This is a genomic window from Nonomuraea longicatena (assembly GCF_039525605.1).
Classification (GTDB): Bacteria; Actinomycetota; Actinomycetes; order Streptosporangiales; family Streptosporangiaceae; genus Nonomuraea; species Nonomuraea longicatena.
The window spans coordinates 345,850-393,003 of sequence record NZ_BAAAHQ010000008.1; the positions used below are offsets into that span (position 1 = coordinate 345,850).

The 47,154-nt window shown below is 71.4% G+C and carries 42 protein-coding genes and 1 tRNA gene; 16 read left to right on the forward strand and 27 right to left on the reverse strand.

Going from position 1 to position 47,154, the window contains the following annotated elements; all coding sequences use genetic code 11:
• From ABD120_RS10815 to ABD120_RS10825, 3 genes are all read right to left on the reverse strand, one after another.
• Positions 1 to 684, reverse strand: a 684-nt coding sequence (locus ABD120_RS10815) for a hypothetical protein (RefSeq protein WP_343949622.1), incomplete at its 3' end; no start/stop codon positions are given.
• Positions 685 to 710: 26 nt separating this feature from the next.
• Positions 711 to 1,178, reverse strand: coding sequence for a DUF1801 domain-containing protein (locus ABD120_RS10820; RefSeq protein WP_343949623.1), 468 nt, complete (start codon positions 1,176 to 1,178; stop codon positions 711 to 713).
• A gap of 131 nt (positions 1,179 to 1,309) precedes the next feature.
• Positions 1,310 to 2,620 carry a GH1 family beta-glucosidase gene (locus ABD120_RS10825; protein WP_343949624.1) on the reverse strand — a complete coding sequence of 437 codons (1,311 nt, stop codon included), beginning with the start codon at positions 2,618 to 2,620 and terminating at the stop codon, positions 1,310 to 1,312.
• Positions 2,621 to 2,699: 79 nt separating this feature from the next.
• On the opposite strand from ABD120_RS10825, the gene ABD120_RS10830 reads away from it, so the two are divergent.
• Complete coding sequence (locus tag ABD120_RS10830; protein WP_343949625.1) at positions 2,700 to 3,326, forward strand: TetR/AcrR family transcriptional regulator; 627 nt, start codon at positions 2,700 to 2,702, stop codon at positions 3,324 to 3,326.
• Between the two features lie 72 nt (positions 3,327 to 3,398).
• Here the strand turns inward: ABD120_RS10830 and ABD120_RS10835 are convergent, their stop codons facing one another.
• Positions 3,399 to 4,316: an aldo/keto reductase gene (locus ABD120_RS10835; RefSeq protein WP_343949626.1), complete on the reverse strand. Its 918-nt coding sequence runs from the start codon at positions 4,314 to 4,316 to the stop codon at positions 3,399 to 3,401.
• Between the two features lie 71 nt (positions 4,317 to 4,387).
• Here ABD120_RS10835 and ABD120_RS10840 point away from each other — a divergent pair, with 71 nt between their 5' ends.
• Together ABD120_RS10840 and ABD120_RS10845 are read left to right on the forward strand one after the other, a co-directional pair.
• Positions 4,388 to 4,756 (forward strand): MerR family transcriptional regulator, encoded by a 369-nt coding sequence (locus ABD120_RS10840; protein ID WP_343949627.1) that lies wholly within the window; start codon positions 4,388 to 4,390, stop codon positions 4,754 to 4,756.
• A 36-nt stretch (positions 4,757 to 4,792) separates the two neighbouring features.
• Positions 4,793 to 6,250, forward strand: coding sequence for a penicillin-binding transpeptidase domain-containing protein (locus ABD120_RS10845; RefSeq protein WP_343949628.1), 1,458 nt, complete (start codon positions 4,793 to 4,795; stop codon positions 6,248 to 6,250).
• A gap of 5 nt (positions 6,251 to 6,255) precedes the next feature.
• On the opposite strand, the gene ABD120_RS10850 is transcribed toward ABD120_RS10845, so the two are convergent.
• From ABD120_RS10850 to ABD120_RS10870, 5 genes are all read right to left on the reverse strand, one after another.
• The gene (locus tag ABD120_RS10850; RefSeq protein WP_425563952.1) at positions 6,256 to 7,113 is read right to left on the reverse strand and encodes a carbohydrate ABC transporter permease; all 858 of its coding nucleotides are present in this window, start codon (positions 7,111 to 7,113) and stop codon (positions 6,256 to 6,258) included.
• Positions 7,110 to 7,997: a carbohydrate ABC transporter permease gene (locus ABD120_RS10855; RefSeq protein WP_425563953.1), complete on the reverse strand. Its 888-nt coding sequence runs from the start codon at positions 7,995 to 7,997 to the stop codon at positions 7,110 to 7,112. Before ABD120_RS10855 ends, ABD120_RS10850 begins: the two co-directional genes overlap by 4 nt.
• Before the next feature lie 51 nt (positions 7,998 to 8,048).
• Complete coding sequence (locus ABD120_RS10860) at positions 8,049 to 9,311, reverse strand: ABC transporter substrate-binding protein (RefSeq protein ID WP_343949631.1); 1,263 nt, start codon at positions 9,309 to 9,311, stop codon at positions 8,049 to 8,051.
• A gap of 111 nt (positions 9,312 to 9,422) precedes the next feature.
• Positions 9,423 to 10,190 (reverse strand): AMP-binding protein, encoded by a 768-nt coding sequence (locus ABD120_RS10865; protein ID WP_343949632.1) that lies wholly within the window; start codon positions 10,188 to 10,190, stop codon positions 9,423 to 9,425.
• Positions 10,191 to 10,588: 398 nt separating this feature from the next.
• Entirely contained in the window at positions 10,589 to 11,170 is a 582-nt protein-coding gene (locus ABD120_RS10870) for a TetR/AcrR family transcriptional regulator (RefSeq protein ID WP_343949633.1), read from the reverse strand.
• Positions 11,171 to 11,290: 120 nt separating this feature from the next.
• Here ABD120_RS10870 and ABD120_RS10875 point away from each other — a divergent pair, with 120 nt between their 5' ends.
• Positions 11,291 to 12,460 (forward strand): MFS transporter, encoded by a 1,170-nt coding sequence (locus ABD120_RS10875; RefSeq protein WP_343949679.1) that lies wholly within the window; start codon positions 11,291 to 11,293, stop codon positions 12,458 to 12,460.
• A gap of 54 nt (positions 12,461 to 12,514) precedes the next feature.
• Here the strand turns inward: ABD120_RS10875 and ABD120_RS10880 are convergent, their stop codons facing one another.
• Complete coding sequence (locus ABD120_RS10880) at positions 12,515 to 14,911, reverse strand: LuxR C-terminal-related transcriptional regulator (RefSeq protein ID WP_343949634.1); 2,397 nt, start codon at positions 14,909 to 14,911, stop codon at positions 12,515 to 12,517.
• Between the two features lie 407 nt (positions 14,912 to 15,318).
• Between ABD120_RS10880 and ABD120_RS10885 the strand changes: the two genes are divergently transcribed.
• Positions 15,319 to 17,181 carry an ABC transporter ATP-binding protein gene (locus tag ABD120_RS10885; RefSeq protein ID WP_343949635.1) on the forward strand — a complete coding sequence of 621 codons (1,863 nt, stop codon included), beginning with the start codon at positions 15,319 to 15,321 and terminating at the stop codon, positions 17,179 to 17,181.
• Positions 17,182 to 17,971: 790 nt separating this feature from the next.
• Here the strand turns inward: ABD120_RS10885 and ABD120_RS10890 are convergent.
• From ABD120_RS10890 to ABD120_RS10930, 9 genes are all read right to left on the reverse strand, one after another.
• Entirely contained in the window at positions 17,972 to 18,985 is a 1,014-nt protein-coding gene (locus ABD120_RS10890) for a 2-hydroxyacid dehydrogenase (RefSeq protein ID WP_343949636.1), read from the reverse strand.
• Positions 18,982 to 19,578, reverse strand: coding sequence for a histidine phosphatase family protein (locus ABD120_RS10895; RefSeq protein ID WP_343949637.1), 597 nt, complete (start codon positions 19,576 to 19,578; stop codon positions 18,982 to 18,984). The genes ABD120_RS10890 and ABD120_RS10895 overlap by 4 nt, the downstream gene beginning before the upstream one ends.
• On the reverse strand, positions 19,575 to 21,008 hold the full coding sequence (locus ABD120_RS10900) for an FGGY-family carbohydrate kinase (protein ID WP_343949638.1): 1,434 nt from the start codon (positions 21,006 to 21,008) through the stop codon (positions 19,575 to 19,577). Before ABD120_RS10900 ends, ABD120_RS10895 begins: the two co-directional genes overlap by 4 nt.
• Positions 21,005 to 22,450, reverse strand: a complete 1,446-nt coding sequence (locus ABD120_RS10905; protein ID WP_343949639.1) for an FGGY family carbohydrate kinase — start codon at positions 22,448 to 22,450, stop codon at positions 21,005 to 21,007. The genes ABD120_RS10900 and ABD120_RS10905 overlap by 4 nt, the downstream gene beginning before the upstream one ends.
• Entirely contained in the window at positions 22,450 to 23,664 is a 1,215-nt protein-coding gene (locus tag ABD120_RS10910; RefSeq protein WP_343949641.1) for a sugar ABC transporter permease, read from the reverse strand. Before ABD120_RS10910 ends, ABD120_RS10905 begins: the two co-directional genes overlap by 1 nt.
• Entirely contained in the window at positions 23,661 to 24,416 is a 756-nt protein-coding gene (locus ABD120_RS10915; protein WP_343949643.1) for an ATP-binding cassette domain-containing protein, read from the reverse strand. Before ABD120_RS10915 ends, ABD120_RS10910 begins: the two co-directional genes overlap by 4 nt.
• Before the next feature lie 2 nt (positions 24,417 to 24,418).
• Entirely contained in the window at positions 24,419 to 25,483 is a 1,065-nt protein-coding gene (locus ABD120_RS10920; RefSeq protein WP_343949645.1) for a substrate-binding domain-containing protein, read from the reverse strand.
• A 67-nt stretch (positions 25,484 to 25,550) separates the two neighbouring features.
• Positions 25,551 to 26,492 (reverse strand): sugar-binding transcriptional regulator, encoded by a 942-nt coding sequence (locus tag ABD120_RS10925; protein WP_343949646.1) that lies wholly within the window; start codon positions 26,490 to 26,492, stop codon positions 25,551 to 25,553.
• A 140-nt stretch (positions 26,493 to 26,632) separates the two neighbouring features.
• The gene (locus ABD120_RS10930; RefSeq protein ID WP_425563954.1) at positions 26,633 to 27,616 is read right to left on the reverse strand and encodes a LacI family DNA-binding transcriptional regulator; all 984 of its coding nucleotides are present in this window, start codon (positions 27,614 to 27,616) and stop codon (positions 26,633 to 26,635) included.
• A 129-nt stretch (positions 27,617 to 27,745) separates the two neighbouring features.
• Between ABD120_RS10930 and ABD120_RS10935 the strand changes: the two genes are divergently transcribed.
• Both ABD120_RS10935 and ABD120_RS10940 read left to right on the forward strand, forming a co-directional pair.
• Positions 27,746 to 28,372, forward strand: a complete 627-nt coding sequence (locus ABD120_RS10935; RefSeq protein WP_343949647.1) for a (2Fe-2S)-binding protein — start codon at positions 27,746 to 27,748, stop codon at positions 28,370 to 28,372.
• Between the two features lie 19 nt (positions 28,373 to 28,391).
• On the forward strand, positions 28,392 to 29,438 hold the full coding sequence (locus ABD120_RS10940) for a glycerophosphodiester phosphodiesterase (RefSeq protein WP_343949648.1): 1,047 nt from the start codon (positions 28,392 to 28,394) through the stop codon (positions 29,436 to 29,438).
• A gap of 56 nt (positions 29,439 to 29,494) precedes the next feature.
• On the opposite strand, the gene ABD120_RS10945 is transcribed toward ABD120_RS10940, so the two are convergent.
• Positions 29,495 to 30,118 carry a cysteine dioxygenase gene (locus tag ABD120_RS10945; protein WP_343949649.1) on the reverse strand — a complete coding sequence of 208 codons (624 nt, stop codon included), beginning with the start codon at positions 30,116 to 30,118 and terminating at the stop codon, positions 29,495 to 29,497.
• Positions 30,115 to 30,975 (reverse strand): amidohydrolase family protein, encoded by an 861-nt coding sequence (locus ABD120_RS10950; protein ID WP_343949650.1) that lies wholly within the window; start codon positions 30,973 to 30,975, stop codon positions 30,115 to 30,117. The genes ABD120_RS10945 and ABD120_RS10950 overlap by 4 nt, the downstream gene beginning before the upstream one ends.
• 386 nt (positions 30,976 to 31,361) lie before the next feature.
• Here ABD120_RS10950 and ABD120_RS10955 point away from each other — a divergent pair, with 386 nt between their 5' ends.
• Positions 31,362 to 32,360, forward strand: a complete 999-nt coding sequence (locus tag ABD120_RS10955) for a LacI family DNA-binding transcriptional regulator (protein ID WP_343949651.1) — start codon at positions 31,362 to 31,364, stop codon at positions 32,358 to 32,360.
• 287 nt (positions 32,361 to 32,647) lie between these two features.
• Here the strand turns inward: ABD120_RS10955 and ABD120_RS10960 are convergent, their stop codons facing one another.
• Genes ABD120_RS10960 through ABD120_RS10970 form a run of 3 tightly spaced genes read right to left on the reverse strand, consistent with a single transcriptional unit; the run spans position 32,648 to position 35,508 of the window.
• The gene (locus tag ABD120_RS10960) at positions 32,648 to 33,946 is read right to left on the reverse strand and encodes an aromatic amino acid ammonia-lyase (RefSeq protein WP_343949652.1); all 1,299 of its coding nucleotides are present in this window, start codon (positions 33,944 to 33,946) and stop codon (positions 32,648 to 32,650) included.
• 3 nt (positions 33,947 to 33,949) lie between these two features.
• Complete coding sequence (locus ABD120_RS10965; RefSeq protein ID WP_343949653.1) at positions 33,950 to 34,324, reverse strand: phage holin family protein; 375 nt, start codon at positions 34,322 to 34,324, stop codon at positions 33,950 to 33,952.
• On the reverse strand, positions 34,321 to 35,508 hold the full coding sequence (locus tag ABD120_RS10970; RefSeq protein ID WP_343949654.1) for a cation:proton antiporter: 1,188 nt from the start codon (positions 35,506 to 35,508) through the stop codon (positions 34,321 to 34,323). Before ABD120_RS10970 ends, ABD120_RS10965 begins: the two co-directional genes overlap by 4 nt.
• A 95-nt stretch (positions 35,509 to 35,603) precedes the next feature.
• On the opposite strand from ABD120_RS10970, the gene ABD120_RS10975 reads away from it, so the two are divergent.
• Positions 35,604 to 35,879 (forward strand): hypothetical protein, encoded by a 276-nt coding sequence (locus tag ABD120_RS10975; protein WP_343949655.1) that lies wholly within the window; start codon positions 35,604 to 35,606, stop codon positions 35,877 to 35,879.
• Here ABD120_RS10975 and ABD120_RS10980 read toward each other — a convergent pair.
• Positions 35,876 to 36,646, reverse strand: a complete 771-nt coding sequence (locus ABD120_RS10980; protein WP_343949656.1) for an FAD:protein FMN transferase — start codon at positions 36,644 to 36,646, stop codon at positions 35,876 to 35,878. The genes ABD120_RS10975 and ABD120_RS10980 overlap by 4 nt on opposite strands.
• A gap of 122 nt (positions 36,647 to 36,768) precedes the next feature.
• On the opposite strand from ABD120_RS10980, the gene ABD120_RS10985 reads away from it, so the two are divergent.
• The 3 genes from ABD120_RS10985 to ABD120_RS10995 all read left to right on the forward strand — a co-directional run bounded on the left by ABD120_RS10985 (position 36,769) and on the right by ABD120_RS10995 (position 38,407).
• On the forward strand, positions 36,769 to 37,161 hold the full coding sequence (locus ABD120_RS10985) for an OsmC family protein (protein ID WP_343949657.1): 393 nt from the start codon (positions 36,769 to 36,771) through the stop codon (positions 37,159 to 37,161).
• Between the two features lie 250 nt (positions 37,162 to 37,411).
• On the forward strand, positions 37,412 to 38,287 hold the full coding sequence (locus tag ABD120_RS10990; protein WP_343949658.1) for a nucleoside hydrolase: 876 nt from the start codon (positions 37,412 to 37,414) through the stop codon (positions 38,285 to 38,287).
• Between the two features lie 46 nt (positions 38,288 to 38,333).
• Positions 38,334 to 38,407, forward strand: a tRNA-Lys gene (locus ABD120_RS10995).
• A gap of 19 nt (positions 38,408 to 38,426) precedes the next feature.
• On the opposite strand, the gene ABD120_RS11000 is transcribed toward ABD120_RS10995, so the two are convergent.
• Together ABD120_RS11000 and ABD120_RS11005 are read right to left on the reverse strand one after the other, a co-directional pair.
• Positions 38,427 to 38,900: a hypothetical protein gene (locus ABD120_RS11000; protein WP_343949659.1), complete on the reverse strand. Its 474-nt coding sequence runs from the start codon at positions 38,898 to 38,900 to the stop codon at positions 38,427 to 38,429.
• Entirely contained in the window at positions 38,897 to 40,624 is a 1,728-nt protein-coding gene (locus tag ABD120_RS11005; RefSeq protein ID WP_343949660.1) for an alpha/beta hydrolase, read from the reverse strand. The genes ABD120_RS11000 and ABD120_RS11005 overlap by 4 nt, the downstream gene beginning before the upstream one ends.
• 214 nt (positions 40,625 to 40,838) lie before the next feature.
• Between ABD120_RS11005 and ABD120_RS11010 the strand changes: the two genes are divergently transcribed.
• The 4 genes from ABD120_RS11010 to ABD120_RS11025 form a co-directional block, all read left to right on the forward strand.
• Positions 40,839 to 41,651, forward strand: a complete 813-nt coding sequence (locus tag ABD120_RS11010) for a hypothetical protein (RefSeq protein ID WP_343949661.1) — start codon at positions 40,839 to 40,841, stop codon at positions 41,649 to 41,651.
• 29 nt (positions 41,652 to 41,680) lie between these two features.
• Positions 41,681 to 43,393, forward strand: a complete 1,713-nt coding sequence (locus ABD120_RS11015) for a TIGR02677 family protein (RefSeq protein WP_343949662.1) — start codon at positions 41,681 to 41,683, stop codon at positions 43,391 to 43,393.
• Complete coding sequence (locus tag ABD120_RS11020) at positions 43,390 to 44,523, forward strand: TIGR02678 family protein (RefSeq protein ID WP_343949663.1); 1,134 nt, start codon at positions 43,390 to 43,392, stop codon at positions 44,521 to 44,523. Before ABD120_RS11015 ends, ABD120_RS11020 begins: the two co-directional genes overlap by 4 nt.
• The coding region (locus tag ABD120_RS11025; RefSeq protein ID WP_343949664.1) for a TIGR02680 family protein at positions 44,520 to 47,154 on the forward strand (2,635 nt) is incomplete at its 3' end. The genes ABD120_RS11020 and ABD120_RS11025, both read left to right, overlap by 4 nt.

Below are 47,154 nucleotides of genomic sequence, written 5' to 3' on the forward strand. Positions count from 1 at the left end.
GCCCGCCAGCAGCGCGTCCACCTCGGCGGCGGACTCGGCGCGGTGGCCGAGCACCATCGCGGGGAACCCGGAGCCCTCGTGGACGACGCCGGCGTCCTTGGCGAGGACCTCGCGCTGCATCAGGCACAGCCGGGAGGCCCCTTCGGCGGGGTGGAAGTCGATGTACTTGTCGCCGTAGTCGCGGTCCGTCTTCATCCCCAGCGCCTCGTAGAAGGTCCTGGAGGTCTTCGGGTCCTTGACGCCGAGGATGACCGTGGTCTCGGTCGGGCGAGGGTACTCAGCCGCGGGGGCGGTGTCCTTGCCGGTGCCCGCCGCCAGCTTCCAGACCGAGCCGTCGGGCGCGTGGAACGCTCCCGAGAAGGAGCCGAACAGCGCCTTCTTGGCGGGCTTGAGGAGTTCGGCGCCGTGCCGGACGGCGGCCTCCATCACGGCCTTGACCTCGGCGGGCTGGTCGAGGTTGTAGGTGAGGACGAAGCCCCGGAAACCGGAGGTCGCGGGCGCGGCCCCGGCGTCGGCGGCCAGCGCCTCGGTCCCGGCCAGGGCGAAGCGCCCGGTGCCCTGCATGTCCAGGTCGATCGACTCGCCGTGGTCGGCGCTACCGGCGGAGAGGGCGCTCCGGTAGAACACGCCCGTCTCCTGCACATCGGTCGCCGCCAGGGTGACGGTGTCCAGCCACAAGATCATGTTCTGCTCCTTCCGTGAATCCGTGCTCAGCTCGCGGCCCGCGTGACCAGCTCGGACAGCGTCTCCCACGCCGCGTCGCTCAGGTCGGTCAGCGCGTACGCGGTCGGCCACAGGCCGGTGGGGTCGTCGAGCTTCGCCTCCACGCCGAAGCCGAACGTCGAGTAGCGCTCCTTGTCCCCCTGCCCGCTGCGGAAGAAGCACACGATCTTCCCGTTCCTGGCGTAGGCCGGCTGCCCGTAGTACAGCTTCGGCGCCAGCTCGGGGGCGGCGAGGGTCACGAGCGCGTGCACCTTCTCGGCCAGCCGCCGGTCCTCCTCCGGCATCTGGGAGATCTTCTCCAGCACGTCGGCCTCGTCGGCCGCCGCCTTGTCCGCGCTGCGGGAGCGCCGGGCCTCCGTCTTCAGCTCGGCGGCGCGGTCCTTCAGCGCGGCCCGCTCCCGCTCGGAGAACGCCTCCGCCGACGTCGGGTCCTTGCCGCTGGATTCCTTGCTCATCACCGATGCTCCTTCGCTCGTGTCCGCGTGATGTGGTTTCACGCTATCCGTCGCGAGGCTTCGGCTCTTCTCGATTCCTGACCGATCGGCGACACCCCCGATCAGGCCGGTGACCTGCGGGTGTGTCGCGTTCAGGAGAGCCGGGCGAGGTGGTCGCGCAGCCAGTGGTAGGACGCCTTGGGGGTGCGCTCGCCGGTCGCGAAGTCGACGTGCACCAGGCCGAAGCGCTGGTGGTAGCCCTCGGCCCACTCGAAGTTGTCCAGCAGCGACCAGACGAAGTAGCCGCGCACGTCGGCGCCCTCGGCGCGGGCCCGCTCGACGGCCGCGAGGTGGCCCTCCAGGTAGGCGATGCGCGCCGGGTCGTCCACCGTGCCGCCGGGGGAGCGGGTGTCGTCCTGGGAGCAGCCGTTCTCCGTGACGTACAGGGGCGGCAGGGCGGTGCCGTACCGGGTGGTGAGGCCGACCAGCAGCTCGCGCAGGCCGTCGGGGACGACCGGCCAGCCGAACGCGGTGGTGGGGTAGCCGGTGAGGGGCGCCTCGGCGAACGGCAGCCCGTCCTCGGTGGGAGCGGCGATCCGGGTGGGGTTGTAGTAGTTGATCCCCAGGCCGTCGATCGGGGTGGAGATCACGCCGAGGTCGCCGTCGCGCACGCCGTCCATCCCGTTCCCGTACGCCGAGAGGTCGGGATAGGCGCCCAGCAGCAGCGGGTCGAGGAACAGCCGGTTGTGCAGCGTGTCGTAGGCCCGCGCCGCCACCTGGTCGCCGGGGTGGCCGGAGGCGGGCCACACGGGGGTGTGGTTGTTGGCGATCAGCACCTTCCCGGCACCGGCCGCGCGCAGGGCCCGCACGGCCAGGCCGTGTCCGAGCAACTGGTGGTGGGCGGTGGGCAGCGCCTCCACGAGCAGGGTGCGGCCGGGGGCGTGGACGCCGAGGCCGTAGCCGAAGGCCATGTGGACGAACGGCTCGTTCAGCGTGATCCACATCGGCACCCGGTCGGCCAGCCGGTCGGCGACGACGGCCGCGTAGTCGGCGAACAGGGCGGACACGTCGCGGTTCAGCCAGCCGCCCCGGTCTTCGAGCTCCTGCGGCAGGTCCCAGTGGAACAGCGTCGGCACCGGGGCGATGCCCGCCGCGAGCAGGGTGTCGACCAGGCGTTCGTAGAAGTCGAGGCCCTTCGCGTTGACCGCGCCGGAGCCGGCGGGCAGCACGCGCGGCCAGGAGATCGAGAAGCGGTAGGCGTTGACGCCGAGGCCCGCCATGAGCGCGACGTCCTCGGCGAAGCGGTGGTAGTGGTCGCAGGCCACGTCGCCGGTGTGCCCGTCGCGCACCCGGCCCGGGGTGTGGGAGAAGGTGTCCCAGATGGACGGTCCCCGGCCGTCCTCGGCCGCCGCGCCCTCGATCTGGTAGGCGGCGGTGGCCGTTCCCCACAGGAAGGTGCTCATGTGAGGTGAGTATGGCTCAGGTCAGCGGGGTGGGAAAGGGCGCGACCGTACCAGCTGGTAATGGTCCAGGATGGACGGCATGACGAGTACCTTGCGCCGTCGCCCGGCCCAGCGCCGCAGCCTCGAACGCGTCGAGCGGATGCTCGACGAGTGCGCGCTCCTGCTGGACGAGGTCGGATACGACGCGTTGACCACCAAGGCGGTCGCCCGTCGCGCCGGGGTGCCGATCGGCACGTTCTACCAGTTCTTCCGTGACAAGCAGGCCCTCGTGCGCGCGCTGGCCCTGCGCAACCTCGACGCCTTCCTGACCCGGGTGAGCGAACTGCTCACCGAGGCGCGGCCCGGCCACTGGACCGCCCTCGTCGATCTCGCGATCGACGAGTTCGTCGCCATGAAGCGCACCACGCCCGGGTTCGGGGTGGTCGACTTCGGCGAGGTGCTGTCCGCGCCCGGCGGTCCCGCCATGAAGGGCACCAACCGCATGCTCGACTCGGCGCTTGAGAACAACGCGATCGTCGCCGACCGGCTGCACACCCTGCTCGACGCCCCGGCCGCCCCCGGCCTCGACCGCGCCCTGCTGGTCGCCGTCGAAGCCGGGGACGCGGTGCTCAAGCTCGCGTTCCGGGTTCATCCCGACGGCGACGAGCAACTGATCGCCGAGTGTAAGCGGCTGGTACGCCGCTACCTCGCCGATCATCTGCCCTGACGCGGCCGGTGGTCGGCATGAACCACATGCCCGACCCCGAGAGATAGATCGTTCCCGAGTGCAGATTCATCCTTACCATGCCTCCGCCATCCTTTTCTTCTGGTCGCCGTCGAGGGAGAGAGACGCCCCCGTGACGGCCTCCTCCAACTGGGCGAGCGAACTGACACCGACGATCGGGAGATGACCGTCGGCGATGAGCCAGGCCAGCACGACCTGGTTGGGCGTGGCGCCCACCTCGATCGCCACCTCCCGCAGCACCTTGAGCCGCCGCGCCGTCCCCGGGTGGTCGTAGGACTCGGGCAGCGGCCGGTCCTCACGCGTGTAGGCACCGGCCAGCAGCGTGTTGTACGGCCACAACGTCAGGTCCGGCGTGTCCGCGACGTAGTCGAGCAGGTCGTCGGTGACCAGCACGTGCGCGCTCTCCGCCAGCCTCGCGTTCGGACGCGGCCGCAGGTAGGTGTGCCGCGACTGCACGTGGGTGTACGGTGTCCAGCCGTTCGCCCGCGCCACCGCCCTGGCCCGCTCCAGCCGCCACGCGGGCACGTTGCTCGCACCGATCTCGCGCACCCGGCCGTCCGCGGTCAGCTCGTGGAAGGCGCCGAGCGTCTCCTCCAGCGTCACGCTCCGGTCCTCCACGTGCGACCAGTACACGTCGATGTAGTCCGTCCGCAACCTGCGCAGGCTGCCCTCGACCGCCTTGGCGATCACCGGGGCCGACAGCCCCTCGTACCGCGACAGGTCGGCCGGGTCCACCGGGCGCGCCCCCACCTTCGTGCTCAGCACCATCCGGTCACGATTGCCCCGCGCGGCCAGCCACGCGCCGATCGCCTGCTCGCTCTCGTCGCCGGTGCACCCCTCGATCCAGAAGGGGTAGTTGTTGGCGGTGTCGAGGACGGTGCCGCCCGCTTCGGCGAAGCGGTCGAGGATGGCGAAGGTGTCCCGCTCGTTCACGGCGGTGCCGAAGGGGATCGTGCCCAGTGCGAATCTCATGCCCCAGACTGTGAGACCTGGAGCGCACTCCATGTCAAGCGCTTGACCTGGAGTGCACTCCAGGTGGGAGCATGGCGGACGTGAGCGTCTACACGCCTGCTGAGGTGGTCGAGGAGACCGGGTTCAGCATCGACACGATCCGGTACTACGAGAAGATCGGCCTGCTCGTCGACATCGACCGCAACGCCGCCGGTCAGCGCCGTTTCACGCCGGAGGACGTGGGCTGGCTCGGCCTGCTCAAGTGCCTGCGCGACACCGGCATGCCCATCGCCGAGATGCTGCGCTTCGCCGAACTGGTCCGCGCCGGCGAGCACACCGTCGCCGACCGCGTCGCCCTCCTCGAAGAACACGACCGCCGCGTCAAGGCGCAGATCGCGGGCCTCGTCGAACGGCAGCGCTACATCAAGAGCAAGATTTCCTACTACCGGAGCGTCCGGTAGCCAGGGCTTGGGGGTGCGGCTGCTAGACCGAGGTGCATGGCCGGACCCAGGGCAAAACGGATCAACATCCCGCTTCGCCGTGTCGCGCTCGTGTGCGCCGCGATGCTCTTCGCGTCACTGGCCAACATCACCTACATCCAGGCGTTCCAGTCGGGCACCCTCAACCTCGACCCGCGCAACCAGCGGGCGCTCATCGACCGGTTCGAGCACCCGCGCGGCGACATCCTCACCACCGAGGGCGAGCCCGTGGCGACCAGCGTGAAGCAGAGCGGGGGACCGTACGCCTACCAGCGCCTCTATCCGGGAGGCGGGGTGTACGCGCCCGTCACCGGCTACCAGTCGCTCTACGACGAGACCGGCATCGAGCACACCGAGGACGAGGTGCTGTCCGGCGACGACCCCAAGGTCAAGGTGCGCGCCCTGGTGAAGGACGGCGTCGCGGACGGCGCCGACGTGCAGCTCACGATCAGCGCGCGGGTGCAACTCGCCGCCTACGAGGCGCTGCGGGCCAGCGGGCGCAGAGGCGCGGCCGTGGCGCTCAACCCGGAGACCGGGGCGGTCCTCGCGCTGGTGTCCCACCCCTCCTACGACCCGAACGCGTACACCGGCTTCGACCCGGACGCGCTCGCGGAGGCGGACCGGCTGCTGCGCGCCGACCCGCAGCGGCCGCTGCTGAACCGGGCCCTCGCCCGTCACTACCCGCCCGGCGCCGTGTTCGGGATCGTCACCTCGGCGGCGGCCCTGGCGTCGGGCGCGTACACGATGTCGGTCAAGGTGGACGCGCCCACCCGGCTCGCGTTGCCGGGCGTGGCCACCCAGGTGACCAACGCGGGCGGCGCGGCCTGCGGTGACGGGTATCCGCCGCTCGTGTACGCCTTTCAGATGTCGTGCGACACGGCGTTCGCGGGCATCGGGCTCGACCTCGGGCAGGAGGCGCTGCGGCGGCAGGCCGAGCGGTTCGGCTTCAACGCCGACGACCTGGAGGTCCCGCTGGGGGTGGCCGAGAGCGTGTATCCGAAGGGGATGGACCGGGCGCAGACCGCGCTGTCGGCGATCGGGCGCTTCGAGGTGCGGGTGACGCCGCTGATGCTGGCCATGATGGCGGCGGCGGTGGCCAACCAGGGGGCGCTGATGCGGCCGTACCTGGTGGAGGAGGCGCGGCTGCCGGACGGGTCGGTGATCAACCGGGCGACGCCGGGGGAGTACCGGTCGGCGCTGTCGGCGTCGGCAGCGAACGAGATCGCGGCGATGATGGTGGCGGTGGCCCGGCCCAGCGGGACGGGGGCGGGGGTGGCGATCCCGGGGATCACGGTGGCGGCCAAGACGGGGGCGTCGGCGGGGGTGGCGGGGGCGCCCGACCATGCGACGGTGGCGGCGTTCGCGCCGGCGGAGGACCCGGAGGTGGCGGTGGCGGTCCTGCTGGAGCAGTCCGACGTGACGACGGTGGCGGCCATCACCCGCACGGTCATCCAGGCGGCGCTGGACCGGCCGTGACACCTTCAGCCCTTCAATGCGCCCGCCATCAGGCCGCGCATGAAGAAGCGGCCGAGGAGGATGTAGATCAGCATCGTCGGGATCGACGACAGCAGCGCGGCCGCCATCTGCTGGCTGTACGGCGTCGTCTGGGCGCCGGCGATGTTGTTCAGCATCACCGTCGTCGGCCAGCTGCTCGGGCCCGTGATGAACACCGCGAACAGGAAGTCGTTCCACAGCGACGTGAACTGCCAGATGATCACCACCGCGAAGGCGGGCCCCGACACCGGCAGCACCACCGACCAGTACGTGCGCAGCATGCCCGCGCCGTCCACCCGCGACGCCTCGATCAGCTCGTCCGGCACCGTCACGTAGTAGTTGCGGAAGATCAGCGTGCAGATCGGGATCCCGTACACCACGTGCGCCAGCACCAGGCCCGGGATCCCCCCGTAGAACACGCCCTGCGTCCCGGCCAGCTCGTTCAGCCCCACCAGTAGCTGCACCAGCGGGATCATCACCCCCTGGTACGGGATGAACATCCCGAACAGGAACAGGGTGAACAGCAGGTCCGCGCCCGGGAAGCGCCATTTGGACAGCACGTACCCGTTCATCGACCCGAGCGCGCACGACAGCAGCGACCCCGGCACCGCCACCAGCACGCTGTTCCAGATGCCCGGCGCGAGCTTGTCCCACGCCACCTGCCACGCCTCGGACGTCCACGTCTGCGGCAGGTTCCACGCCTGACCGGGATCGGCCTCGGTGAGCGGCTTGAAGCTGGTCACCAGCAGCACGTAGACCGGGACGAGGAAGACCACCACGAAGGCGATCAGCGCCGCCGCCCGCATACCGGTGAAGGCCCGCCCGCGGGCCGCGACGGCCGTCATGCGCGCCTGTCCTTCCGTACGGACCAGATGAGGTACGGGATCACGAACACGGCCACGGCCAGCACGATGTACGTCGCGATCGTGGCCCCCTTGGCCGGGTCGTGCGCGTCGAACACCGACACCCACATGAACACGGCCGGTACGTCGGTGACGATCTGCTTGCCCGACACCGCGACGATGAGGTCGAAGACCTTGAGCGAGATGTGCCCGAGGATGATCAGCGCGGACAGGGTGACCGGGCGCAGCAGCGGCAGCACGATGTGCCGGTAGACGCCCCATTCGGTGCATCCGTCCACCCGCGCGGCCTCACGCAACTCCTCCGGCACGCCCCGGAACCCCGCCAGAAACAGTGCCATGACATATCCGGACATTTGCCAGATTGCTGGGATGGCCATCGCGGCCATCCCCCAATCCGGATCCTTGAACCACGCCCACTGCGGCAGCCCGAACACATCGAGCAGCCGGTTCAGCCCCACCGCCCGTTCCCCGGTGCCCGAGTTCATCAGCCACCGCCACACGATCCCGGTCGCCACGAACGAGATCGCCATCGGGAACAGATAGATCGCCCGGAACGTCCCCTCGCCCCTGATCCCCCTCTCCATGAGGAAGGCGAGCAGCCAGCCCAGCAGCAGCGCCCCCAGCACGAACACGACCGTGAACACGATCGCGTGCCGCACCGACAGGTGCCACCGCTCCAGCTCCCAGATGTCGACGAAGTTCTTCAGCCCGACGAAGTTCCCCTCGGCCACCTCACTGTGCTTGTCCGTCATGGCCAGCCGGATGTTCCAGCCGAGCATGCCGTACACGAACACGCCGATCGCGAGGATCGACGGCGCCACGAGGAGGAGCCCAGGCAGCCAGGTGCGTGCCCGCCTCACAACCATCCCTTTCGACGGAGCAGTGCGGCGGACGCCACGGGCGCCCGCCGCACCCGATCACTGCGTGTTCGCGGCGGCCGCCTCGGCCAGGCCCTTCTGCAACGCCGCCACGTCCTTCTTGCCGAGGAACAGGCCGACCTGCTCGTTGATCGCCGACAGCCACGGCTGGCTGACGCTCACGCCGTGCTGCACCGACCCGGCCAGCTTGTCGCTCGACCAGTCCTTCAGCGCCTCGCCCAGATAGTCGGTGTACAACGCGGCGTCGGCGTCCTTGCGCGCCGGGATCGAGCCCTTCTTCGGGTTGAACGCGTCCTGGCCCTCCTTGCCCGCCGCGACCTTCAGCCACGCCAGCGCGCCGTCCCTGTTCTTGGCCCCCTTGGGCAGGGTGAAACTGTCGGACAGCCACAGGTACGTGCCGTCGGTGCCGGGCGCGGGCGCCCAGTCGAAGTCCTTCTTGGCGGTCTTGCTCAGGCCGTTGGGCGCCGGGTTGCGGAAGAACCCGTACGCCCAGTCGCCCATCACGTTGAAGGCCGCCTGCCCGTCGGCCACCTGCTTGGCGGCCGGCTGCCAGTCGTCCTGGGAGTCGCCCGCGTACGACAGGATCGTGGCGAAGCTCTCCAGCGCCTTGGTCACGGCCGGGCCGCCCCAGTCGGCGCCCGGCTTGAACAGGGCGTTGTAGGCGTCGGTTCCGAGCGAGCCGAGCAGCACGTTCTCCAGCAGGTGGGTGACCGTCCACTCGGAGCCGATCGACAGCGGGATCTTGCCCGTCGCCTTGACCTTCTCCAGCGCGGCGGTGAACTCCTCGATCGTCTTCGGCGGGCCCGCGACGCCCGCCTCCGTCAAGACGGCCGGGTTGAACCACAGCACGTTCGAGCGGTGGATGTTCACCGGCACCGAGTAGATCTTGCCCTCGACGCTGATCTGCTCGACGAGCTGCGCGGGGAAGGCGTCCTTGAGCTTGAGCTCGTCGTACAGGGAGGTGAGGTCTTCGAGTTGTCCGGCCTTGATGTATCCCTGGAGTTCGGCGCCCGCGTGGCCCTGGAAGGAGTCCGGCGGCTCGCCGCCCTGCAACTTGGTCTGGAGCAGCGCCTTGGCCTGGTCGCCCGACCCTCCGGCCACCGCGCCGTCGATGAACTTCAGATTCGGGTTCTGCTTTTCGAAGATCTCCCGCATGGCCTTCAGACCGTCGGCTTCACCCGGGCCCGTCCACCAGGAGAACACCGTCACTTCGCTCTGGGCCGCTTTGGTTTCGCCACCGCCACCGCAGGCGGTCACGCCCAGCAGCGTGATCGCGACGGCCGCCAACCACCGTCGACGCATCGCACACCGTCCCTTCGAGACCCCCCGAACGAACTCAGCTTGACAACGTTGTCAGTACGGCCATCAACCCATTCCGGCCGCCGGGCCGTCAAGGTGTGCGCTGATAACAGCTCAGCGACGTTCGAGGTGCCCGCCGGGGCGGGTGATCACGGTGACACCGAAGTCGTGCATGGTGCCCGGCACGTCCACCGAGGCCGCCACCAGCAGCGACCCGCTCAGTACGGCCGCGCCCACGAGCGCGATCAGGTCGTGGCCCCCGTCGGGCCGCCACGTGGACAGCACCACGTCGTCGGTGCCCAGCCGGATTCGGCCGCCGAGTTCGGCCATCCGGTCGAGCAGCGCCGCGTGCGTGACCACCCGGCCGTCGGCCAGCAGCAGCGCGCCCGGCGCCGCCGCGTCCGGACCGGGCAGCCGGGTCGGCGCCGTCGTGCGCAACTCGGCGAAGTCGACCGCCGCCGCCATCCGGCCGAACGCGATCACCTGGCGGACCCGGGACGACTCGACGGCGGGCAGCGCGTACCTGGCCAGATCGGGGGTGGTGATCAGGGTCCTGACGTCCAGCCGCGTCAGCACCCCCGCGAGCTCGTGCGCGGGCAGATCCGGATCGAGCGGCACCACCAGCCCACCGGCCGCCAGCACCGTGTGCACGGCCAGCGTCTGCGCGCCCGTCGTGCGCACGTGCACACCCACCACGTGGTCGCGCCGCATCCCCCGGCACACCAGGCCGGAGGCCGCCCCCGTCACCTCGGTGACCAGCTTGCGGTAGCCGAACACCAGCCCGCCGTGCAGATCGACCAGCGCCGGACGGTCGCCCCGTTCACGGGCCCGGCCGAGGACTTCACCGGTCACGACACGGGTGGACGAGAGGATCGGCTTCATATGCAGGACGGTACGACCGGGTTATGTAGGACGCATCCACCGATGTGTGTAGCCGCATATGCATTCGCTCACCGTGACCGCGCCCGCCGGAGGGCAGGGGGCGGGCCCGAGCCCTGCGCGGCTCGGGCCCGCTGTCACGTGCCCACGGGGCAAAACCCCCACCCCTCCGAGGTGGCCCTGCCCCGCCGCCGGGCCCGTGACGCTCCCGAAACGACCGGCCTGGCACGGGGTCGCGGGTGCGGGAACCCGGACGACACCTCTGGGTCCGCGATCTCGTGCCGGTGGCCGATCTCTGAGTGAACCGTATGCCGCACGCGGATCTCGCACATGCTCCGAGATCGCCATTCCTCGATGTAGGCGCGCGTGCCACAGGATGTGTAGACAGCTCAGGCCCTGGGTCAGGTCGCGGATGTCGCGAGCATGGCGATCGTGAAGTCGATCGCCGTGACGAGCCATTGGGGGTCGTGTCCGGCGCGTTCGCGGACGCGCAGTCCGAGCACCGTCGTGAACAGCAGCTCCACTGCGGCCTCGACGTCCAAAGCGGCGGGCAGGTCGCCGTCGCGGATGCCGCGGCCCAGCAGTGACGCCAGGGTTCTCCTGGTGACCTCGAAAGCGGCCTCGGTCCGCTGCCGGATCTCGGGGTCGGTCGTGCCGAGTTCGGTAGCCGTGTTGACCACGAAGCAGCCGCGGCCCGCATCGTGGCCGATCATCCAGATCAGCCAGTCCCGCAGGACTTCGAGGCTGGGGCCGGAGGCGTTGAGCAGCTCTTCGGCTTGCGCGGACTCGGTCGCCCGATAGTGGTCCAGCGCCCGCAAGAACAGTGTGTGCTTGTCGTTGAAGGTGCGATACAGGCTGCTTTGTTTGAGGTTGAGCTCGGCACCCAGATCGCGCACTGACGTGGCGTTGTAGCCGCGACGCCAGAACAGGTCGCTCGCCTTGGCGATCACGTCCTGCTCGTCGAACTCCCTGGGGCGTGCCATGTGCGCCACTCTACCAAAGTTGTGGAGCGATCGCTCCCGTATTAGGGTGTGCCGTCATATGGGAGCGATCGCTCCCAAATGAGAGAGGGAGAACTCGACGTGACGGTAACGGACCCTGCGATGACCGGGCGAGAGGTGTCAGCGAGGAATTGGATCGCGGTCTCCGCCGTGGCCTTCGGCACATTTCTCCTGGTGACGGCCGAGCAGCTGCCCATCGGGCTGCTCACCCCCGTCGGATCGGCACTGTCGGTCTCCGAGGGCGCGGCGGGCTTGATGGTCACGGTCCCCAGCATCGTCGCCGCCATCTCGGCTCCGCTGGTGCCGATACTCGTCGGCAGGATGGATCGCCGGATCCTGCTCGTCGCCCTGATGGGACTGATGACGCTCGCCAACCTGGCCTCCGCCCTGGCCCCGAACTATCCGCTCCTGATCACCGCCCGCGTGGTGGCCGGGGTGGCGATCGGCGGGTTCTGGGCCATCGCCGGCGGCCTGGCCGTCCGGCTCGTCCCCGCCCCGCTGGTGCCGCGCGCCACCGCGATCATCTTCGGCGGCGTCGGGGCCGCGAACGTCTTCGGCGTCCCCATCGGCACGATGATCGGCGGGCTGGCGAACTGGCGGATCGCGTTCGGCGCACTGAGCGTCCTCGCCCTGATCGTGCTCGTGGTCCTGCTGGTCGTGCTGCCGCCGTTGACCGCCGCGCGGCCCGTCGGCCTGCGGCGGCTGGCCGACCAGTTTCGCAACCCGGGCGTGCGGATCGGCATCCTCGCGACTTTCCTGATCGTGACCGGCCACTTCGCCGCCTACACGTTCATCAGCCCCGTGCTGCGGGATCTTTCCGGCATCGACGCGCGATTCGTCGGGCCGCTGCTGTTCGGGTTCGGCCTGGCGGGCATCGCGGGAAACTTCATCGCGGGTGCCGCCGTGGCGAAGCGCCTCCACCGGACGGTCCTCACCATCACCGCCGCCTTGGGGGTGATCGTGCTGCTCTACCCCGTCGCGGGGCTCACCGCTGTGGGCGGGGTGGTGCTGCTGGTCGTCTGGGGCCTGGTGTACGGCGGGGTCTCCACGAGCCTCCAGACGTGGATGATGAGGTCCGCGCCACAGGCGATCGAGGAAGCCTCCGCCCTGTGGGTGGCGGTGTTCAACCTCTCGATCGGCCTCGGCGCCCTGGCCGGCGGCACCATCGTCGATGCCCTGCCACTGCAGGGCATCCTCTGGCTCGCCGGAGTTCTCGTCCTGGCGGCTGGGCTGGCGGTGTGGAGCGCCCGCCGAAACCCCGGCCTCAGCTGACCCCCTCCCCGTTCCGGAGCGAACCCGTGGTCTCGACGGGCGAACGAAGGCCGATCAGCCCGGCTGCCGCTGGTCGAGCGCCCAGGTGGCGATCTGGGTCCGCGAGGAGAAGCCCAGCTTGGCCAGGATGTTGCTCACGTGCCGAGCCACCGTGGCGGGGCTGATGACCAGTTCGTCGGCCAGCGCCCGGTTGGACAGGCCGCGTGCGATCAGCAGGGCGATCTCCCGCTCCCGCTCGGTGAGCGTGCTGTGTGGCACGGCCACCGGCGCCGACGGCAGCGGATCGGGGGACGGCTCGCCGACGGCGTACTCGATCGCCTGGTGCCACGGCATCGAGCGGCCCTCCGCCCACAGCCGCGCCGCCACCGGCTCGCTGAGCTCGCGCCGCGCGGGCGCCAGGACCTCCTGCGCCCGCGCGCCCGCGCCCAGGAGGAAGCCGCCGCCCATCCGCTCGCGCAGCGCCGAGGCCGCAGCGGCCAGGCGTACCGCCCTGGCGTGATCGCCCTCGCGCTGCGCCAGCTCCGCGAAGGCGTCGACCAGTTCGACCGCCGCCGCCCGCTGCCCGAGGCCGGAACTGAGCGCCAGGCTCTCGGCCAGCCGGGCACGGGCGCCGTCGAAGTCGCCCAGCTCGATCGAGATCCGGCCGAGGCCGACCAGGCAGCTGATGCGCTCGCCCCGGTGGTCGAGCGGGTGGAGCAGCTCCTGCGCGTACTGGTAGTGGCGGGCGGCCGCCTCCAGGTCGCGGCGGGCGTAGGCGAGCTGCGCCAGGCCGATCACGCCGAGCGCCATGCCCCAGTCGTTGCAGTCGCGGTGGACGTCCACCAGTTCCTCGTACAGTCGCGCCGCCTCGCGCAGCCGGCCCGCCGCCTGGGTGAGCACCGCCTTGATGTACACGGTCAGCGCCCGGAGGTACACATCGCCCGCCCGCTCGGCCAGCTCGGCCGCGAGGTCGAGGGTGAGGCCGTCCTCCTCCACGCCGACCGCGCAGGCCAGCGCCGTGCCCATGCTCTGGCCTGCCAGGTGGCCGCCGGCCCGGCCGAGCCGGATCGCCTCGCGGGCGTGGTGCTCGACCCCGGCGAGGTCGCCGCCGAAGAAGCAGGCCAAGGCCCGGATCCCCATCGCGTGGGCCACCAGGCCGACCGGCGCGGCCGGGCCGGACGCCCGCAGCAGCGCGTCCAGGTGCCCGGCGGCCGGGTCGAACCGGCCGCTCGCGACGATCACCCACTGCAGGTCGACGCAGATGCGCAGGCCCTGCTCGATCTCGCCGACCCGCACGGCGTACCGCAGCGCCGCGTACAGGTTGGGCTGCATCACGTCGAGCACCAGCGCCATGCGGGTGATCTCGGGCCATTGGGAGCGGTCGAAGGTGGCGATCAGTTCGCCCATGCGCCGCGCCATCAGGCTCATGCTCTCCAGATGGCGCCGCTTCAGCACCTCGTGGTCGCCGTCGTCGAGCGACTGCCGCGCGTACTCGCGCACCGTGTCGAGCATCCGGTAGCGGATCTCGCCGCCCGCCTCGCCGTCGGCCAGCACCAGCGACTTGTCGACCAGCTCCGACAGCGTCGTCAGCACCGCCTCCGGCGGCAGCCCGTCACCCGAGCAGCACAGCTCGGCCAGGTCGAGGGTCCAGCCGCCGAGGAAGACCGTCAGCCGCCGCAGCAGGAGCTGGGCGGGGGTGCTCAGCATGCGGTAGCTCCACTCGACCGTCGCCAGCAACGTGCGCTGCCGGGGCGGCGCCGAGCGCGAACCGCTGGTCAGCAGCCGGAAGCGGTCGGACAGCCGGGCCCTGATCTGCTCGACGGACAGCACCCTGGTCATCGCCGCCGCCAGCTCGATCGCCAGCGGGATGCCCTCCAGCTCGGCGCACAGGGAGTGGACGGCCGCGTCGTGGCGGCCGGTCAGGGTACGGTCACCGCTCGCGGCCGCGCGGTCCACGAACAGCCGGACGGCGTCGCTGCCTCCCTCCGCGGGCGCCAGCGACAGCGGCGGCACCCGCCAGACGGTCTCGCCGGCCACCCGCAGCGGCTCCCGGCTCGTGGTCAGGATCCGCAGCTCGGGGCAGGCCGCCAGCAGGGCGCCGCACAGGCGGGCGCAGTCGTCCACCAGGTGCTCGCAGTTGTCGAGCACCAGGAGCTGCCCGCCGCCGCCGACCGCGTCGGCCACCGCCTCGGTCGGCTCGCCGCCGGGCGGAACCTGGACGCCCAGGACGGCGGCCACGCGCTCGGCCAGCAGGTCGCCGCTGTCGAGCTCGGCCAGTTCGACCAGCCACACGCCGTCGGTGAACACCTCGACCGCGTCGCGGGCGACGCTGAGGCACAATCGGGTCTTGCCGATGCCGCCGGTGCCGCACAACGTCACTATCCGCACGGCGGACAACAACTGGAGCAACTCCTCCACATCGGACTCGCGGCCGATGAAGGCGTTGGGAACCACAGGCAGGTTCGTGGGCACCGTCGAACTCCTCGTAAGGGGCCGGCAACAGCACTACGCACGGTCGATAGGTCTGCGTGCCCTGGCAGGGCGCGTTCGTCCAGGCGAAGTCACTTCTCTTGCCGCTCGCCGTCGACCCGGGTCGCCCCGGCGGCCGTGGCTCGCTTCGCCGCGACCCGTCGTGTGCCGATCAGGGTGCCGAGATCGCCGCCGTCGCCGATGTGACCGGACCACAACGTCCGCTGCCAGTCGTCGTGTAGCTCACCGTATTGGCCTCCGAGACAGTACGTGACCGAAACCCGCAGACTGGCCTGCCTCCATTTGTGATGACCTCCGACGGGAGATCGTGCTGTCGCCGAGGTGACAGCTCAGTCCACTCCGAGTCAGCTCGGCCGTCGTTTGTCGGTGGCCGAGTTCACACTGCGTGCATGGCCGAAGACTCATTGGAACTCGGGGAGATCGCGCTCTCCGGCTGGCACGCCCACACCGACAAGTTGTCCGAAGTCAGCTTCCTCACCATCGCCAGGCGCCTGCCCTCCCTCATCGGGCAGGCGCTGGGCATGGCCTGGCGGGCGAGCCCGCGCGACACGGTCGCGACGATCTCGCTCAACCTGCTCGGCGGCGCCTTCACGGCCTTCGGCCTGCTGGCGACCACGGGGGTGCTCACCGCCCTGTTCAGCGAAGGGCCCACGCCGGAGCGGGTGCGGGCCGCGCTGCCCAGCCTCGCCCTCGTGGCGGTGGCGGCGGCGCTGCGGGCCGCCGTACAGGCGGGGGCGGGCTGGGCCCAGTCACGGCTCGACCCGCAGGTGAGCAGGCTCACGGAGGCGCGGCTGTACGGCCTGACCAGCCGTGTCGAGCTGGTCACCTACGACGACCCCGACTTCCACGACGCGCTGCAGCGCGCCCGCAGGCGCGGCGTCGAGACGGCCGACCGGGTGGTGGCCACCGCGATTGACACGATGACCTCGGCAGTGGGCCTGGCGGCGGCGGCCGGGGTGCTCGGGGTGCTGCACCCGGTGCTGCTGCCGCTGCTCCTGCTGGCGGTGGTGCCCGACGCGTGGGCCGCCGTGCGCAGCGCCCGCATGCGTTACAGCACGCTCTACTCGCTCGTCCCGGCCAGTCGCCGCAAGTGGATCATCGCGGAGCTGCTGGCCCACCGGCAGCCGGCGGCCGAGGTGCGCTCGTTCACGATGCGGGGCTTCCTGCTGCGCATGTACGACGCGGTGGCGCAGGCCGAGCAGCTGGTGCTGCTGCGCCTGGCCAGGAGGCAGACCACGACGCGGATCGTCGGCGAGGCGCTCGGCGGCGTCGGCAGCGGGCTCGTGTACGTGGCGCTCGGGGTGCTGCTGGCGGTGGGGTCGATCCCGCTGGCGGTGGCGGGCACCGCCGTACTCGCGATCAGGCAGGGGCAGAACTCGCTGGCCAACCTCATGTACGCGACCAACCGCCTGTATGAGGAGGGACTGTACTTCACGGACTTCATCGACTTCTGCGAGGACGCCGAGCGCCGCCTGGACGAGCCGCGCCCCGCCGCCGCGCCGACCGCGTTCAAGAAGATCACCGCCGACGACCTCACGTTCACCTATCCGGGCGCGGACAGCCCGGCGTTGCGCGGGGTGTCGGTCGAGATCGGGCACGGGGAGGTGGTGGCGTTCGTGGGGGAGAACGGGTCGGGCAAGACCACGCTGGCCAAGATCCTTTCCGGGCTGTACGAACCGGACGCGGGCGTGGTCGCCTGGGACGGGCTGGACCTGCGCGAGGTCGATCCGGAGGAGGTCAGGGCACGCACCGCGGTGATCGCCCAGGACCACACCAGGTGGCCGCTGACGGCCCGGTACAACATCACCATGGGCGACGACAAGGGGGAGGAGGCGCTGGAGGCGGCGGCCCGGGTGGCGGGGGCCGACCAGGTCGTCGCCGACCTGCCACATGGGTGGCGGACGCTGCTGGATCGCAGGTTCAAGGACGGGCAGGAGCTGTCGGGCGGGCAGTGGCAGCGGATCGCGGTGGCGCGCGGGTTCCATCGCGACGCGCCGCTGTTGATCTGCGACGAGCCGACGGCGGCGCTGGACGCGCGGGCCGAGCATGCGCTGTTCGAGCAGATCCGGGCGCATGCGGCGGGGCGCACGGTGCTGCTGATCACCCACCGGCTGGCGAGCGTGCGCTACGCGGACCGGATCTATGTCCTGGAACGCGGCAAAATCCTCGAACAGGGGACGCACCTGTCGCTGATGTCGCTCAACGGCCTGTACGCCGAGCTGTACCAGCTCCAGGCAAGCGCCTACAGATGACTGTCCGTTACAGCCTACAGACGACCATCCGTTACGGCTGAAGCCCAGTGAGCGCCACCCGCCGCACCGGGCTGACGGCCTCCAGGAACACGCTCCTCCTCTGACACCGCACCACCGCTACGACTCCGCCCTTACCCCTCCGCCCGGCCCATCTCGACCACCGTAAGTCGGCGCCATGCCCACCGACCACCACCCCGCCGCCCGGCGCCGAGGGAGACCCCGGCGGGGGCCTGGCCTGGCCTGGTCTGGTCTGGTCTGGCCTGGCTCGGCCTGGCTTGGCTTGGCCACTGTGAGGTGGTGCTATGTCCGCCGATGGCCTTCCGTTGTCCGGCGTCGGGGGAGACCCCGGCGGGGGTGCTGGCCGTGGGTGGCTCGGCCTGGCTGTCTGGTCTGGCCTTGCCTTGGTCCGAAACCCTGTGTGGGTCGGGGCCGATATCTGCAACGCAGGCCCGGTCCTGAAAGCCGTGCCCCGCTCGGGTGGTTGGGGGGTGGTGTTGCGGTGGGGCCCTGTGTCCCGCTCGGGTGGTTGGGGGGTGGTGTTGCGGTGGGGCCCTGTGTCCCGCTCGGGTGGTCAAGGGGGCGGCGTCGCGGTGGGGTGGGTGTCAGAGGAGGGGCGCTCGGGGAGGCCGTCGGCCCACGGCGGCGGAAGGGGGTGGGGGCGGCTGGGCCGTAACGGGGAGGGCTTTGGGGGGTGCGCTCGTACGGAGGGGAGGGCTTTCGGGGGGTGACGGAGGAGGTGGGCGGTGGCGGAGGAGATGGGGGTGGCGGAGGGGGTTTCAGGGGGAGAGGTTCACAGTAGCTCCGGGTTGGCCAGGTGGAGCAGGGGCTCGCCGCGTGTGTAGCGGGCCACCTCGGCGGCGGCGATGCGGGCTGCGTTCGCCGCCGTCTGCTTGCTGCCGCCCGCCAGATGCGGTGTCATCACCAGGTTGCGCGTCGTCAGCAGCCGCGACCCGGCCGGGATCGGCTCCTCGGGGAAGACGTCCACGGCCGCCCCGAACAGGTGTCCGGACTCCAGCGCGTCGCACAGCGCGTCGTAGTCCAGCAGCGCCCCCCGCGCCGAGTTCACCACCACCGACCCGCGCGGCAGCGCCGCCAGCTCGGCCGCGCCGATCATGCCGGCCGTCTCCGGCGTCGCCCGCGCGTGCAGCGACAGGAACCGGCTGCGCTCCAGCAGTTCCGCCAGCTCCACCTGCTCGTCCAGTTCCACGTACGGGTCGTGGACCAGCACCTCGGCGCCGAATCCGCGCGCCATCCGGGCCACCCGGCTGCCGATGGCGCCGTACCCGACCAGCCCGACCGTGCTGCCCTCCAGTTCGGGGCCGACGTTGTCGTAGACGTAGTAGTCGCCGCGCCACACCCCCTCGGCCAGGTCGGCGTGCGTCTGCGGGATCCGGCGCGTGGCGGCCAGCAGCAGCGCCAGCGTGTGCTCGGCGGTGGCGACGGCGTTGCGGCCGGGCGCGAACGTGACGGCCACCCCCGCCTCGGTGGCGGCCGCCAGGTTGGCGTTGACCGGCCCGCCCCTGGTCACGCAGAACAGCCGCAGGTCCTTGGCCGCGTCGAGCACCCTGCGGGTCAGCGGTGCCATCTGGGTCACGCACACCTCGACGCCACGCAGCGCCTCGATCAGCTCGTCCTCGACGTCCGAGGCCTCCTCGACCTCGCCCACCCGGCCGAACGGCACCACCGGCCAGGGCAGGGTCAGCTCCGTGACGTCCAAACCGTCGGGGATCTCCCCGCGCAGGGCATCGACGAGCAGGCGGTTGAGGACGAAGTGGTCGCCGGCGGCGAGCACGCGGACTGTCACGGACGGCTCCATTGGATAGGGGAGTTGTAACGGATGATCGCGCCCTCCGGGTCGATCTCCGTGAGCGCGCAGTTGTCGAGTTCGGGGAAGACCCGCCGGTATTCGCCCAGCGGGATCCCGGCGAGCGCGCACAGGGCGAGTCTGATCACGGTGGTGTGGGCGACGACGAGCACGCGCCCGCCGTCGATCTCGCGCAGGCAGGCGAGGAATCGGGCCGCCGCCTTCACGGGGTCCTCCCCGCCGGGCAGCGGGTTGGCGGCCGGGTCGTCCTCGAAGGCGGCGCGCGCCTCGGGGAAGCGTTCGCGCTGCTCGGCGGCGGTCAGGCCGTCGGCCTGCCCGAAGTCCAGCTCCACCAGCCGCTCGTCCACGCTCAGCCCGACCCCGGCCGCCTCCGCGCTGGCCTGCGCAGTACGGCGGGCGCGGCTGAGCGGCGAGCACCACACGGCCTCCAGCCCGGCCTGCGCCGACCAGGCGGCCAGCTCGCGCGCCTGCTGTTCGCCACGCGGCGTGAGCGCGATGTCGCTGCGCCCCGCGTAGCGGTTGCCGTCGTGCCAGACGCTCTCTCCGTGCCTGGCGAGCAGCAGCCGGGTCATCGGCCGGTCCTTTCACGCGCGTGCGCGGCGACGTGCTCGCTGAGCCAGCCGCGCCTGCGCAGTTCGTCGACGAAGGTCAGGTACGGTCCGAGGTCGAACGGGCGGGGTTCGACGACGGCGCGGGTCGTGGCGAGGTTCGCGGAGGCGGCCAGCGCCGCCATGCCGAGCGCGGGCTCGGCGTTCTCGCGCAGCGTCACGGGCCGGCCGAGCACGTCGGCGCGCAACTGGTTGCCGTAGTCGCTCCTGCTGGCCCCGCCGGTGAGGACGAGCGGGCCCCCGGTGGGGGCGCCGAGCAGGTCGAGGTAGTCGAAGCACAGCCGTTCGACGAAGGCGGCGCCGCGCAGGACGGCCGCGTAGATCTCCACGTCGTCCGCAGGCGAGCCGAGCGTGAACGCCCGTGCCTCCGGCGCGCTGAACGGGAAGCGCTCACCCGGCGAGACCAGCGGGTAGATGACCGCGTCGGAGGGTCCGCGCCGCTCCGCCTGCTCGCCCAGCGCGCCGAGGTCGGCGCCGGGGAAGGCCGTGGACAGCACTCCGGTGCCGGTGCTGGAGGCCCCGCCGGGCAGCCAGCCGCCGTCGGGCGCGCGGTGGGAGTAGACGACGCCGAGCGGGTCGTGCAGAAGCTCGCGGGTGACCCCCTTGAGCACCAGCGTGGTGCCGAGGACGCTGTTCCAGCTCCCCACCTCGACGACCCCCGCGCCGAGTTGGGCCGCGCACCCGTCGGTGGTGCCCGCGATCACAGGGGTGCCCGCCGGGATGCCGGTCAGCTCCGCCGCCCGCGCGCACACCGTGCCGATGCGGGCCCCCGGCCGCACCACCTCCGGCAGCACGGACGACGGCACGCCGAGCGCGTCGAAGACCTCCACCGGCCACTTCTCGCCGACCAGGTCCACGCCGGTCTTCAGCGCGTTGCTCAGGTCGGTGGCGGTACGGTGCCCGGTCAGCATCCCGTTGACGTAGTCGCTCTGGTGGGCCAGCCGCACGGCGGTGCCCCCGGTTTCGCCCCCGCTTTCGCGCAGGAGCCACAGCAGCTTGGGCAGCCCCCAGCTCGCCTGCATCCGCCGGTACCCGAGCCGTTCCCACACCTCGGCCCCGGCCTCGTTGACCCGATCCAGGTCGGCGGCGGCCCTGCGGTCGTCGTACATGAGCGCGGGCGTGAGCGGTTCCCCGTACGGGGAGGTGAGCAGGATCGTGCCCGACGTGGCGTCCACGGCCACGCCCGCGATCTCCGCCGGGGGCACCCCGTCGAGCGCCTGCGAGCAGGCCGCCGCGAGCTGCCGCCACCAGTCGCGCGGGTCCTGCTCGTGCCGGTCGCCGTCGCGGTAGCTGGCCAGCGGGCGGGAGGCGGCGCCGAGCACCCGCCCGTCGCCGGTGACCGCCAGCGCGCGCACGCTCTGGGTGCCGAGGTCGATGCCGATCCAGACGCTCATGTTCGATCCCGCAGGTGGGCCAGGGTCGGCCAGGTGCGCGAGGCGGTGTTGCGCAGCGCGATGAGGTCGCGGGCCGACAACGGGTGGGAGACCGGGGCGATGGGGTCGCCGAGCCGTACGTGGCGCTCCGCCGCGACCGCAAGGGACGGCGCCGCGCCCGTGGCGACCAGGCCGGTCAGGAACGCGCCTCTGGCGCCGACCTCGGCGTCGGCGGAGCGCAGCACGGGCAGGCCGCAGATGTCGGCGATGAGTTGCGACCACAGCGCGTTGCCCGCGCCGCCGCCGCACAGCCGCAGCTCGCGCGGCCGTCCCTCGGAGGCGGCCAGGCAGTCGGCGACCACCAGCGACAGCCCTTCGACGACGGCGCGGGCCAGGTGTTCGCGGCCGTGTTCGAAGGACAGGCCGAGGAAGGCGCCCTTGGCGCGCGGGTCGGAGAACGGCGAGCGCTCGCCCGCCGGGGACAGGTACGGCAGGAAGACCAGCCCGTCCGCGCCCGGTTCGCTGCGCGCGGCCAGTTCGCCCAGTTCCTCGGGCCCGGCCACATCGAGCAGGCGGGCGGCCCAGTGCAGCACCTCCGTCCCGGCGAACGTGGGGAAGGCACGCAGGTAGGAGCGGCCGAGCGCGACCGTGATGCCGGTCGGCGCCCGGTCGAGTTCCGGCCGGTCCACGACGAGTTCGGTGCAGAGCGTGGTGCCGAGGATCGCGCACGCCTGCCCGTCGCTCACGGCCCCCGCCCCGAGGGCGGTGGCGACGATGTCGTACGGCGCCAGCACCACCGGCGTCCCGGGCCGGACCCCGGGCAGGTCGGCGGTCAGCGGGCTGACCCGGTCGCCGTCCGTGCGCAGTTCCGGCAGCAGCCTGGCGGCCCACTCCAGGCCGAACAGCGTCAGCAGTTCGGCGCAGTAGCGGCCGGAGCGCAGGTCGGTGAAGGCGGAGTAGTCGGTGACCCGCTCACCGGTGAGCCGGGAGAAGATCCAGCCGCCGCAGTTGAGCACGGTGGCCGAGCGTGTGATGCGGCCCGGGTCGTGCTCGCACAGCCAGGCGAGGATCGCGCTCGGCAGCCCGGAGGCCGTGGTGGAGCCGTTGATGCGGAACGCCTCCGCGACCACTCCGGAGGAGTTCCACGCGGCGACGGTGCCCGCCGCCCTGGCGTCGTTCCACAGGATGGCCGGGCCGGTGGGCTCGCCGTCCGCGTCGACCAGCCAGGCGCCGTCGCCCTGCGCGGTGACGGCGACGAAGTCGACTTCGTCCAGCCGCGCCGCGACCTCGGCGACGACCTCGCGCACCGCCGTCCAGACCGCCTCCATGTCCTGCTCGGCGTGGCCGGGCGCGGGTCTGGACACGGTGGCCGCTCGCCTGGCCACGGCGAGTTCGGTGCCGTCGGAGCCGTACCCGACCGCCTTGATCAGGGTGGTTCCGGCGTCCACGCAGATGGCCGCCATCAGGCCCTGCCGTGCGAGGTGCGGGACTTGCGGGCGACGGAGTCCACGATCACCGCGAGCAGCAGGACCGCGCCGGTGACCATGAAACGGATCGAGGAGTCCAGGTTCAGCAGCGTGAGGCCGCTGGAGATGGACTGGATGACCACGATGCCGAGCAGCGCGCCGAACGCGGTGCCGCGCCCGCCGAACAGGCTGGTGCCGCCGATGACCGCGGCCGCGATGGCGTTGAGGTTGACGTCGCCGCCGCCGCTGCTCTGGTTGGCCGCGGCCAGCCGGGCCGCCGCGAGGATGCCGCCGACGGCCGCGAACGTGCTGCACAGGATGAAGACGGAGGTGAACGTGGCCTTCACGTTGATCGCGGCGCGGCGGGCCGCCTCGACGTTGCCGCCGACGGCGTACACGGACTTGCCCCACTTGGTGCGGGACAGCAGATAGTGCATGACCAGCACCATCGCCACGAACAGCACGAACATCCAGCCGACACCACGGGTCTGGTTCAGATACCAGACGACGCCGCCGAGTACGACGAGCAGCGCGAGGCTCCGCAGCGCCAGTCCGGACACGCCCCTGGCGGGCAGCCCGGCGTCGCGGCGGGCGCGGGCGTGCAGGAATCCGGTGGCGAACAGCCCGCCCGCCGTGACGAGCACGAGCGCGTACGACAGCCAGGGCGGCAGGAAGTCGAGCTGGGCGAAGTTCACCAGGCCGGAGTCGAAGGGCAGGTTGATCGCGCCCTTGTCGCCCAGGACGTACAACTGCAGGCCCTGGAAGGCGAGCAGGCCCGCCAGCGTGATGACGAAGCTCGGCACCCCGAAGCGGTTGTACAACTGCGCGTACGCGTACCCGATCGCCATGCCGAGCAGCACGGAGGCGCCGATGGCCAGCCATACCGGCATCTCCTGGCCGACGAACAGGACGGCGAGGACGGCGGCCGACAGCCCGCTGACCGAGCCGACGGACAGGTCGATCTGGCCGACCAGCAGCACGCACACGACGCCGAGGGCGATGATGCCGACCGGCGCGGAGTCCATGGTCAGGTCGACCAGGTTGCGGCTGGACAGGAAGACCGGGTTGAGCACCTGGAAGACGGTCCAGATGACGATCAGCCCGATCACCACGGGCATCACGCCGAGGTCGCCGCCCTTGGCCCGGTCGAGGGTGCCGGTCAGTGCGCCCCGCAGGCCGCTGTCGCGGACCGGCGCTGCCTGGAGGGTCATGAGCGGGCCGCCCTTCTGCTCACCACGTTGTCCGTCGCGCCGGTGATGGCCGCGACGATGTCCTCGGCCGAGACCTCGTCCACGGCGAAGAGCCCGTTGTTGCGGCCCAGCCGCAGCACCGCGACGGTGTCGGCCACCGCCTTCACGTCGGCCATGTTGTGGCTGATCATGATGACGCCCAGGCCGTTCTCCCGAAGGCGTTCGACCAGGTTGAGCACCTCGGCGGTCTGGGCGACGCCCAGCGCGGCCGTGGGCTCGTCCAGGATGATGATCTTCGGGTCGCCCAGCAGTGACCGGGCGATGGCGACGGTCTGCCGCTGGCCGCCGGACAGCCCGGCGATCGGCGCGCGGACGTTCGGGATCTTCGCGGAGAGCTGCTTGAGCAGCTCGTGCGAGCGGGTCTCCATGGCCACGTCGTCGAGCCGGAACGGACGCAGTTCCTGACCGAGGAAGAGGTTCTCGATCACGTTGAGGTTCTCGCAGAGCGCGAGATCCTGGAAGACGGTGGCGATCCCGAGTCGCTGCGCGACGGCGGGGGAGGGGACGTCCACCTCCTGCCCGCCGAAGGTGATCGTGCCCGAGGTCTGGGGATGGACCCCGGACAGCACCTTGACCAGGGTGGACTTGCCCGCGCCGTTGTCGCCGACCACGGCGACGACCTGGCCTGCCGACACGTCCAGGTCGACGTCGGTGAGCGCGTTGACGGCGCCGAACGTCTTGCTGATCCCGCGCAGGGAGAGGATCGGGGACATCGTTACTTGATGCCCAGTTCTGTGCAGCCCTCGGCGAAGGAGCCGGTGCACACGTCGGCGGCCTTCATCAGGCCGCTGTCGAAGAGCACCTCCTTGATGTTCTCCTTGGTCACCACGGTCGGCACGAACAGCTCGGACGGCGTGTCGTACAGGGTGGCCTTGCCCGCGGGCTTCTTGCCCTGCACGAACTCCCAGGCGACGACGGCCGCGGCCTCTGCGACGATCTTGATCGGCTTGGAGATGGTGTTGTACTGGTCGCCGCTGATGATGCGCTGGGCCGCCGCGGTCTCCGCGTCGTTGCCCGTCACCGGCGGCACCTTCGCGCCCGCCGCCTTGAAGGCCGCGATGGTGCCGCCGCCGGTGCCGTCGTTGGCGGCCACGACTCCGGCGATCTGGTCGCGGAACTGGTTGATCTGGCCGCTGACCCACTGCTGGGCCTTCTCCGGCTGCCAGTCGGGGGTGTCGTACTCGGCCAGCAGCTTGAACCCGCTCGGGTCCACCGCGCTGTGGATGCCCTTCTTGATCAGACCGGCGGCCGCGTCGGTGGGCGAGCCGTTGACCTGGAGGATGCCGCCCTTGGCGTTCTCCTTCTTCAGGTGGTCGACCAGCGACTGGCCGATCAACGCGCCGAGCTTCTCGTTGTCGAAGGAGACGTAGTAGTCGGCCGGGGTCGCGGGGATCGGCCGGTCATAGGAGATGATGGGGATCTGCTGCGACTGCGCGGACTTGACGATCGTGGCGGCCGCGGCCGAGTCGACCGGGTCGAGCACGATGGCCTTGACGCCCTGCGCCATCGCCGAGTTCGCCTGTTGCTGCTGCTTGGCCGCGTCGGCGTCGGCGTTCTGGTAGATGACCTCGCAGCTGGGGCACAGCTCCTTCATCTTGGCCTTGAACATCGGCGCGTCGGCCTGTTCGTACCTGGTCGAGGCCAGGTCCGGCATGAGGAAGGCGACCTTGGCGCCCTCGCCGCCGCCGCTGTTGCCGCTGGAGCCTTCTGTGGAGGCGGTGTTGCTGCCGCAAGCGCTCAGTAGAGCCACCGCCAGTGCAGCCGTCAGTGTTCGTCTCACGGCGTCCTCCGTCCTGTGATGCGCTTCACGGTAACGCCAGGTCGGAACATATGTCCAGAGCAGAATTTCAGACGAGCGCCATAATGCTCTCGGCGGTGGGAGTGTCCGTGACCAGGTGGTTGAAGTAGCCGCCCCTGACCGCGGCGACGATGGAGGCCGCCTTCTCAGCACCCACGGCGACCGCGATCGAGTGGGGCACCCGCCGCAGTTCCTCGGCGCTGACGGCGACCAGTCGCTCGCTGCCCGGGTAGCCCACCGGCTCGCCCTCGCGGTCGTAGAAACGCGAGCATACGTCACCGACGGCCGCGTGCAGGCTGGAGGCGTCGCGGGGCACGAAGGCGGGCACGACCTGGCGCATCAGCGGCGCCGAGCCGACGCCCATGATCGCGCACTTGGCCTGGGCCCACAGGTCCATGACCCGGCGGACCGACGGCTCGTGCTGGAGGGAGTAGAACAGCTCGGGGCCCGGGAGGGCGGGCGCGTACAGGTAGCTGGGGACGCCGCCGACGCGTTCTGCCAGGATGCGGGTGGTCTCGTTGGTTTGGAACCAGGGCTGCGGCTCCTCCTGGCCGCCGACGGCGGGCACGATCGTCACGCCGGGGAACCGGCCGAGCCCTTCGCGGGCGCACTCGTAGACGGTGCTGCCCGAGGAGACCAGCACCACGTCGCCCGCCGCGAGGCCGCCCGCGCGCAGGGCGCGGGCCAGCTCCGGGGCCAGCCACGGGCCCAGCGCCGGGCCGCTGACCTTGGGTGCGAGGTAGACGCGGCGCAGTCCGAGCGCCTGGGCCAGCTCGACGGCGAGCGGTTCGTCCTCGACCGACTCGGGACGGTTGACCCTGATCTCGACGATTCCCTGGCGGCGGGCCTCGGTGAGCAGGCGGCTCACGGTGGCCCTGCTGACACCGAGACTGGTGGCGACCTGGGCCTGGGTGGCATCCTCCAGGTAGTACTGCTTGGCGGCCGCGTACATCAGCTGGTGCGGGAAACGGGCCTCGGTCTCTGCATTCACGCCCGCGCTCCCTGAACACTTGTGCTGAACGAATGATCTCGACTATACCTGTCCCGTGACGACTGCGTCTCCGAGGGCGGTGCGAGTGTAAAGGACCACACGTCCCCCTGGAGTCCGCTTTGTACGGCAAGCCTGCTTTGTCACTCTGGGGGGAGTTCGCCGGAGCCCCGGGGGATGAGCCGGACGGGGAGTTGCATGTGCTGGGCGGGCCCCCGGTCGCCGCGCAGGCGGCTGAACAGCCGCTCGGTCGCCACCCTGCCCAGCCCGGCCGGATCCTGGGCCACCACCGTCACGCCCGGCGACAGCAGATCGGCCAGCTCGAAGTCGTCGAAGCCCACCAGGGCCAGCCGCCGTCCCGCCAGCGCCCGCAGCGTCGCCACCGTGAGACGGCCGTTGCCGGTGAACACCGCCGTCGGCGGCGCCTCCCCGCCCAGCAGGCGCTCCAGGTCGGCGCGGACGCCGCCGAGGCCCGGCGGGCGCATCACCACCAGCCGCTCGTCGAAGAGCCCGCCGAGCGCCCTGCGGTAGCCCGCCAGCCGCTCGGCGGCGGTGAAGATCGACGGGCTGTCGCCGAGGAAGGCGATGCGGCGGTGACCGTACGACAGCAGGTGGCCGACCGCCCGCTCGGCGCCGCCCGCGTTGTCGCACAGGACGGTGTCCACGTCGATCCCCGGGCCGGGCGGGCGGTCGACGAAGACCGCGGGCGTGCCCGCGTCCAGCTCCGGCCGCAGGTAGGAGTGGTCGTCTCCGGCGGGGACCACGATGAGGCCGTCCACGCGGCGGGCGCAGAACGTGCGCACCAGCTCGCGTTCCCGCGCCGGGTCCTCGCCCGATGAGCCGCTGAGCAGCAGGCAGCCGTGGTCGATCGCCACCTGCTCGACCGCCCGGCCGAGACCCGAGTAGAACGGGTCGGCGATGTCCTCGATGACCAGCCCCACCGTGGCGGTCCTGCCCCGGCGCAGCATCCGGGCGCTCTCGTTGCGGCTGTAGCCGAGCGCGTCGATGGCCGCGCGCACCCGCTCGGCGGTGGCCGGGTGGACGCCCGGCTCCCCGTTGACCACGCGGGAGACGGTCTTGAGCGCGACCCCGGCGGCCGAGGCGACGTCCTTCATCGTCGGTCTCACGCTGCGATCATCGCCGACCGAGACAACGTTGTCATGGGGTATGCCGGGATGGTTCGCGAGGCGACCTGCTATCTTAGGTTAGGCTTACCTATAGGGGGTCGTCCGGTGCTTGCAGAGGTGCTTCAGCGCGTGTCCGACGCGCGGGACGGCGCGATCGGCGTCGAGCCCTCGCTGGTGATCACGCCGGACTCCGGGTGGACGCCCGTGGCCGAACTCGTCCGGGCACCGTACACGCTGCTCGACCGGCTGGTCGAGCGCACGGCCGGACGGTGGAACGCCCCGCGCCACGTCGGCGCGGCGCTGCTGTGGAAGGCGTACGGCTACTGGCATACCTTCCCCATGGCGCTCGGGTGGGCACTCGACGGGCGCATCCCGATCATGAAGTTCCGGGACACCTACTTCAGGGAGACCGCCACCGGGATCTCCCTCGGCGCCTCGCGGATCAGCTGGGAGACCGGCGCGGCCGCGATCGGCGCGGCACTCGCCGAGTCGCAGGAGCCGATCGTCAAGGTGCTCAGCGGCATGGCCAAGGTCGGCCCGAGGACGCTGTGGGGCTCGACCGCCGAGGCGATGGCGCACCCGCTGACCAAGGTCGTCAAGGGCGACTACATGCGGCTGCTGCGCGAGGTCGGCAAGCCCGTGGACGGGCTGGTCCGGCCGACGGAGGACGGGTACTTCCGCAGGACCTGCTGCCTCTGGGTGACACTGCCGGATGTTGAAGCATGCTCTACTTGTTGTATTCCTTCGCGTAACTAACTCGTTTTAGCCTGCGTTCATGGTGATACGCAGGTTACTCGCCGCTGTTACGGTCGCCGTCGTGCTGATGCAACCCGAACCCGTCCTCGCCCAAGACGACCGGGATCCCGCCGTCATCGCCCATCGCGGCGCGAGCGCTATCCGGCCCGAGCACACGCTGCTGTCCTATGAGGCGGCCATCGCCCTGGGGGCCGACTACATCGAACCCGACCTCGTCTCCACCAAGGACCATGTACTGGTCGCCCGGCACGAGAACGAGATCGGCGGCACCACGGACGTGGCGGCGCGGCCGGAGTTCGCCGGGCGCCGGACCACCAAGACGGTGGACGGGCGGCCGATCACGGGGTGGTTCACCGAGGACTTCACGCTGGCCGAGCTGAAGACGCTGCGGGCCAAGGAGCGGATCCCGGAGGTGCGGCCGGGGAACACGGCGTTCGACGGCCTCGCACAGATCCCGACCTTCGAGGAAGTCGTGGAGCTTGCTCGGAAACATCGGGTCGGGGTGTATCCGGAGACCAAGCACCCCTCCTACTTCGACTCCATCGGGCTCTCGCTGGAGGAGCCGCTGCTGGAGATCCTCGACCGGCACCGGGTGCGCAAGGCGTACATCCAGTCCTTCGAGACCGCCAACCTGCGGTGGCTGCGCGAGCGTACCCGGCTGCCGCTGATCCAGCTCATCACGTACGGCGGCCGGCCGTACGACTGGACGGCCGCAGGGGACCCGCGCACCTACGACGACATGGTCAAACCGGAGGGGCTGCGCGAGGTCGCCGAGTACGCCGACGGGGTCGGGGTGGACACACGGCGCGTGGTGCCCGACGACGGCGTCCCGACGACGCTCGTCGCGGACGCGCATCGGCGCGGGCTCAAGGTGCACGTGTGGACCGTGCGGAACGAGAACGTCTTCCTGCCTGCGGCCTACCGGATGGGTGATCCGGCGAGCCCGGCGTACCCGCGCGCGACCGGGAACGTGACGGGCTGGCTGCGCACCCTTCTGGACCAGGGGATCGACGGCGCGTTCTGCGACGACCCCGGCATGTGCCGAGCGGTCGCCGGCGACCGCTGACCGGCCCGCACTCCGGCGACCGCCGTCCGGGTCGCCCCCGGCCGGGGCCGGTCGGCTCAGGCGACTTCGGCGGCCGTGTCGAGGGGGCGTAGCTCGTCGGCGTAGCTGACCGAGACACGGCGCATCACGCCCGTGTCGTCGATCGAGTACTGGCCGAGGCGCCACAGTGGCGGCGAGTACGCGTGGATCGACACGCTCTGGCTCGTGGCGCCGTTGAGCCGGTGGATGTGGTCGGGACCGAACGAGAACGACTGGCCCTCGGCCACCACCGTCTCCAGGTGCTCGCCGCCGATGCGGGGATTGCACTCCAGCAGCGCCCCCTGCACCACGTGGACGGCGCCGGAGGAGATGTCATGGTCGTGCCAGCCCGTGTCGTCCTCCGGACGCCAGCACAGCAGCCACACATCCACGTAGGCGTCGCGGTAGAGAGAGGCGTAGTGGCGGCCGCCCTCGGCGGGGAAGTCCACCTCGTCCTGCCACTCGTGCGGATTGGCGGCCAGGTCGTCCACCAGCCTCCTGAGCTCCCGCCGATCCAGCGCCCGCTCCGGAAGCCCCGCGCACACGCCGCCCGCCGGCACGGTGTCGGCGGCGGCGCCGTCCTGGAGAGGGGTCCGGGAGGGGTCCGGGGAGATGCTGAGGGTGCAGGTGCCCCCGTCCTTTGTCTGGGTTGGCGCGCTCACGTGCGGTTCTCCTTTCTACCGAGTAGACGACGGGGGTTGGTGACACGGATGGCGTGGGCGGCCGCGCCGCCGAGACCGGGGTCCGGCGCGGTGGCGTAGGGGGCGTCGGAGCCGTTGACCACCACGTCGACGCCGAGTTCGCGGACGATCGCGTCGATCGCCCGGGGGCCGTAACTGGAGGTCTCCACGAAACAGTCCGGATCGACCAGGCCTCTGCCCTGCCCGCCCCTGGCGATCAGCCGTTCCGAGTGGAGCGGCGCCAGCCCGGCGAGGAGCGCGAAGCACACGCGCAGCCGAGGGTGCCTCGGCCGTACGACGGAGTGGAAGTGATGCCACGCGGCGTGCATCTGCTGGACGTACGGCACCAGCGCGGGCCACCACCCCGGGCGGCCGGGTTCGCCGACGGCGGGGCCGGGGTGGACGAACAGCGGCAGGTCGCGTTCGGCCAGCAGGTCGAGCAGGCGGTCGTCCGGGTCGGCCGTGGCGGGGATCTGGAGTCCGGCGAAGCCTCGGTCGAGGTCCTTGGCCAGGCGGGCGGGGTCGATCTCGCTGTGGCAGGTGGCGGCCCACGCGCCGAACCGGCCGGGGAGGGCGAGCGCGCCGTCGTGGTAGGCGTCGATCAGCGGCCAGGACTCCTCCGGCGGCAGCGTCTCTATGCCGAGCGGGCTGGACAGGGACACCAGCGCGAGGTCGCCGGTCTCGCGGGTGGCGGGGTCGTGGGAGGCGGGATCGACCTGGTACGGAGGCTCGCCGTATAGGAGGAGCGTCCAGCCGTCGAGGCGGGGTGGGGCGGTGCGGGCGCGCAGGGCTTCGACGAAGGAATCGGTCCACAGGTGCTGGTGTACGTCGATGCTCACGGGCCATGCCTCCCTCTATTTCCTACAGAGATTATAGGTAAACGCCTCGTGCAGGGAATCCATCTCTGTGAACCGTTTCAGTGATGCGATTCAGTGAACCGCTTCACCTATGGTGATGTCAACGTTTCCAGGCACCTGTGACACCGGCGGACCTGCGGCCGGTCCACGTGGACCCCGGTCCTCCTCGCGGTGCGGCACGATCCCGAGGTGCCGGCCCCGTCGGTCCGCGTGCATCGAGGGTCGAGGGCGGCAGTGGTCGGTCGGGGTGCGCGCCCAGGGCTCTGACGGTTTTAGGTTGCGGGAAATGGAATATATGTGGTGTTCCTTACTGGCCAGGTGTGGTGAGGCCACAGGTTTCTGTCGGTGGGAACGCATAGGCTGACGTGGTGCCACGCAAGCGAGCGACCATCAAGGAAGTGGCGCAGGCCACAGGTCTGTCACCGGCGGCTGTCTCCTACGCACTGCGGGGGATGCAGGTCTCCGAGGAGACCATGGAGCGGGTCAAGGCCGCGGCCGCCGAGCTGGGCTACGAGGCCGACCCCATCGCCAGAGCGCTGGCCAGCGGGCGCACCGGCATGATCGGGGTGCTGTGCGGGTCGCTCGAAGACCTGTGGCAGCAGTCCCTGGCCGTGGGCATCAGCAGAGGGCTGCGGGAGAAGGACCGCTATGCCCTGATCCTGGACGCCGTCGGCGATCCGGCCCGTGAGCGGGCCCTGGCCCAGCAACTCCGCGACCAGCGGGTCGACGGCCTGATCGTGCAGCCGGTCGATCCGGCGGCCGAGTTCTGGCCGGATCTGTGCGAATCCCTGCCGGTGGTGTCCATCGGCGACTCGCTGGCGGGCACGGCGGCCGAGGTCGTCTTCGACAACCGGCGCGGGGTGACGCTCGCCCTCGAACACCTCCGGAGCCACGGCCACACCCGCATCGCCGTCCTCACCCCGACCCGGGCCAGCACGCCCGACCGGCCCGCCGACGTCCACGTGATCGCCGAGGCCGACCGGCTCGGGCTCGACATCGACGTCGTCACGGCCCTTCACGAGCTGGGGGCCGCGACCGAGGTGGCCCGCCGCCTCCTGGGCGACGAGCGGCACAGCGCCGTCTTCTGCTTCTCCGACACGATCGCCTACGGCGTGTACGCTGCCGCGGCCGAACTCGGGCTGTCCATTCCCGGCGACGTGTCGGTGATGGGCTACGACGACCATCCGATGTCCGGCCTCCTGACCCCCGGGCTCACGACCGTCGACTGGAACATCGACGGCATAGTGCGTGCGGCGGTCCGCCTGATGGCGGCCACGGCCGACGGCGCCACCCGCCGCCGCCGGGTCGTCCAGCAACCCACCCTGAGAGGCCGAGGCTCGGTCGCCCACCCGAAGAACCGCCCCTGACCTACCCATCCGGTGAGGCGGGTGCGCGGTGGCATCGAGTCACGGCTCGGCGTTCGCACCCGGGAGAGCGACGGGGCGACCGCTCACGGCCGTAGTGGGTGTCTCGCGCGTGGAGCCGGAGTAGGCGATCGTCTGACGGGCGGTGTTGCGGTGGGGTGGGGTGCGGCCGAGGAGCGTGTTCCTGGAAGGGCGTGAGCGCGCGGCGGCGGGTGGTGGGTGGGCGGCTTGCCGTAATGAATCACGGCCATGCGAAGCATGGCCTGGGCGACGGCGAGAAAGGCGTCGGGTCAGCGGGAGAGTTCGGCGCGGGCGGCGGCGAGGTCGGTGTCGAGCGGCCGGTCGGGGCACGGCGAGTGGCGGGCCGCGACCAGCTCGCAGGCCAGGACGATCTCCAGCGGCTCCACGCAGCGCAGCGCGTACCTGGCCGCCTGGGTGGCGAAGCTCGCGTGATCCTCCGTGCCCAGGGAGATCACCGAGGTCCCCGTCGTCACCGGCGCGGCCAGGTGGCGCAACTCGGCCAGCGCGTCCTGCGCCACGTACTCGAGGATCATCACCCCCGAGCCCCCCTCCCGGTCGGCCAGGAACGGCAGCCGCCCCGTGTACGCCGGGTTCACGAGCGTCGCCAGCCGGGCGGCGCTGAGCTGGGCGGTCTGCACCAGCGCCGCCCGCAGCGCGTCGAGCGCGAGCGCGAGCGGCGCCGCGTGGAAGTTGCCGTTGTGCCACGCCAGCGTCCCCGAGATGAGCGGGTTCTCGGCGGCGGCGTTGAGGTCGGTCTCGACGACGCGCTCGGCGTGGCCGAGCGCGTCCAGCGCGGCGCCGTGCACCTGGGGGAAGGCCCGGTAGCCGTACGGGTCCTGCACCCGGGCCGCCCGCTCCCGCGTCAGCATCCCGCGCAGCCGCTCCGCGACGAGCGCCTGCCCGGGGTGGGGGCGGGCCTCGTGCACGGCCGCCGCCAGCGGCTCGGCCGAGGCGTCGACGGCGGCGAACGAGCGGGCCGCGACCGTGATCGCCGCCTCCAGCAGCGTGCGGACGCGGTGCAGGGCGAGGGCCGCGTCGGACAGGGTGAGCGCGCCCGAACTGATGAACGGCAGCGCGTCCGAGCCCGCCAGCGGGTACCGGAGCCCGTCATGGCCGTCCCGCCAGGCGACCTCGCCCAGCAGGCACAACGCGGTGGTGGCCAGGGCGGTCAGGTCGCCGGTGCCGACGGCCCCGTAGGCGCGGACCGGCGGCGTGGCCCCCGATCCGATCACGTCGGCGAGGACCGGCAGCACCCCGGGGTCTATGCCGGAGCCGCCCGCCAGCAACTGGTTGAGCCGTACGGCCAGCATGCCCCTGGCCCGCTCCGCCTCGATGAGTGCTCCCGCGCCGCCCGCGTGGCTGCGCAGCAGGTCCAGCCCGGATCCGCTGACCTCGACGTCCTTGTTGGCGCCGACTCCGGTGCTCCGGCCGTACACGGGGCCCGTGAGTTCCCGGGCCGTCACCCACGCGGCCCGGGCCCGATCGGTGGGTCCGATCGTGACCCGGGCCGCTCCTCCGGCCAGTTCGGCGACATGTGCGCAGCTCAGGCCGGTTCCGGTGAGTTTCATGGGTTAGTCGTTGTCGGGGATGACCAGGCCGAGCAGCCAGCTCACGACGCTGATGATGACCGAGCCGAGCAGTGCGGAGACGAAGCCGTCGACGTGGAAGGGGATGTCGAGCTGCCCGGAGATCCAGCTGGTCAGCAGCAGCATTCCGGCGTTGATGACGAGGAGGAACAGTCCGAGGGTGAGGACGATGACCGCGCAGCCGAGCATCTTCACGATCGGCTTCACGATCGCGTTGACCAGGCCGAAGATCAGGGCGACGACGAGGAGTGTGCCCCAGTACTTGGCGGTGGTCGAGGTCTCGACCGTGATGCCGCTGACCAGCACGGTGGCGACCCACAGGGCGACCGCGGCCGCGAGGGTTCTCAGGATGAATATCACGCTGATACATCCTGGCACTTCCGACCGGCCGACCGATAGAGGCGCAGTGCCGTCAGCGGGTAGACCATGACGCTGAGGACACCCGCGGTGACCATGGCCGCGGCCGTGGCGCTGGTGATCGCGCCGGATTCGACGCCGGTTGTGGTGATGACCACGATCAGCGGCAGCCCGGCCGAGGCGAACAGCGCGAGCGCCCGGGGCTCGCCGGGGCGCAGGCGCGGGTCGCGGCGGTTCAGGACGTACGTCGGCAGCCCCCGGGTGATCAGCAGCGTCACGAGGAAGACGGGGATCAGCAGCAGGCTGCGCGGGTCGGTGAGCAGCGCCCTCAGGTCGAGTTCGGCGCCGCTGACGACGAAGAAGAAGGGGATGAGGAAGCCGAAACCGATCGCGTCGAGCTTGGAGGAGACGATCTCCCTCTCGTGGCGCGGTCCCGAGGCGACCGCCAGCCGGACGACGATCCCGGCGGCGAAGGCCCCGAGCAGCACGTCCAGGCTGAGCAGGTGGGCGACCGCGATCATGGCGATCAGGACGAACACCACGATCCGGACGGCGAGCTGCCCGCTGCTCGTCATGGTCGCGGTGACGACCCGGGCGAGCGCGGGATGGCGCGGCCGGGCCGCCATCGCCGCCGCCACGACCGCGACCACCGTGAACAGCACGATGACGGCGATCGTGTGCCAGGCCGCGTCCTCGGAGAAGACGAACGCCATCGCCACGATCGGCCCGAACTCGCCCAGCGCCCCGATGGCCAGCACCCGGCCGCCGAACGCCGTGGGCAGCGCGCCCGCGTCACGCACCATCGGCAGGATCGTGCCGAGCGCGGTGGTGCTGACGGCCAGCGCCACCACCTGCGCCGCCAGCGTGGGACCGCTGGTGGCCAGGCCGACGAGTACGCCGAGGCCGAGCGAGACGAACCAGCCGAGCGTCGCCGATCGGATCGGCCGCCCCCTGATCCGGGCGAACTCGATCTCGTACCCGGCCATGAACATCAGCATCGACAGGCCGAACTGCGACACCGCGTCGACCGGTTTCGTGATCTGGATCCAGCCCAGCACCACCGGCCCGAACAGGACGCCGAGCAGGATCTCCAGCACCACGGTCGGAACCCGGACGAACCGGCCGACGGCGTCGGCGACGAGCGGCGCGAGGACGGCCGCCAGCGCGATCACCATGATGCCGAGCATGCACGCTATGTGCCCACTCGTCACTCCATGTAGTCACATGGTGGTTATTCGGAGGGGATCGAGGGGAAGACGCGTGCAGGGGGAAAGGGAGCGAGATGAACGCGAAGGCACTGGAATCGTTGTCGACCAGCGAGTTGCACGACCGCGCCGTACGCTACGCCGTACGCCACGGGGATTTCGCCTTCCTGTGGAACCTGCTGAAGGTGATTCCGGCGGCCGAGGCCGCGAGCGGTCACGACGGGGAGACCGCCAACGACCTCAGCCGGGTCTCGGCCCTGCTCAGCGACGCGCTCGCCGCCGGGGAGGGCGATCTGGGCGAGGCGCTCAAACCGGTGTACCTCGAATACCTGAAGGCACACCCGGACGCTTAGCCCGCCAGCGCCGCCGGGGTCGCGTACGCGGCGAAGCCGGGCGTGCTCATCGTGCGCCCCGCGCGGGTGATGAGCAGGCTCTCGTACGGCTCGGCCGAGGCCAGCTCGTGGGCGAACAGGCGGGCGCGCACCGGGCCCATGGCGTACATGGCGGTGGCGAAGGCGTCGGCGGTGGACAGGTCGGGCCCGAGCACGGTGACGGAGCCGAGCGCCCGCTGCGGAGTGCCCGTGCGGGGATCGACCACCCGGGTTCCGCCCGTGGTCGCGACCCCGAGGTCGTTGGCGAAGACCTGCCTGCGGACCGCACCGGTACGCGGGTCGCGGATGCCGATCCGCCAGGGGCGGCCGGGCAGCGCCGAGCCCCGTACCCTGACGTCCCCTCCGGCGCTGATGCGGTGGTCGACGGCGCCGGCGTTGGACAGCGCCCGCGACAGCCGTTCGAGAGCCCAGCCCTTGATGTAGCCGGAAACGTCGATCCGGCCGTTGATGCGGGCGTCGAACCAGCCGTCGGTGGCCTCGCTGAGCTCGTCGCAGCGGTGCAGGACCTCGACGAGTTCCGGTATCTGTTCGATCGTGCGGCCGTCGTTGAGCCGGGCGATCTGGCCGTCCTCGTCGGTGTGGCTGAACGTGCGCTCCACCCAGCGCAGCCAGGCGAAGGCGTTGTCGATCATCGGGTCCAGCTCGCGCCGGGGCAGGGCCGTGCGGATGTCGACGTTCATGGGGATGCCCATGACCGTCTCCGTGCGCGCGGATCCAGGGAACGTCATCGCGTCTCCTTCCTCGGGACACGTTCCCACGAGCCGTGTAAGTCCGGGCTAAGCACTTTGACGATCCTTGACGGCCGACCTGGGGACTGGTCAGGGGAGAGCGGCTGAGTAATGTCTCATACATGGCAAACGTGCGTGTTGAGCGGACAGACGACGGCGGGTTCCGGGCGACGAACGACCGGGGGGCCGAGGTACGGATCGGCGGGGGTGGCGAGGAGGGCGTGTTCACGCCCGTCGAACTGCTGCTGGCGGCGGTCGGCGGCTGCAACATCGTGACGGTAGAGCCGCTCACCGCCCAGCGCGGGCAGCGGCTCATCAGGCTGGCGATGACCGTCCAGTCGGAGAAGGTGGAGCCGAACCTGCTGGGGCCGGTCACGGTCACCTACGACGTCGAGGTGCCCTCCGAGAAGGCGGACGAGGTGTACCGCAAGGTGGCCGAGCGGGTACATGAGAAGTACTGCACCGTCGGCCGTTCTCTGCAAGAGGGAACCAAGGTCCATTTGGAGCTTCCGTAGCCCTTTGGGGGAGACATTCGACCCCTATATGACGCGTCCGTTGCATTCGGCTCTGTAGTGTCGAAGCAGGTCAAGAGTCCTGCGACTCACTTGCAGACTTTTACCGATGCGGACGCGGAGGGGGACCGCTGTCTGCTAGTGCGGGACCGCCGGTGCTTCGGGGGAAGGTACCGGCCTGGACCGCCCACGATCGGGGCCGGTCAGCTTTGGGGGAAGCTGATCGGCCCCGATTCTTGTTTATCCTGATTTAGTGAGAAAATTTATTATTGATTGTGACCCCGGCATTGACGACGCAGTGGCGCTCGTACTCGCGGCCGGCTCCGACGGTCATTTCCTCGCAATCACCACTGTAGGTGGAAATGTCGGGCTGGATCTGACCACGGCCAACGCTCTCGCCCTGCGCGAATTCCTCGCCCTCGACGTCCCCGTCATCAGGGGCACCTCGGCCGACGCGGTCGACGCGGCGCACGTCCACGGTGCATCCGGGCTCGGCGGCGCCCTCCTGCCGCCCGCCGTCCGCCCCGCCGACCCCGGACAGGCGGCCGACTTCATCGTCTCCTCGCTGCGCGCCGCCCCGGGCGAGATCACGCTCGTCGCCGTGGGTCCCTTGACCAACCTGGCTCACGCCGTACGGCTGGAGCCCCGGATCGCCGAGTGGGCGCGCGACCTCGTCGTCATGGGCGGGACGTACGGACCGGGCACCGAGTTCAACATCCGCACCGACCCCGCCGCCGCGGCCACCGTCTTCGGCGCCGGATGGACCGTCACCATGGTCGGCCTCGACATCACCCGCACCGCCCAGGTCACCACCTCGGTGCTGGAGCGGATGCGCGGCTTCGGGCGCCTGTCGGAGGACCTGCTGCTGCCGGCCGTCCAGCGGTATGCGCCCGTCACGGACACCGGCGGCCCAGCCCTCCACGACGCCATGGCCCTGGCCCACGTCCTCGACCCCGGCCTGCTGACCCTCGTCCCGGCGTCCGTCACCGTGGACCCGTCGGGCGCCACCCTGGTCGACTTCGAGCCCGGAGATCGCCCGAACGCGCTGGTGGCCACGGCGCTGGACGTGGAGAGGTTCTGGGACCTGCTGATCGCCGCGTTCGGACGGGCGGCTGCGCGGGTCGCGTGAGTGTGCGAGAGGTGTGCGGCGGCTGCTACAGTTACGTCTGTCGCAAGCGCCGCTAGCTCAGTTGGTTAGAGCAGCTGACTCTTAATCAGCGGGTCCGGGGTTCGAGTCCCTGGCGGCGCACCGACGAGAAGACCCCAGCTCAGTGAGCCGGGGTCTTCTCCGTTTCCGGCGGTGTTCCGTCCGGCCAGACGCAGGTCGAGGTCGCTGCCAGATAAAGTGCGCCGTCTGCGGCCCGGACCAGCGCCAGGATGAATCCATCCGGCTGGGACTCGCCGCTCAGATTCGGGCTTCCGCCGGTCCCGGAGCCGGTGACATGGTGTCCTTGCGACACCCAGAACGCGCGGACCTGGCGGGAGATGTTCGTGTTCCGGCTTTCGGGAACGCCGCGCAGCCAGTACTTCCTGTTGACGATCACCTGCCCTTCTCCTTCCGGGCAGGTGCCCGGCGGGACCGAGTAAGGGATGAGTTCCAGCCTGGGACGTGGGTCCAAGGCGGTCGCCGTTTCGTGAACGAGTTGGTCGACGCGAGCGACGGCTTGGGCCTGCGTGATGGTGAGTTGGGGAGTGGCGCAGCTTGAAAGGAACAGGATTACGGTGAGCAGGGCTCGGCTCATGCTGGGTCATCTTTCGGGTCCGGGCGCAGCGTCGGCTCGCGGGCGAATTCGGGCATGAGGAGCTGCGGTCGATTGTCGCGCGGCTCAGGGTGTACGAGCTGGTCGTATTGTCCGTTGATGATGGATCCCAGGTTGCGCAGGGAGGGAGAGTCCTGGTTCCAGTAGCTGCTGTGGGCAGAGGTCCAGAGGTCACGGCCGGCCGGAATGTGGCGAGCACCGAACGAGGCGTCGCCGGGGTCGGCGCCGAACCTGCCCAGAGTCGCCACAGGGTCGCCGCCCGCCTCTCCGACCCAGACATGCTGCGGATCGATGCCGAGCCCGCTGGCATGGCTGACGCCGACGCCGGGGCTGCCGATCAGGATGATGTCGTCGGCCAGCTGTCCTGGTCTGAGGACCGCCGCCCGTCCTGTGGTGAGCGAGCCGTAGCTATGGCCCACGATGATGCTGCGGGCTGTGCCTGACGGCTCGTGCGAGGCCCGTAGCCCGTCAGCGAACGCCGCGAGCGCCTTGCCGCCTTTGACCGCCGCGCCGGAGAAGGCGACCGATCTGTCGGGGTCGAAAAGCCCCGGGTCGAGCTGGGGCGCGTCGTAACCGAGCCAAGTGATCGAGGCGACTGACCGGCCTCCGCTAGTGGCGGTGGCCTGCTGCCAGAGCGCACGCGATCGTTCTAGGTCGGCGTGCGCGGCATCGAGGCCAGAGGTGAATCCGGAGACCGAGGTGACGACGATGTCGGCGGTGTCGGGGTCGCCCCAGGAGACGATCAGTCTGCCCTGGCCGCGCAGGTCGAAGCCGAGCAGTAGCGGAGGCGGGTAGCCCGGGTGTGGGCGGAGCTGCCTCTCGATCAGATCGATCCGCTTCAGCTGGTCGGTGATCTCCTCAATGGGGGCGAGGCCGTTCAGGCGGTTCTTCTCGGCCAGGAGCCAGTGCCGGTTGGCCCGGTCGCGCACGAGGGCGGGCAGGCCGTTCAGCAGCCCGAACCCGGGCAGTGTCGTCAGCCGCTCCTGGAGATCGGGGCCGAGTGTCTGCCACCAGGCGTTGACGCGGGCCGCGAGCCCGGCGTCGGCGCCGCTCTCCTGAAGGACGAGGAGGTGGGCGAGCACACAGGTGTCCTGGGCGGAGAGTTTGGCGAGCAGCGTCTCGACGGAACTCGCGGCGTGGGCGCCGAACAGTCCGTAACCGACCGTCGCCGCGGACAGGGTGCCGGGGACGGTCCGCCGGATCACGGCCAGGCGGCGGGTCAGGCCGACGCTCTGGATCTCCGCCCACTCGCCGATCCGGCCGACGCCCGCCCCCGCTCCCGAGGGCAGGCCGTGCGCGCCGAGTAAGGCGGCCAGCCGACTGCCCGCCTCGGGAAGCCGCTCGCCCGCCTGCCGCAACCTGCTGATCAGCGCGGTCATGGCGGCGGGCTCGACACCCCGGAACCGGCTGGGAGCGGCGTTCGCCATGCTCACGCAGGTGAACAGGCCGGGCGGCGCCAGTGCGGGGCCGCCCTGACGGATGACCAGGTCCGCCATGGCGCGCAGTGCACTCGCCAGAGCGGCTTGGATCTCGGCCCGCCGCCCGGCGAGGTCGGCGGCGAAGGCGGGCGCGCCGCCGCCGACCCAGGCATGGGCGGACATCAGTCTGGCCGGGGCGTCGAGGTCGGCATGATGCTCGTCGGCGAGCATGCTCATGAGGCGGAAAGCCGCGAGGGCGCCCGCGTACGGTTGGGTCTGGTCCGGCATGACGCCGTTCAGGATGGCACCGCACGGCGGTGTGGATCAGCTCATCGGCAGCTCACCCGGATTCGTCCGGATCTGCGGATCCACCGGCAGGGTCGGCTCGGAAAGTGTCGGCACCGTCGGGTTCAATGGCGTGCATGATTGTGCGCCGTAGCGCCGCTCCGGTCGTCATGGCGGGGTTCGCCGGTGTCTTCCGCGAGCCAGGAGGTGAGTCGTGATGAGCGCCGCTCTGCCAGCGCGTGTCCGGGATCGTGTCGCGCTCGCCGCCGACGCCGGTACGGGTGTGGAGGTGCTCACGCTTCTGGCCGCGGACCGGTCCCCGGCGGTACGGCGGGCCGTCGCGGGCCGGGCCGTACCGGAGCTGCTCGCCCTGCTGGCCGCCGATCGCGACCTGAGAACCCGCGAGGCCGTCGTGACCAACCCCGTCTGTCCTGCGGCGGTGCTGACGCGCATGGTCGCCGACCCGCACTGGTCGGTCCGGGGTGAGGTGCCAGAGCACCCCAACCTCGACGCCGAGGCGGCCGAAGCCGTCCTCGCCTCGCCGCACGTGACGCTGCGCACCCTGCTGGCCGGGCGGAAGGGCATCGACGCCGCGATCGAGCGGCGGCTGGCGGCCGACCCGGCGGCGGTCGTACGCGGCTCGGTGGCCCGCTTCACGAGCGTGCCTGACGTGCTGGCGGTGCTGGTCGAAGACCCGGAGACGATGGTCAGGGCCTCGGCGGCGGACAACCCCCGGCTCACCACCGGGCAACGGTCCAGGCTCGTGCGCGACCGCAGATCCGAGGTCCGGGTCGCGGTGGTGAACTCGGGCGGGAGGTTCACGGACGAAGAGTCGCTGCTGCTCGCCCGGGATCGGTCGGTGGAGGTGCGCTGGTGGCTGGCCACCTCGTCCACGGTGCCGGGCCATATCCTGCGGATCCTGCTCTCCGACGCGGACGAAGGAGTCGTCTGTCAGGCACAGGCGGCCATGCGGCGGTCGCACGGGAGAAACGGGAGAAAATCGCCGACGGATCTGGCGCAACAGCCGTGACGGGGTGGAAAGTTGTCCACACTGGAGCAATGGCTTCCCTTCCTCCGCAGCCACAGGTGTTCGCACATCTCGGTGCGCCCAACGCGGCCCTCTACCGGGCGATCATGGCGGTGTTCGCGCGGGCCAAGGAACGGTTCATCGTGCACCTGCGGCCCGAGGACGTGGCCGCCGAGCTGCGCAGGGACGACGACGAACAGCTCGGGCAGGCGCTGGATCAGCTCACGGAGTGGGGCAACCTGCGGGCCGACGTCGACACCGGGCGGGTCTCCTCCGTCGAGGACTTCCACCGCAAGAGGCTGCTGTTCCAGCTGACTCCGGCGGGGCAGGCGGCCGAGCAGTCGATCGCGTTCTACGAGGAGGCGATCGGACGGCGCGGCCAGCTGCAGGCGGTGGCGCTGGGGGACATCGCCGACCAGTTGAGCGCGCTGGTCGTGCTGGCACGGCGGGAGGATCCGGACCCGGCCGCCGTGCATCTGATCCTGATCGCGCTCGCCGAGCGGTTCGGGTCGCTGGCCGACAACGCGCAGGCGTTCATGTCGTCGCTGCGCCGGGCGATCGACTTCTCCGACGGGGACGTGGACGGGTTCGTCGCCTACAAGGAACGGCTGATCGACTACATCGACCGCTTCATCGCCGAACTGGCCAACTCGGGGGCCCGGATCGCGCGGCTGCTGCTTGAGCTGGAAGAACTCGGGCACGGGCGGTTGCTGGAGACGGCGGCGCGGCGGGAGGCGGCGGACGCGGTCCCGGACGGCGGCCCGTCAGACGACCATGGCGGCGACGAGCGGGCCGGGCGGGGTGGGGAGGCGGGCGGCGAATTCCGTGAGGCGCCAGCCGGTCGGGACGGGGAAGCGGACGGTGAACACCGTAAGGTGCCGGTTGGGCGGGATGGGGAGGCGGGCGGTGAGTACCGTAAGGCGCTGGCCGGGTGGGAGAACCGGTGGCGGGGGTTGCGCGACTGGTTCGTGTCGCGGGACGCCGGGCACCCCTCGCAGGCGCGGCTGCTGCGCCAGTCGGCCGTGACCGCGATCAAGCAGCTCATCGACACGGTCGGACTGCTCAACGAGCGCCGGGCCGGCCGTTCCGACCGCTCGGCAGACTTCCGCACGCTCGCCCGATGGTTCGCGGACGCGCCCGACGAGGCCGCGATGCACCGTCTGTGGCGGGCCGCGTTCGGCCTGACCCCGGCCCGCCACCTGACCGGCACCTCTGCCGCCGACGGGGCCGGCACCTCGACCGGCGCCTCAGTCGACGGCAGGGCCGACGCCCAGACAGATGGCTCGGCCGGCGCCCCGGCCGACGTGCCCGCCACGACCCCGTGGGCGAAGGCGCCGCCGGTCAGGATCTCTCCGCAGCTGCGCCGCACCGGCTCCTATGAGCGGCGCGGCAGGCTCAACAAGGTGGCCGACCGCTCGACCGCCCGCCGGCTGCTGATGGAACAGGTGGAGCGGGAGGCCGCGCAGACGGCGGCCGCGCGCGAGCGGCTGCGCACCGGCGGCCCGGTGCCGTTGTCGCGGCTGGACGTGCTCGACCCGACCGCGTTCCGGCTGTTCCTCGGACTGCTCGGCGACGCCATGGCGGCCAGGCGGCCGGAGGACACCGAGGTCAAGACGACGACGGGCGACGGCTCGATGGAGGTGCGGCTGACGCTGGTGCCGGACGGCGGCACGGTCGAGATCGAGACCGAGGACGGGGTGCTGACCGGTCCGGAGCACGTCATCGAGATCACGGTCCTCGCGTGACGCCCGAGGAGGACGCGGCGCGGGCCAGGTCCGCGTTGCGGGCGCTGCTCATGAACCCGCTGCTGACGGACCCGGACAAACTCCCGCTGGTCAGGCAGTACGCGGCCGAGTTGCGCGACTGGCTGACCCGGGAGACGGGCTGGCGGCTGGCGGTCGACTCGGAAGCGGCGCGGCTGTTCAAGACCGTGCCGGACACGGCGGACGCGACCCGGCCGGCGCGCGGCCGGGCGGGGGAACCGTACAGCAGGCGCAGGTATGTGGTGCTGTGCCTGGCTCTGGCGGTGCTGGAGCGCGCGGACGCGCAGACGACGCTCGGCAGGCTGGCCGAGGAGGTGCTCGATTCGGCGGCCGGGTTCGCGTTCACGCTCGACACGCGGGCCGAGCGGGCCGACCTGGTGGCCGTGGTGCGCACGCTGCTGGAGTGGGGGGTGCTGCGCCGGGTCGCGGGCGACGAGGAGGCGTACCTGTCGGCCACCGGCGACGTGCTGTACGACGTGCGGCGCAAGGTGCTGGCCGGGCTCCTGACGGGCGCGAGGGGGCCGTCGACGATCACCGACGAGGGCTTCGAGGAGCGGCTCGCCCGGTTGACGGCCGAGCCGCACGCAGACACCGACGACCTGCGCAACCAGGCGCTGCGGCGGCGCCTGACCCGGTGTCTGCTGGACGATCCGGTGCTCTACTACGCCGATCTGAACGAGGAGGAGCTCGCCTATCTGACCTCGCAGCGGCACGCGATCGTGCGCAGGATCGAGCAGGCGACCGGTCTGGTGGCCGAGGTCAGGGCGGAGGGGATCGCGATGGTGGACCCGGAGGACGAGCTCACCGACGTACGGATGCCGGAGCAGCGCACGGACGGACACGTGACGCTGCTGGTGGCCGAGCGGCTGGCCGAGCTGGGCGAGGACTCCCGCGAGCGGCTGAGGGACTTCGTCCGCGAGCAGGCGGCGGCACACCGCTCGTACTGGCGCAAGGGCGTCACCGAGGCGGGCGCGGAGGACGGCCTGCTCGCGGTCGCACTCGACAAGCTGGCGGCGCTGCGCCTGATCACCGTGGACGGCGACCTGGTGACCGGACGGCCGGCGATCGCCCGGTTCGCGCTGGACGCCCCGACTGTCAAAGGACCGAAATGATGTTGCCCGACCCGTCCTCGGAGCGGTGGAAGCCGCTGCGCGCAGGTCTCGTGGACATGTTCTACTACGACGTGGAGGAGTTCCACTTCCACGACGGCAGGCTGCTGTTGCGCGGCAACAACGGCACGGGCAAGTCGAAGGTCCTGGCGCTCGTCCTGCCGTTCCTGCTGGACGGCGAGCTGTCCCCGCACCGGGTCGAACCCGACGGCGACCGGCAGAAGCGCATGGAGTGGAACCTTCTGCTCGGCGGCCGGCACCCGCATCCGGAACGGCTCGGCTACACGTGGCTGGAGTTCGGCAGGCGCGCGGCGGACGGCGCGGCGGAGTTCCGCACGATCGGCTGCGGGCTGAAGGCCGTGAAGGACCGGGGCATCGTGCGCCACTGGTTCTTCGTCACCTCGCAGCGGGTGGGCGGCGGTCTGAGCCTGCTCGCGCCGTCGGGGGTGACGCTGACCAGGGAGAAGCTGCGCGAGTCCGTGGACGGCCACGGCCTGGTCTACGACCGGGCGGCCGACTACCGGCGCGCGGTGGACGAGGCCCTGTTCGGGCTCGGCGACCACAGGTACGAGGCGCTGGTCAACCTGCTGATCCAGCTGCGCCAGCCGCAGTTGTCGAAACGCCCGGACGAGCGGCTGCTGTCGAGGGCGCTGACGGAGGCGCTGCCGCCGCTCAGCCCGGCGCTGCTGGCGACGGTCGCCGAGGCGTTCAGAGGGCTGGACGAGGAACGGGACGCGTTGCGCGGCCTGGAGGAGTCCCGCCGCGCCGCCGCCGACTTCCTCGCGCACTACCGCAGGTACGCCGCCATCGCGGCCCGGCGCAGGGCGGCGGGGCCCAGGCTGACGCAGAGCAGGTACGAGCATCTGGGCCGCGAGCTGAGCGAGGCGGAGACGGGTCAGGCGGCGGCCGAGGCCGCGCTGGAGACCGTCCAGGACCGGCTCAGCGAACTCGCCACCATGAAGAACCTGCTGGAGGCCCGAGCCACCGCGCTGCGGCAGAGCCCGGAGATGCGCGACGCCGAACGCCTCACCCAGGCCCGCGAGGAGGCGGGACGGCTGGCCGAACACGAGGGCCGCGCCCAGCGGGAGCTGGCCCGGGTGCGGGCCGAGAGCGGGCGGCTGACGAACAGGGAGCAGGCGGCGCGACGGACGGAAGAGGGGGCGCTGCGCGAGCACGCGCAGGTCCACGCAGCGGCGTTGCGGGCGGCGGCGCTGGCCGGGTGCGCCTTCCACGAGACGCCGAGGGAGGCGGAGACGGCGCTCGTCCGGCGTGAGCAGGCCGTCGAGCAGCTCCGTCTGCTGCTTCACGCCGTCGAACGGGCCGCGTCACAGGTGGGCGCGGCCCGCGCGGACGTCGATCGCCTGGCCGGCGAACTCGGCGAGGCGGCCGAGGCGGTCTCCGACGCGGAGGAGCGGGCGGGCGCCCAAGCGGCGGAACTGGTCGCCGCGTTCGGCCGCTACCTGGCCGGGCTGGTCGAGCTGCGGGTCCCCGACCACGACGGGGTGCTGGCCGGGCTGGAGGCGTGGGCGGTCAACGCCGAGGGCCCCGATCCGGCCGCCGCCGTCGTGGCGGAGGCGCTCAGTGCCGCCGTCGCCGCCCTGGCCCGCCGCGAGAGCGAACTCGACGCCGCCCTGGCCGCGTTGCGCGGCCAGGCTGAGGCACTGGCCGAGGAGGTCGTCCGGCTGGAGGCGGGGGGTCACGATGTCCCGCCGCCGCCGCACACGCGGGCGCCGAGGACGCCTCGGCCGGGCGCGCCGCTGTGGAAGGTGGTCGACTTCGCCGACGGCGTACCCGACGATCACCGGGCGGGGCTGGAGGCCGCGCTGGAGGCGGCGGGCATCCTGGACGCGTGGGTGACCCCGCACGGGGAACTGCTGGCGGGGGACACGGTGGTCCTGGGCGGCGGCGCGGTGCCGGGCCTGTCCTGCGCGAGCGTGCTCAGACCTGCCATCGACCGGGCGGACCCGCACGCGGCCGCGCTCTCCGACGCGGCGGTGCACGCCGTGCTCGCGCGCATCGGCCTGGGGCCGGGCGCGGCGACCTGGATCGCCGTCGACGGGCGCTGGGCCAACGGCGTCCTGGCTGGATCCTGGGGCAAACCGGGCGCCGACCACATCGGAGAGGGCGCCCGCGAGGCGTCCAGGCGGGCGCGGCTGGACGCGCTCAGGAGCGAGCTCGACGGGATCGGGCTGCGGATGGGCGCCCTCGCCGGCGAAGCGGAGGCGCTGGCGGGACGGCAGCGCGTCCTCGCGGCCGAGCACCGCGCGCTCCCGTCGGCGGAGGGGCTGCGCGAGGCCCAGGTCAAGCTGGCCGCCGCCCACGAGCTGCGGACCCGCCTCGACGGGCGGCACGCGCGGGCCGTCCGGGTGATGAACGAGAGGCAGGAGGGACTCGACGCCGCGCAGGTGCGTGCTGCCGAGTTCGCGAGCGACGTCGGCCTGCCCGCCGACCTGGACGGGGTGCGGGAGGCGCTGGCCGCCTACCGGCTGGCGCTGGCCGGCCTGTGGCCCGCCGTACGCGCGCTGGGCCTGGCCCGTGAGGCGGCGGCGGAGGCCGTCGCGGACGCCGAGGACGCGGCCGGGCGCCTGGCCGACTCGACCGAGCAGGCGGTCCGCGAGGTCAAGGAGTGGATGC

Bases quoted from the DNA above. Each gene is read 5' to 3' on its own strand.
- ABD120_RS10820 (WP_343949623.1), bottom strand. From the start codon at position 1,178: ATGAGCAAGGAATCCAGCGGCAAGGACCCGACGTCGGCGGAGGCGTTC.
- ABD120_RS10825 (WP_343949624.1), bottom strand. From the start codon at position 2,620: ATGAGCACCTTCCTGTGGGGAACGGCCACCGCCGCCTACCAGATCGAG.
- ABD120_RS10830 (WP_343949625.1), top strand. From the start codon at position 2,700: ATGACGAGTACCTTGCGCCGTCGCCCGGCCCAGCGCCGCAGCCTCGAA.
- ABD120_RS10835 (WP_343949626.1), bottom strand. From the start codon at position 4,316: ATGAGATTCGCACTGGGCACGATCCCCTTCGGCACCGCCGTGAACGAG.
- ABD120_RS10840 (WP_343949627.1), top strand. From the start codon at position 4,388: ATGGCGGACGTGAGCGTCTACACGCCTGCTGAGGTGGTCGAGGAGACC.
- ABD120_RS10845 (WP_343949628.1), top strand. From the start codon at position 4,793: ATGGCCGGACCCAGGGCAAAACGGATCAACATCCCGCTTCGCCGTGTC.
- ABD120_RS10850 (WP_425563952.1), bottom strand. From the start codon at position 7,113: ATGACGGCCGTCGCGGCCCGCGGGCGGGCCTTCACCGGTATGCGGGCG.
- ABD120_RS10855 (WP_425563953.1), bottom strand. From the start codon at position 7,997: ATGGTTGTGAGGCGGGCACGCACCTGGCTGCCTGGGCTCCTCCTCGTG.
- ABD120_RS10860 (WP_343949631.1), bottom strand. From the start codon at position 9,311: ATGCGTCGACGGTGGTTGGCGGCCGTCGCGATCACGCTGCTGGGCGTG.
- ABD120_RS10865 (WP_343949632.1), bottom strand. From the start codon at position 10,190: ATGAAGCCGATCCTCTCGTCCACCCGTGTCGTGACCGGTGAAGTCCTC.
- ABD120_RS10870 (WP_343949633.1), bottom strand. From the start codon at position 11,170: ATGGCACGCCCCAGGGAGTTCGACGAGCAGGACGTGATCGCCAAGGCG.
- ABD120_RS10875 (WP_343949679.1), top strand. From the start codon at position 11,291: ATGACCGGGCGAGAGGTGTCAGCGAGGAATTGGATCGCGGTCTCCGCC.
- ABD120_RS10885 (WP_343949635.1), top strand. From the start codon at position 15,319: ATGGCCGAAGACTCATTGGAACTCGGGGAGATCGCGCTCTCCGGCTGG.
- ABD120_RS10895 (WP_343949637.1), bottom strand. From the start codon at position 19,578: ATGACCCGGCTGCTGCTCGCCAGGCACGGAGAGAGCGTCTGGCACGAC.
- ABD120_RS10900 (WP_343949638.1), bottom strand. From the start codon at position 21,008: ATGAGCGTCTGGATCGGCATCGACCTCGGCACCCAGAGCGTGCGCGCG.
- ABD120_RS10905 (WP_343949639.1), bottom strand. From the start codon at position 22,450: ATGGCGGCCATCTGCGTGGACGCCGGAACCACCCTGATCAAGGCGGTC.
- ABD120_RS10910 (WP_343949641.1), bottom strand. From the start codon at position 23,664: ATGACCCTCCAGGCAGCGCCGGTCCGCGACAGCGGCCTGCGGGGCGCA.
- ABD120_RS10915 (WP_343949643.1), bottom strand. From the start codon at position 24,416: ATGTCCCCGATCCTCTCCCTGCGCGGGATCAGCAAGACGTTCGGCGCC.
- ABD120_RS10940 (WP_343949648.1), top strand. From the start codon at position 28,392: ATGGTGATACGCAGGTTACTCGCCGCTGTTACGGTCGCCGTCGTGCTG.
- ABD120_RS10960 (WP_343949652.1), bottom strand. From the start codon at position 33,946: ATGAAACTCACCGGAACCGGCCTGAGCTGCGCACATGTCGCCGAACTG.
- ABD120_RS10970 (WP_343949654.1), bottom strand. From the start codon at position 35,508: ATGCTCGGCATCATGGTGATCGCGCTGGCGGCCGTCCTCGCGCCGCTC.
- ABD120_RS10975 (WP_343949655.1), top strand. From the start codon at position 35,604: ATGAACGCGAAGGCACTGGAATCGTTGTCGACCAGCGAGTTGCACGAC.
- ABD120_RS10980 (WP_343949656.1), bottom strand. From the start codon at position 36,646: ATGACGTTCCCTGGATCCGCGCGCACGGAGACGGTCATGGGCATCCCC.
- ABD120_RS10985 (WP_343949657.1), top strand. From the start codon at position 36,769: ATGGCAAACGTGCGTGTTGAGCGGACAGACGACGGCGGGTTCCGGGCG.
- ABD120_RS11000 (WP_343949659.1), bottom strand. From the start codon at position 38,900: ATGAGCCGAGCCCTGCTCACCGTAATCCTGTTCCTTTCAAGCTGCGCC.
- ABD120_RS11005 (WP_343949660.1), bottom strand. From the start codon at position 40,624: ATGCCGGACCAGACCCAACCGTACGCGGGCGCCCTCGCGGCTTTCCGC.
- ABD120_RS11010 (WP_343949661.1), top strand. From the start codon at position 40,839: ATGAGCGCCGCTCTGCCAGCGCGTGTCCGGGATCGTGTCGCGCTCGCC.
- ABD120_RS11015 (WP_343949662.1), top strand. From the start codon at position 41,681: ATGGCTTCCCTTCCTCCGCAGCCACAGGTGTTCGCACATCTCGGTGCG.